The organism is Isoptericola jiangsuensis (assembly GCF_002563715.1).
GTDB lineage: Bacteria > Actinomycetota > Actinomycetes > Actinomycetales > Cellulomonadaceae > Isoptericola > Isoptericola jiangsuensis.
The window spans coordinates 2,840,901-2,898,571 of record NZ_PDJJ01000001.1; the positions used below are offsets into that span (position 1 = coordinate 2,840,901).

The 57,671-nt window shown below is 74.9% G+C and carries 41 protein-coding genes (2 of these 41 cut by a window edge); 18 read left to right on the plus strand and 23 right to left on the minus strand.

Annotated elements, in window-relative coordinates; all coding sequences use genetic code 11:
• Nucleotides 1–1,115, minus strand: the 5' portion of a protein-coding gene (locus ATJ88_RS12970; RefSeq protein ID WP_141538685.1) for a sensor histidine kinase. Its footprint begins 196 nt before the window's first position; 1,115 of the gene's 1,311 nt are visible here — the first part of the coding sequence; the start codon lies at nucleotides 1,113–1,115; the stop codon falls past the left edge of the window.
• A 282-nt stretch (nucleotides 1,116–1,397) separates the two neighbouring features.
• On the opposite strand from ATJ88_RS12970, the gene ATJ88_RS12975 reads away from it, so the two are divergent.
• Entirely contained in the window at nucleotides 1,398–3,545 is a 2,148-nt protein-coding gene (locus tag ATJ88_RS12975) for a prolyl oligopeptidase family serine peptidase (protein ID WP_098464185.1), read from the plus strand.
• A gap of 54 nt (nucleotides 3,546–3,599) precedes the next feature.
• On the opposite strand, the gene ATJ88_RS12980 is transcribed toward ATJ88_RS12975, so the two are convergent.
• From ATJ88_RS12980 to ATJ88_RS13040, 13 genes are all read right to left on the minus strand, one after another.
• Nucleotides 3,600–6,077, minus strand: coding sequence for a glycoside hydrolase family 65 protein (locus ATJ88_RS12980; RefSeq protein WP_098464186.1), 2,478 nt, complete (start codon nucleotides 6,075–6,077; stop codon nucleotides 3,600–3,602).
• Nucleotides 6,074–6,811: an HAD family hydrolase gene (locus ATJ88_RS12985; RefSeq protein ID WP_098464187.1), complete on the minus strand. Its 738-nt coding sequence runs from the start codon at nucleotides 6,809–6,811 to the stop codon at nucleotides 6,074–6,076. The genes ATJ88_RS12980 and ATJ88_RS12985 overlap by 4 nt, the downstream gene beginning before the upstream one ends.
• A 116-nt stretch (nucleotides 6,812–6,927) precedes the next feature.
• Nucleotides 6,928–9,708 carry a bifunctional acetaldehyde-CoA/alcohol dehydrogenase gene (gene adhE, locus ATJ88_RS12990; protein WP_098464188.1) on the minus strand — a complete coding sequence of 927 codons (2,781 nt, stop codon included), beginning with the start codon at nucleotides 9,706–9,708 and terminating at the stop codon, nucleotides 6,928–6,930.
• A gap of 137 nt (nucleotides 9,709–9,845) precedes the next feature.
• Nucleotides 9,846–10,883, minus strand: coding sequence for a uroporphyrinogen decarboxylase/cobalamine-independent methonine synthase family protein (locus tag ATJ88_RS12995; protein ID WP_098464189.1), 1,038 nt, complete (start codon nucleotides 10,881–10,883; stop codon nucleotides 9,846–9,848).
• Nucleotides 10,880–12,091: a tRNA 2-thiouridine(34) synthase MnmA gene (gene mnmA, locus ATJ88_RS13000; RefSeq protein WP_098464190.1), complete on the minus strand. Its 1,212-nt coding sequence runs from the start codon at nucleotides 12,089–12,091 to the stop codon at nucleotides 10,880–10,882. Before mnmA ends, ATJ88_RS12995 begins: the two co-directional genes overlap by 4 nt.
• Complete coding sequence (locus ATJ88_RS13005; RefSeq protein WP_098464191.1) at nucleotides 12,088–13,326, minus strand: cysteine desulfurase family protein; 1,239 nt, start codon at nucleotides 13,324–13,326, stop codon at nucleotides 12,088–12,090. Before ATJ88_RS13005 ends, mnmA begins: the two co-directional genes overlap by 4 nt.
• Nucleotides 13,327–14,248: 922 nt before the next feature.
• Nucleotides 14,249–16,453: a PhoX family protein gene (locus tag ATJ88_RS13010; protein WP_098464192.1), complete on the minus strand. Its 2,205-nt coding sequence runs from the start codon at nucleotides 16,451–16,453 to the stop codon at nucleotides 14,249–14,251.
• 170 nt (nucleotides 16,454–16,623) lie between these two features.
• The gene (locus ATJ88_RS13015; RefSeq protein WP_098464193.1) at nucleotides 16,624–17,685 is read right to left on the minus strand and encodes a molybdenum cofactor biosynthesis protein MoaE; all 1,062 of its coding nucleotides are present in this window, start codon (nucleotides 17,683–17,685) and stop codon (nucleotides 16,624–16,626) included.
• The gene (moaC, locus tag ATJ88_RS13020; RefSeq protein ID WP_098464194.1) at nucleotides 17,682–18,158 is read right to left on the minus strand and encodes a cyclic pyranopterin monophosphate synthase MoaC; all 477 of its coding nucleotides are present in this window, start codon (nucleotides 18,156–18,158) and stop codon (nucleotides 17,682–17,684) included. Before moaC ends, ATJ88_RS13015 begins: the two co-directional genes overlap by 4 nt.
• A complete protein-coding gene (locus ATJ88_RS13025) occupies nucleotides 18,155–19,441 on the minus strand; it encodes a molybdopterin molybdotransferase MoeA (RefSeq protein ID WP_098464195.1) in 1,287 nt (428 codons plus the stop codon). Before ATJ88_RS13025 ends, moaC begins: the two co-directional genes overlap by 4 nt.
• Before the next feature lie 30 nt (nucleotides 19,442–19,471).
• Nucleotides 19,472–20,335, minus strand: a complete 864-nt coding sequence (locus tag ATJ88_RS13030; RefSeq protein WP_098464196.1) for an ABC transporter permease subunit — start codon at nucleotides 20,333–20,335, stop codon at nucleotides 19,472–19,474.
• Nucleotides 20,322–21,281 carry an ABC transporter ATP-binding protein gene (locus ATJ88_RS13035; protein ID WP_098464197.1) on the minus strand — a complete coding sequence of 320 codons (960 nt, stop codon included), beginning with the start codon at nucleotides 21,279–21,281 and terminating at the stop codon, nucleotides 20,322–20,324. The genes ATJ88_RS13030 and ATJ88_RS13035 overlap by 14 nt, the downstream gene beginning before the upstream one ends.
• Entirely contained in the window at nucleotides 21,278–22,495 is a 1,218-nt protein-coding gene (locus tag ATJ88_RS13040; protein ID WP_098464198.1) for a LolA family protein, read from the minus strand. Before ATJ88_RS13040 ends, ATJ88_RS13035 begins: the two co-directional genes overlap by 4 nt.
• Before the next feature lie 122 nt (nucleotides 22,496–22,617).
• Between ATJ88_RS13040 and ATJ88_RS13045 the strand changes: the two genes are divergently transcribed.
• A complete protein-coding gene (locus ATJ88_RS13045) occupies nucleotides 22,618–23,274 on the plus strand; it encodes a response regulator transcription factor (RefSeq protein WP_098464199.1) in 657 nt (218 codons plus the stop codon).
• Nucleotides 23,271–24,602, plus strand: coding sequence for a sensor histidine kinase (locus ATJ88_RS13050; protein ID WP_245852417.1), 1,332 nt, complete (start codon nucleotides 23,271–23,273; stop codon nucleotides 24,600–24,602). The genes ATJ88_RS13045 and ATJ88_RS13050 overlap by 4 nt, the downstream gene beginning before the upstream one ends.
• Here ATJ88_RS13050 and ATJ88_RS13055 read toward each other — a convergent pair.
• The 7 genes from ATJ88_RS13055 to ATJ88_RS13085 form a co-directional block, all read right to left on the minus strand.
• On the minus strand, nucleotides 24,575–25,672 hold the full coding sequence (locus tag ATJ88_RS13055; RefSeq protein ID WP_098465338.1) for a uroporphyrinogen-III synthase: 1,098 nt from the start codon (nucleotides 25,670–25,672) through the stop codon (nucleotides 24,575–24,577). The two genes, ATJ88_RS13050 and ATJ88_RS13055, sit on opposite strands and share 28 nt — an antisense overlap.
• A 31-nt stretch (nucleotides 25,673–25,703) precedes the next feature.
• Entirely contained in the window at nucleotides 25,704–26,483 is a 780-nt protein-coding gene (cobA, locus tag ATJ88_RS13060) for a uroporphyrinogen-III C-methyltransferase (protein ID WP_098464200.1), read from the minus strand.
• A 1-nt stretch (nucleotide 26,484) separates the two neighbouring features.
• Complete coding sequence (nirD, locus tag ATJ88_RS13065) at nucleotides 26,485–26,907, minus strand: nitrite reductase small subunit NirD (RefSeq protein ID WP_098464201.1); 423 nt, start codon at nucleotides 26,905–26,907, stop codon at nucleotides 26,485–26,487.
• Entirely contained in the window at nucleotides 26,904–29,594 is a 2,691-nt protein-coding gene (gene nirB, locus ATJ88_RS13070) for a nitrite reductase large subunit NirB (RefSeq protein WP_098464202.1), read from the minus strand. The genes nirD and nirB overlap by 4 nt, the downstream gene beginning before the upstream one ends.
• 102 nt (nucleotides 29,595–29,696) lie before the next feature.
• Nucleotides 29,697–31,340 (minus strand): FAD-dependent oxidoreductase, encoded by a 1,644-nt coding sequence (locus tag ATJ88_RS13075; RefSeq protein ID WP_098464203.1) that lies wholly within the window; start codon nucleotides 31,338–31,340, stop codon nucleotides 29,697–29,699.
• On the minus strand, nucleotides 31,337–33,559 hold the full coding sequence (locus ATJ88_RS13080; RefSeq protein WP_098464204.1) for a molybdopterin oxidoreductase family protein: 2,223 nt from the start codon (nucleotides 33,557–33,559) through the stop codon (nucleotides 31,337–31,339). The genes ATJ88_RS13075 and ATJ88_RS13080 overlap by 4 nt, the downstream gene beginning before the upstream one ends.
• Nucleotides 33,556–34,950, minus strand: a complete 1,395-nt coding sequence (locus ATJ88_RS13085) for an MFS transporter (RefSeq protein ID WP_098464205.1) — start codon at nucleotides 34,948–34,950, stop codon at nucleotides 33,556–33,558. Before ATJ88_RS13085 ends, ATJ88_RS13080 begins: the two co-directional genes overlap by 4 nt.
• Nucleotides 34,951–35,226: 276 nt before the next feature.
• Between ATJ88_RS13085 and ATJ88_RS13090 the strand changes: the two genes are divergently transcribed.
• The 10 genes from ATJ88_RS13090 to ATJ88_RS18590 all read left to right on the plus strand — a co-directional run bounded on the left by ATJ88_RS13090 (nucleotide 35,227) and on the right by ATJ88_RS18590 (nucleotide 47,162).
• Nucleotides 35,227–39,123, plus strand: coding sequence for a nitrate reductase subunit alpha (locus tag ATJ88_RS13090; protein WP_098464206.1), 3,897 nt, complete (start codon nucleotides 35,227–35,229; stop codon nucleotides 39,121–39,123).
• A 34-nt stretch (nucleotides 39,124–39,157) separates the two neighbouring features.
• Nucleotides 39,158–40,831, plus strand: coding sequence for a nitrate reductase subunit beta (narH, locus tag ATJ88_RS13095; protein WP_098464207.1), 1,674 nt, complete (start codon nucleotides 39,158–39,160; stop codon nucleotides 40,829–40,831).
• Nucleotides 40,828–41,538: a nitrate reductase molybdenum cofactor assembly chaperone gene (narJ, locus tag ATJ88_RS13100; RefSeq protein WP_098464208.1), complete on the plus strand. Its 711-nt coding sequence runs from the start codon at nucleotides 40,828–40,830 to the stop codon at nucleotides 41,536–41,538. Before narH ends, narJ begins: the two co-directional genes overlap by 4 nt.
• Nucleotides 41,529–42,293: a respiratory nitrate reductase subunit gamma gene (narI, locus tag ATJ88_RS13105; RefSeq protein WP_425432679.1), complete on the plus strand. Its 765-nt coding sequence runs from the start codon at nucleotides 41,529–41,531 to the stop codon at nucleotides 42,291–42,293. The genes narJ and narI overlap by 10 nt, the downstream gene beginning before the upstream one ends.
• Nucleotides 42,290–43,531 (plus strand): MFS transporter, encoded by a 1,242-nt coding sequence (locus ATJ88_RS13110; protein ID WP_098464209.1) that lies wholly within the window; start codon nucleotides 42,290–42,292, stop codon nucleotides 43,529–43,531. The genes narI and ATJ88_RS13110 overlap by 4 nt, the downstream gene beginning before the upstream one ends.
• A 74-nt stretch (nucleotides 43,532–43,605) precedes the next feature.
• Nucleotides 43,606–44,841: a molybdopterin molybdotransferase MoeA gene (locus ATJ88_RS13115; RefSeq protein WP_245852419.1), complete on the plus strand. Its 1,236-nt coding sequence runs from the start codon at nucleotides 43,606–43,608 to the stop codon at nucleotides 44,839–44,841.
• Nucleotides 44,838–45,443 carry a molybdenum cofactor guanylyltransferase gene (gene mobA / locus ATJ88_RS13120; protein ID WP_098464211.1) on the plus strand — a complete coding sequence of 202 codons (606 nt, stop codon included), beginning with the start codon at nucleotides 44,838–44,840 and terminating at the stop codon, nucleotides 45,441–45,443. The genes ATJ88_RS13115 and mobA overlap by 4 nt, the downstream gene beginning before the upstream one ends.
• Nucleotides 45,440–45,715: a DUF6457 domain-containing protein gene (locus ATJ88_RS18380; protein ID WP_098464212.1), complete on the plus strand. Its 276-nt coding sequence runs from the start codon at nucleotides 45,440–45,442 to the stop codon at nucleotides 45,713–45,715. Before mobA ends, ATJ88_RS18380 begins: the two co-directional genes overlap by 4 nt.
• A complete protein-coding gene (gene moaA / locus ATJ88_RS13130) occupies nucleotides 45,712–46,797 on the plus strand; it encodes a GTP 3',8-cyclase MoaA (RefSeq protein ID WP_098464213.1) in 1,086 nt (361 codons plus the stop codon). The genes ATJ88_RS18380 and moaA overlap by 4 nt, the downstream gene beginning before the upstream one ends.
• 2 nt (nucleotides 46,798–46,799) lie before the next feature.
• Complete coding sequence (locus tag ATJ88_RS18590) at nucleotides 46,800–47,162, plus strand: MoaD/ThiS family protein (RefSeq protein WP_245852423.1); 363 nt, start codon at nucleotides 46,800–46,802, stop codon at nucleotides 47,160–47,162.
• A gap of 182 nt (nucleotides 47,163–47,344) precedes the next feature.
• Here the strand turns inward: ATJ88_RS18590 and ATJ88_RS13140 are convergent, their stop codons facing one another.
• Together ATJ88_RS13140 and ATJ88_RS13145 are read right to left on the minus strand one after the other, a co-directional pair.
• Nucleotides 47,345–48,322, minus strand: coding sequence for an electron transfer flavoprotein subunit alpha/FixB family protein (locus ATJ88_RS13140; RefSeq protein WP_098464214.1), 978 nt, complete (start codon nucleotides 48,320–48,322; stop codon nucleotides 47,345–47,347).
• Between the two features lie 12 nt (nucleotides 48,323–48,334).
• Nucleotides 48,335–49,138 (minus strand): electron transfer flavoprotein subunit beta/FixA family protein, encoded by an 804-nt coding sequence (locus ATJ88_RS13145; protein ID WP_098464215.1) that lies wholly within the window; start codon nucleotides 49,136–49,138, stop codon nucleotides 48,335–48,337.
• A 154-nt stretch (nucleotides 49,139–49,292) separates the two neighbouring features.
• Here ATJ88_RS13145 and glgX point away from each other — a divergent pair, with 154 nt between their 5' ends.
• The 5 genes from glgX to ATJ88_RS13170 form a co-directional block, all read left to right on the plus strand.
• A complete protein-coding gene (gene glgX / locus ATJ88_RS13150; RefSeq protein ID WP_098464216.1) occupies nucleotides 49,293–51,527 on the plus strand; it encodes a glycogen debranching protein GlgX in 2,235 nt (744 codons plus the stop codon).
• A gap of 56 nt (nucleotides 51,528–51,583) precedes the next feature.
• The gene (locus ATJ88_RS13155) at nucleotides 51,584–53,269 is read left to right on the plus strand and encodes an FAD-binding dehydrogenase (protein WP_098464217.1); all 1,686 of its coding nucleotides are present in this window, start codon (nucleotides 51,584–51,586) and stop codon (nucleotides 53,267–53,269) included.
• 152 nt (nucleotides 53,270–53,421) lie between these two features.
• The gene (locus ATJ88_RS13160) at nucleotides 53,422–55,476 is read left to right on the plus strand and encodes an alpha-1,4-glucan--maltose-1-phosphate maltosyltransferase (RefSeq protein ID WP_098464218.1); all 2,055 of its coding nucleotides are present in this window, start codon (nucleotides 53,422–53,424) and stop codon (nucleotides 55,474–55,476) included.
• Nucleotides 55,473–57,248: a maltose alpha-D-glucosyltransferase gene (gene treS / locus ATJ88_RS13165; RefSeq protein WP_425432681.1), complete on the plus strand. Its 1,776-nt coding sequence runs from the start codon at nucleotides 55,473–55,475 to the stop codon at nucleotides 57,246–57,248. Before ATJ88_RS13160 ends, treS begins: the two co-directional genes overlap by 4 nt.
• Before the next feature lie 3 nt (nucleotides 57,249–57,251).
• Nucleotides 57,252–57,671, plus strand: the beginning of a protein-coding gene (locus tag ATJ88_RS13170) for a phosphotransferase (protein WP_098464219.1). Its footprint extends 990 nt past the window's final position; the window shows 420 of its 1,410 coding nt (coding positions 1–420); it begins with the start codon at nucleotides 57,252–57,254; the stop codon falls past the right edge of the window.

The following is a 57,671-nucleotide window of genomic DNA, read 5'->3' on the forward strand; positions in this document are numbered from 1 at the left end:
GGCGCGGCGCCGTCGAGCTCGGTGCGCCGCGAGCGTCGCTGCGGCAGCACCGGCGGGCCGGGACGGTTCGGGTCGACGGCGGGGGCCGGTTCGGGCCGGGCCGCCGGCGCCGCCTCGGGCACCGCGGCCGTGACCGGTGCGTCGTCCCAGGTGTCGTCGACGCTGGGGGCCAGGGTCGCCGGCCCCGCGGCGGAGAGCTCGGTGTGCTCGCCGGGCAGCATGACGACGGCGCGCAGACCGCCGTACACCGACTCGACGAGGTCGATCCGCAGGCCGAGGGCGCGCGCGTAGGTGCCCACCACGGCCAGGCCGGTCTGGGGCACCGCGCCGAGGTCCGCGATGGTGGTCGGCACCTCGCCGGACGCGATGCGACGCACCCGGTCGAGCTCCCGCTCGTCCATGCCGACGCCGCAGTCGTCGATCTCGATGACGGCCCCGCGCTGCACCTGGCGCAGGGTCGCGAGCACCTTCGTGTTCGGGGGCGAGCACTGGGTCGCGTTGGCGAGGAGCTCCGCGACGACGTGCACGAGCGCCTCGACCGCCAGGGGCGACACGCTCAGCCCCGGGTCGCCGGAGACCTCGACGCGCTGGTAGGCGGTGATCCGGCCCGCGGCGGCCCGCACCACGTCGGGCAGCGCCAGCGGCTCGTCCCACGTCTGGCCGGGGCGCTGCCCGCAGAGCGCGACGAGGCTCTGCGCCTGGCGGGCGTGCTGGGCCGCGGCGTGGTCGATGCGCATCGACGTCTGCAGGACGTCGGGGTCGGCGGAGTGTCGCTGGACCATGCGGGCCGCCTCCTCCTGCACGCGGTGGGCCGAGGCCTGCACCTTGCGGCTCAGGGCGACCACGGCGGTCTCGACCGCCGCGCGCTCGTGGTGGCGCCGCGCCCGCTCCCGCTCGAGCTCGGCCGCGGTCTGCTGCAGCGCCGCGGACGTCTCGGCGAGGCCCTGGGACAGCCGGTCGCGCTCGGCGACGAGCCCGCGCAGCGTGTCGTCGTCGCGCCGTGCGGCCCGCGTGAGCAGGACCGCGGCGACGACCGGCAGCAGCAGGGCCGCCGCGGCGACCGTCCAGACCGCCCAGTCCGCGGCGCCCTCGCCCAGCAGGGGCAACGCGGCCACGCACAGCACCATCGCCGCGACACACAACCATGGAACGACCCTGCTCGCGGCCCGAGGCCTCGTGGTCGACGTCGTACTCACCGCACCCCCGTTGGCGTGAGGTGGTCCGGCGGCTCCCCCTGGGACGGCCGCGCGAACGCGACCTTCTCCGCGAACCCCCTGGATGGTCTGAACAGGGCGTCGAGGCCCTGACCAGGACTTTCTACCACAGGCTTCACCCGGGTGAACAGGACCGCCGGGGCGCGGGACGACCCCGGCGGGACGTCGCGCTAGGGTCGCGCCATGAGTGATCCCACCCTCGCGCCGACCGCTCCCGCCGACCCGCACCAGTGGCTCGAGGACGTCGAGGGGGCCGACGCCCTCGCCTGGGTGCGCGACCGCAACGACCACGCGCACGACGTGCTCGGCGGACCGGGGCTCGACAAGATCGAGGCCGGCGTCCTGGAGGTGCTCGACTCCGACGACCGCATCCCCGACGTCTCCCGCGTCGGCGACCACCTCTACAACTTCTGGCGCGACGCCGCGCACCCCCGCGGCCTGTGGCGCCGCACCACCCTGGAGGAGTACCGCTCCGCGTCCCCGCGCTGGGAGACCGTGCTCGACGTCGACGCGCTCGGTGCGGCCGAGGACGAGTCGTGGGTGTGGCACGGCGCGTCGCTGCTGCGGCCGACGCCCGAGCAGCTCGCGGCCGGCGAGCCGTGGCGGCGCGCCCTGGTGGACCTGTCCCCCGGCGGGTCCGACGCCGACGTCACCCGCGAGTTCGACCTCGTGACCAAGGAGTTCGTGCCGGCCGCCGACGGCGGGTTCGAGCGCCCGCTCGCCAAGGGTTCGCTCGCCTGGGCCGACGAGGACACCGTGTACGTCGCGACCGACCTCGGCCCCGGCACGGTGACGACGTCGGGCTACCCGCGGACCGTGCGGCTGTGGCGTCGCGGCACCCCGCTCGCCGACGCCGTCCTCGTCCACGAGGGGCGCGAGGAGGACCTGGCGGTGTCCGGGCACCGCTCCCGGACCCCCGGGTTCGAGCGCGACCTCGTGCGGCGCGCCCTGGCGTTCTACCGCTCCGAGACGTTCCTCGTCACCGCCGTCGGCACCGCCGACCAGACCCTGACGAGGATCGACGTCCCGGACTCCGCCGAGGTCGGCTTCCACCGCGAGTGGCTCGTGGTGGACCTGCGCGAGGACTGGGCCGTGGGCGGGCGCACCTACGCCGCCGGGTCGCTGCTGACCACCACCGTCGAGCGGTTCCTCGCCGGCGCGCGCGACCTCACGGTGCTGTTCGAGCCCACGGCGAGCACCTCGCTGGTCGGGGCCTCCTGGACGCGGCACCACCTCGTCGTCAACGTGCTCGACGACGTGAAGAACGCGGTGCACGTCCTCACCCCGCCCGACCTCGACGCCGGCGCCGACGTCACCTCCTCGTGGACGCGCTCGGAGCTGCCGGTGACGGGCGACCTCCTCACCGTCGGGGTGCGGGCCGTGTCCGCCGTCGACAGCGACGACGTGTGGGTCACCACCACCGGCTTCCTCACGCCGTCCACGCTGTCGCTCGCCACCGTCACCGGCCCCGGGGCCGACCCCGTCGCCCCGGAACCCCTGAAGGCGGCTCCCGCGTTCTTCGACGCGACCGGCATGGTCGCCGAGCAGCACTTCGCGACGTCCGACGACGGCACCCGCGTCCCCTACTTCGTCGTCGGGCGCGCCGACCTCGTCCGTCCCGCCGACCCGACGACGCCCGGCACAGCGCCCACCCTGCTGTACGGGTACGGCGGGTTCGAGATCCCGCTGCTGCCCGGCTACTCCGGCACCGTCGGGCGGGCGTGGCTCGCCCGCGGTGGCGTGCACGTCGTGGCGAACATCCGCGGCGGTGGCGAGTACGGCCCCACCTGGCACCAGGCGGCCCTGCGCGAGCGGCGCCACCGCGCCTACGAGGACTTCGCCGCCGTCGCGCGCGACCTCGTGGCCCGCGGCATCACGTCGCCCGCGCACCTCGGCACCGAGGGCAGGTCCAACGGCGGCCTGCTCGCCGGGAACATGCTCACCCGGTACCCCGACCTGTTCGGCGCGGTGATCGTCGGGGTGCCGCTGCTCGACATGAAGCGGTACACCAAGCTGCTGGCGGGCGCGTCGTGGGCCGCCGAGTACGGCGACCCCGACACCGACGACTGGGAGTTCGTGCGCACCTTCTCGCCGTACCACCTGTTCGACCCCGAGCGCACCTACCCGCCGGTGCTGTTCACGACGTCCACCAAGGACGACCGCGTGCACCCGGGGCACGCCCGCAAGATGGCCGCCCTCATGCTCGCCGCCGGCAAGGACGTCACCTACTACGAGAACGTCGAGGGCGGGCACGGCGGCGCCGCGGACAACAAGCAGGCCGCGCACATGGCGGCCGTGCACTACGCGTTCCTGCACCAGCACCTCGCCTGACGGGCCGCGCCCCGCGGTGCACGGCACCGCGGGGCGGGTGCGACCCGCGGCGGGTCAGGAGTGCGGGACGGTGGCGGTGATGAGGGTGCCGTCGTCACGGCGGTTGCCGGACAGCGCACGCAGGCCCGGGCGGCCCGGCCGTACCGGCCCGTGCCCGTCCAGGGGCACCACGACCGTCTGCCCCGCGTCGACGGTCACCTCCTGGCCGCGGACCCCGACGGTCGCGCCGTCGCCCGTCTCCGCGGTGAGCTCGATCGCGGCGGGCAGCACCGTCACCCGCAGGCGGGTGCCCCGCCACGCCACGCGGAACGTCAGCGACTCCCAGCCCTGCGGCAGGCGCGGGTCGAACGACAGCTCGCCGTCGTGGTCCCGCATCCCGCCGAACCCGCACGCGAGCGCCGACCACGTGCCCCCCGCCGAGGCGACGTGCACGCCGTCGGATGCGTTCGCGTGCAGGTTCGCCAGGTCGACGTACAGCGACGACAGGAAGTACTCCAGCGCCAGCTCGTGGTAGCCGACCTCCGCGGCGATGATCGACTGCACGACGCCCGACAGGGTCGAGTCGCCGGTGGTCAGCGGGTCGTAGTACTCGAAGTCCGCCAGCTTCTCCTCGGGCGTGAAGTAGTGCCCCTGGAGGAAGAGCGCCAGGACGACGTCGGCCTGCTTGAGCACCTGGTACCGGTAGATGACCAGCGGGTGGTAGTGCAGCAGCAGCGGCCGCTTGTCCGCCGGCGTGTGGGCGAGGTCCCAGATCTCCCGCTCGAAGAAGTGCGAGTCCTGGGGGTGGATCCCGAAGACCTCCTCGTACGGGATCGCCATCTTCTCGGCCGCCCGCGACCACTCGGTGACCTCGGCGGGCGAGAGCTGGAGGCGCTCCACCATCCGCGCGTAGTCGTCCGGGTACTCCTCGCGCATGCGTTCCACGACCAGCGCCGCCGCCCGCAGGTTGAACCGGGCCATGACGTTGGTGAACAGGTTGTCGTTGACGACGGTGGTGTACTCGTCCGGGCCCGTCACCCCGTGGATGTGGAAGTTGTCGTCGCTGTTGACCCGCCAGAACCCGAGGTCCTCCCACATCCGCGCCGTCTCCACGAGGATGTCGACGGCCTCGCGGCGCATGAAGTCCACGTCGTCGGTGGCCCGGACGTACTGCACGAGCGCGTAGCTCACGTCGGCGTCGATGTGGTACTGCGCGGTCCCGGCGGCGTAGTAGGCCGACGCCTCCTCGCCGTTGATGGTGCGCCACGGGAACAGCGCACCCCGCTGGGACAGCTCCGCCGCCCGCCGCCGCGCCGCACCGAGCATGTGGTAGCGGAACCGCAGCGCGTTGCGCGCGAACCGGGGGCTCGTGTACGTGAGGAACGGCAGGACGTAGATCTCCGTGTCCCAGAAGTAGTGCCCGCCGTAGCCCGACCCCGTGAGGCCCTTGGCGGGCACGCCGTTGCCCTCCGCGCGCGCCGTGGCCTGCGCGAGCTGGAACAGGTTCCAGCGGATCGCCTGCTGGATCTCCGGACGCCCCCCGACCTCGACGTCGGACCGCGCCCAGAAGTCGTCCAGCCACTCCCGCTGCTCGGCGAGACGCGCCTCGACACCGTCGGTCGTGACGCGGTCCAGCGTGCGCCGGCACCGGTCGACCAGCTCGCGCGACGGCACGCCGCGCGACGTGTGGTACGCCACCGTCTTCGTGAGCCGGATCGGCCGCCCCGGCTGAGCCTGCACCCGGAACACGTGCTTGGCGAGGTCCTCCTCCACCTGGGTGCGCACGTCCCACGCGTTGTCGGTCTCCAGCCGGTCGTCGGCCGCGACCGCCAGCGTCATGCCCGAGTTCGTGCACCGGTAGGACAGCACGACCCGCTCGTCGTCGCCCCACCGGGTCTGCGGCTGCAGCACCCGCTCGTGGAACCGCTCCGCCTTGCGCGGGTCGAACCCCTCCCCCAGGGACGCGGACCGGACGTGGTACTCGTCCTGCCCGTCCTGCCGGTTCAGCACCTGCGAGGAGATCGCCACCGGCGCCGCGTCGTCGAGCAGCGTGACCTCGAACGTCATCACCGCCAGGTGCCGCTCGGTGAACGACACCATGCGCTGCGAGCTCACCCGCACCCGCTTGCCCGACGGCGTCCGCCACAGCACCTCGCGGCGCAGCACGCCGTCGCGCAGGTCGAGGGACCGCTCGTACTCCAGGAGGTCGGCCACGGGCAGCAGCAGCGGCTCGTCGTCGACGTAGAGCCGGATCACCTTCGCGTCCGGCACGTTGACGATGGTCTGGCCGACCTTCGCGAAACCGTACGCGTCCTCGGCGTGGCGGATCGGCCACGTCTCGTGGAAGCCGTTGACGAACGTCCCCTGGGAGTGGGACTCGCGCCCCTCCTCGACGTTCCCGCGCATCCCCAGGTAGCCGTTGCCCACGGAGAACAGCGTCTCGGTGACCCCCAGGTCCTCGGCCGAGAACTCCGCCTCGACCAGGCGCCACGGGTCCGTCGGGAAGCGCTGCCGGTCCACCGTGTGCTGCTCGTCGGACGTCTTGCGGATCACGCGTCACCCCCGACCCGGCCGGCCAGCACCGATGCGTCGAGGTCCCCCAGGTCCGCCACGACGACGTCCGCCCCGTGCTCGCGCAGGACGTCCGCCCCGACGCCGCGGTCCACGCCCAGCACCAGGCCGAACGAGCCGGCGGCACCCGCCTGCACGCCCGAGATCGCGTCCTCCACCACGATCGCCTGCGCCGCGGGCACCTCGAGGAGGTCCGCCGCCCGCAGGTACGTGTCGGGCGCGGGCTTGCCCGCGATGTGCTCCCGGGCCGCCACGTTCCCGTCCACCACGACGGCGAACCGGTCGGCCAGCCCGGCCGCCGCCAGCACCGCCGGCGCGTTGCGCGACGACGACACGACCGCGACGCGGGCGCCCGCGCCCGTCACGGCGTCCAGGAACCGCACCGACCCCGGGTACGGGTCGATGCCCTCCTGCTCGAACATGCGGTTCACGATCTCGTCCTTGCCGTTGCCCAGCGCGCACACCGTGTCCTCGCCGGGCGGGTCGTCGGGCGTGCCCCACGGCAGCTCGACGCCCCGCGAGGCGAGGAACGTCGCGACGCCGTCGTAGCGCGGCTTGCCGTCGATGTGGGCGAAGTAGTCGGCCGTCGTGTACGGCTCCAGGGAGTACGCCGTCGCGTAAGGGGCGAAGAGGCGCTCCCAGGCCCGCATGTGCACCTCCGCGGTGGGGGTGAGCACGCCGTCGAGGTCGAACAGGACTGCTCGCAGGTCGGACATGTGGCCAGGCTACGCACGTGCGGGCGCGGCGGCCCGCGCTACGCGCGGCCAGGCCCCGGACGGCGCGCGACACGCCGCTCCCCGGGACGGTCGCCCGCCCCGGGGAGCACGGTCGCTCAGCGCCCGAGGGACCGGTAGCCCTCGTCGGTGCGCCGCGCCTCGGCGGCGACCTCGCGCGTCGTGCCGTAGTACGCCGCGACCATGATGTCCTTCATGTCCTGCAGCATCGGCAGCCGCGGGTTGGCCGGGGCGCACTGGTCCTCGTAGGCACGCATCGCGAGGTCGTCGAGACGGCCCACGTACTCGTGCTCGGCCACGCCCTGCGCCTGGAACGACGACTCGACGCCGATGCGCCGGGTCAGCTCCTCGACGGCCCGGGCGTAGGACTCCACGCCCTCGTCCGGCGTCGCGGCCGGCAGCCCGAGGTGCTGGGCGATCTGCTGGTACCGCTCCGGGGCGACGTACCGCTCGGCCTTCGGCCAGCCCGTCACCTTGCCCGGCACGGTGCCGTTGTAGCGGATCGCGTGCGGCAGGAAGATCGCGTTCGTCCGGCCGTGGGCCAGCTTGAACGTCGCGCCCACCGTGTGGGACATCGCGTGCACGATCCCGAGGAACGCGTTGCCGAACGCCATGCCGGCGATCGTCGCCGCGTTGTGCATCTTCTCGCGGGCCTCCGTGGCCTCGCCGCCCTCGGTCACCGAGCGCTCGAGGTTCTCGAAGACCAGCTTGATGGCGTGCAGCGCCAGGCCGTCGGTGAAGTCGTTCGCGTACACCGACACGAACGCCTCGGTCGCGTGGGTCAGGGCGTCCATGCCGGAGTCGGCCGCCAGCCGGGCCGGCATCGTCGCGGTGAGCACCGGGTCCACGATCGCGACGGACGGGGTCAGCGCGTAGTCCGCCAGCGGGTACTTGAAGCCCGTCTCCGGGTCGGTGATGACGGCGAACGGCGTCACCTCCGCGCCGGTGCCCGACGACGTCGGCACGCACACCAGCTTCGCCTTCTCGCCGAGCGTCGGGTACTGGAAGGCACGCTTGCGGACGTCGAAGAACTTCTCGCGCAGGTCGCTGAACGCCACCTCCGGGTGCTCGTACTTGAGCCACATGACCTTCGCGGCGTCCATCGGCGACCCGCCGCCGATCGCGATGATCGTGTCGGGGCGGTGGTCGCGCATGAGGTCCGCGCCGCGCTCCACCGTGCCGACGCTCGGCTCCAGCTCGACGGTGTCGATGATCTGCACCGCGACCTTGTTCGAGCGGCGCTGCAGGACGTCGAGCACCTTGTCCACGATGCCGAGCTGCGACATCACGCGGTCGGTGACCACCGTGACGCGCTCGACGTCCGGCATGTCGACGAGGTACCGGATGGCGTTCGCCTCGAAGTACATCTTCGGCGGCACCTTGAACCACTGCATGTTGGTGTTGCGGCGCGCGACCCGCTTGACGTTGATGAGGTTGACGGCGCTGACGTTGTCCGACACCGAGTTGTGGCCGTAGGAGCCGCAGCCCAGCGTGAGCGACGGGATGAGCGCGTTGTAGATGTCGCCGATGCCGCCGAGCGCGCTCGGCTGGTTCCACAGCACCCGGACCGCCTTGACGGCGTGCCCGAACCGCTCCGCGAGGGCCTCGTCCTCCGTGTGGATGGCCGCCGAGTGGCCGAGGCCGTCGAACTCCACCATCTGCTCGGCGAGACGGACGCCCTCGTCGGTGCTGCGCGAACGCAGGACCGCCAGCACGGGCGACAGCTTCTCGCGGCTCAGCGGCTCGGCCGGACCCACCCCGTCGATCTCCGCGAGCAGCACCGTGGTGTCCTCCGGCACGTCGAACCCGGCCTGCGCCGCGATCCAGTGCGCCGAACGACCGACCGCGGCGGCGTTGAGGCGGGCCTCCGCGCACGACGCGCCCTGCGCGGTCACCCCGAACAGGTACTCCTCCAGCAGCGCCTTCTGCTCGGGCGTCGCGAGGTGCGCGTGCAGGCGTCGGAACTCGCCGAGGGCCTCGTCGTAGATCTCGTCGTCGAGGATGACGGCCTGCTCCGAGGCGCACACCACGCCGTTGTCGAACCCCTTGGACAGGACGACGTCGTTGATCGCCCGCCCGAGCTTCGCCGTCCGCGTCACGTACGCCGGGACGTTGCCCGCCCCGACGCCGAGCGCCGGCTTGCCCGCCGAGTACGCGGCGCGGACCATCGCGTTGCCGCCCGTGGCGAGGATGAGGGACACGCCGTCGTGGTGCATGAGCGCGCTCGTGGCGGCGAGGCTCGGCTGCTCGATCCACTGGATGCAGTCCTCCGGGGCGCCGGCCGCGACCGCGGCGTCGCGCACGATGCGGGCCGCCGCCACCGAGCACCGCTGGGCGCTGGGGTGGAACGCGAACACGATCGGGTTGCGGGTCTTCAGTGCCACCAGGCTCTTGAAGATCGCCGTCGAGGTCGGGTTGGTCACCGGGGTGACGCCGGCGACGACGCCCACGGGCTCCGCGATCTCGACGATGCCGCGCAGCTCGTCGCGGCCGATGACGCCGACCGTCTTGAGCCCGGCCATCGAGTGGGCGACGTGCTCGCAGGCGAACATGTTCTTGGTCGCCTTGTCCTCGAACAGGCCGCGGCCCGTCTCCTCGACGGCGAGCTGGGCGAGGTTGCCGTGCTCGTGCAGGGCGGCAACCGACGCCTTGGCGACGATGTGGTCGACGTCCTCCTGCGTGAGCGACGAGTACTGGGCGAGCGCCTTGAGGCCGCGCTGCACGAGCGCGTCGACGGCGGCCTCGGGGCCCTCGGCGGGCGCCTGCGCGGCGGGCTCGGCGGGAGCCTCGGCCGGGGTCGCGGTCGCGACGGCGGCGGGCTCGGTGACGGTCGGCTCGGTCGTGGTGCGGGCTGACGGGCGTGCGGTCCTGGCGGCCATGTCGTGCTCCCCTCCTCGCGGGCGGACCCGTGTGGTCCGCCTCGGCGTTCCTTCCTCATGTGAAAGTTTTCACTATCTGTGGTCAGACCACAAGAGGCCGGGGAAGTGACCTCCCGCACAGCGAACGTCGACCCAGGTCAGACGGTCGCGCGCTCGGCCAGGGCCTCGCCGACCCGGCCCAGGTTCGCCAGCTCGGCACGGTGCTCGTCGAGCGTGGCCAGCGCCGGGCGCGGCGACGCGAGCACCGTGACCGCGTCCAGACCTTCGGCCGGCAGGCCGATCCGTCGCCACGGCTCCGCCACGAGCCGCACCAGCTCGCCCAGCTGCGGGCCCGAGCACTGCGACACCGTCGCCGGCGGCAGCCCCGCCCACAACCGCGTGCCCCGCTCCACGGCGCGCGCCACCAGCTCCCACGCCCGCTCGTTCCAGCCGCCCGGACCCACCGCCGCCAGGTCCAGGCCCACGGCGTCCGCCCCCGCCAGCACCACCGGCGGGATCCCGACCCACGTGCCGCCCAGGTGCACCACGACCTCCGCACCCGCGCCGTGCAGCGCCGACACCACCGGCTGCAGACCCTCCACGACGTCCGGCCCCGGCACGGGCCGCAACCGCGAGTAGCCCGAGAACGTGGGCAGCACGCCCGCGTGCACCTGCCCCAGCAGCGGCTCCGCGAGCTGCACCACCACCCGGGCGCCCGGCACCTGCTCCCGCACCCGCGCCACGTGCTCCGCCAGCCCCAGCGCCAACGACTGCCCCAGCTCCGCCCGGCCACCGACGTCCGCCAGCACCCGGTCGCCGCGCACCGACCACAGCTCGGCCGCCAGCGTCCACGGACCCGTCACCTCCATGGTGAGCGGGCCCTCGTAGCCGTGACCCGCCACGGCCAGCGCCAGCAGGTCGTCGGCCAGCAGGTTCTCCGCGCGCCGGTGGTCCGCCCCCCGGTGGTCCGCCAGCTTCCAGCCGTGCGGACCCAGCTCGACCGCGAGCTCCGCGAGCAGCACACCCGCCCGCCCCACCGGGTCCGCACCCGGGCCGCGGCCCGGCAGTCGCGTGACGAACGGGACCGCGTCCACGCCCGTCGGCAACGACGCCAGGTCGCCCAGCACCGTCTGCTGCGCCTCCAGCTCGTCGCCCCGACCACCCGGCCACGGGCCGCGCCCGCTGACCGCCGTCACGCGCGGGCCTCCGTCGCCGCGGCCACCGGAGCCGGAACCGCCACCGGCGCCTGTGCCGTGGCGCCGTCCGCCGTGGTGCCGTCAGCCGCCGTCGCCGCGCGCCCCGCGCGGTCGCGCCAGGCCCGCGACACCGTCGCCTGACCCAGCACCCGCGTGCCGGAGTACACCACCAGGGACTGACCGGCCGCGACGCCGCGCAACGCCTCGCCGAGCCGCACCTCCAGGCCGCCCGCGCCGTCGTCGAGCGCCGGCACCGCACGCACCTGCGCCGGCACCTGTCGGCCGTGCGCCCGCACCTGCACCGTCACGTCCGCCCAGCCGTCCGCAGGCTCGGCCAGCCACACCGCCTTCTCCCCGGCGACACGGTCCACGCTCAGCAGCTCCGCCGGACCCACCACCACCGTGTTCGACGACGTGTCCACGTCCACCACGTAGCGCGCCCGACCGTCCGCGGCCGGACGCCCCAGCCCCAGCCCCTTGCGCTGCCCGACCGTGAACGCGTACGCCCCCCGGTGCTCCCCCACGACGTTGCCGTCCGTGTCCCGCACCTCGCCGGGCTGCTCCCCCAGCCGGTCCCGCAGGAACCCTCCCGTGTCACCGTCCGCGACGAAGCAGATGTCGTAGGAGTCCGGCTTCGCGCTCACCGACAGGCCGCGCCGCTCCGCCTCCGCACGCACCTGGGCCTTCGACGCGAACCCACCCAGCGGGAAGATCGACCGCTCCAGCCGGTCCCGCCCCATCACCGCCAGCACGTACGACTGGTCCTTGTCCTCGTTGGGCGACCGGTGCAGCTCCGGGGATCCGTCCGCGCCGTGCACGATGCGCGCATAGTGCCCCGTCGCGACGGCGTCGAACCCCAGCGCCGTCGCCTTGTCCAGCAGCGCCTCGAACTTGATGTGCTCGTTGCAGCGCACGCACGGGTTCGGGGTGCGGCCGGCCGAGTACTCGGCGAGGAAGTCCGCGACCACCGTCTCCTCGAACGTCTCCGACAGGTCCCACACGTAGTACGGGATGCCGAGCACGTCCGCCGCACGCCGCGCGTCCCCCGCGTCCTCGATCGAGCAGCAGCCCCGCGAACCCGTGCGGAACTGGTCCCGGTTGCGGCTCAACGCCATGTGCACGCCCACGACCTCGTGGCCCGCCTCGACCGCGAGCGCCGCCGCGACCGCCGAGTCGACGCCGCCGGACATCGCCGCCAGCACCCTCATGCCGCACCTCCCTGCCGCGCGGAGACCAGGCCGGCGGCCTGCGCCCGCTGCACGACCTGCGGCAGCGCCGCCAGCAGCGCGTCGACGTCGGCGCGGGTCGAGGTGTCGCCCAGGGAGAAGCGCAGGGCGCCGCGCGCGGCCACCTCGTCCACGCCCATCGCGAGGAGCACGTGGCTCGGCTGCGGCACCCCCGCCTGGCAGGCCGAACCCGTGGACGCCTGCACCCCCGCGGAGTCCAGCAGGTACAGCAACGAGTCGCCCTCCGCACCGGGGAACGTGAAGTGCGCGTTGGCCGGCAGCCGCACCGGCGCCTCCGCCGTCCCCGACGCCGGGTCCGGGCCGCGCAGCACCGCTTCCGGCGCGATCCTGCGCACCCCCGCCACCAGCTCATCGCGCAGCACGGCGAACGCCGACGCCCGCTCCGCACGACGGCCCACGACATCCGTGACCGCCACCGCGAGCGCGCGGATCGCCGCCACGTCCAAGGTGCCCGACCGCACGCCCCGCTCCTGGCCGCCGCCGTGCGACACCGCCTCCAACGCCAGGTCACGGCGCGCCAGCAGGGCACCCACCCCCACGGGACCGCCCACCTTGTGCCCGCTGATCGTCAGGGCGTCCACACCCGACGCCGCGAAGTCCACCTCCACCTGACCGACCGCCTGCACCGCGTCCGAGTGCACCGGCACCCCGTGCTGGTGCGCGACCCGCACGACCTCCCGCACCGGCTGCAGCGTGCCCACCTCGTTGTTCGCCCACATCACGCTCACCAGCGCCACCTCGTCGGCGTGGTCCGCCAGCTCCGCACGCAGCGCGTCGAGGTCCACCCGGCCCTCGCCGTCCACCGGCAGGAGCGTGATCTCCGCACCCGCGTGCCCCGCCAGCCAGAACGCCGGGTCCAGCACCGCGTGATGCTCCACCGCGGACACCAGCACCCGACGACGCCGCGCGTCCTGCGAACGACGCCCCCAGAAGATCCCCTTCACCGCCAGGTTGTCCGACTCCGTGCCGCCCGCCGTGAAGATCACCTCGCTCGGCCGCGCACCCAACGCCGCCGCCAGCGACTCCCGCGACTCCTCCACCGCACGACGCGCCGCCCTGCCCGCCGAGTGCAGCGACGACGCGTTGCCCGTCCGCCCCGCCTCCTCCACGAACGCCGCCAACGCCGGCGCCGACATCGGGGTCGTCGCGGCGTGGTCGAGGTAGGCGCCAGGGTCCGGGGGCGTGGTCACGGTCATCAAGTCTACGAACCCCCGCGACCCGCGATCCCATCCCGTGCGCCCGCTGCGGGTGCGGGGTGCGTCGCGCTCGGTGGTCGCGGTCGGTGTTCACGGTCGGTGTTCACGGTCGGTGTTCACGGTCGGGTGGGGGATGCCGGGCACGGTCACGTTCACGGGCCCCAAGGGGGCCCTCCACTTCCGGTCTGACGACCGTGCCCGGCATCCCCCACCCGACCCCACGAGTCGCAGCGCGGCTCGCGTGAGTCAGCGCAGACTCCCGCGAGTCAGCACACGCTCGCGCGAGTCAGCACACGCTCGCGCGAGTCAGCACACGCTCGCGCGAGTCAGCACACGCTCGCGCGAGTCAGCACACGCTCGCGCGAGTCAGCACACGCTCGCGCGAGTCAGCGCACATCGCGCCGACCGGCACGGGCCCGCGTCCGTCAGGTCGCCGCGGAACGAGACGACGTCAGGACTTCCATGACGAGGCCCTTGACAAGGGACCACGCCGGAGCCTCCGGCCGCGCGGCCCGTCGTCGGAGGCCTAGTGCCGCAGGTGACCTGACCAGGCCGGCGACGCGAGCTCTCCGGACTCGGGACACGAGCTTGCGAGCGAGCGCGCCCAGCGACGACCAGGTTGCCGGTGGGCGACGTCGGCCGGCATGTCATGGCCTCGCGTGACCCGACGGCAACACCCGCGCAGCCGCCCCGACAGGTCACCGCGCCCAGCGCGACGCGACGATCGAGGCCGGGTGGAGGGTCCGGGCACGGTCGTCAGACCCGAAGTGGAGGGCCCCCTGGGGCCCGTGAACGCGACCGTGCCCGGACCCTCCACCCGGCCGTACGCTGACTCGCGGGAACCAGCGCTGACTCGCGGGAACCAGCGCTGACTCGCGGGAACCAGCGCTGACTCGCGGGAACCAGCGCTGACTCGCGGGGGTCAGCGGCGGCCGGTGCCTCGCTGCCAGGGGAAGGGGCCGGGGCCGTCGAAGCGGTCACGGTCCTTGCGGCGGTCCCAGCGGTCGTGGCGACGGTCGGTGCGGTAGACCTGCACCGTGGAGGGGCGGGGCCCGCTCCAGGCGCCGGTGACCTGCTCGCCCGCGGCGAGGTAGTCGGGGAACGCGGAGGTCTGCGCGTCCCAGGAGCCGTCCTCGCCGGGGTGCTGGACGTTGACGTACGCCATGGAGTCGCGGGCGTCGACGACGGGGCCGCAGGTCTCGGCGCCGCGCGGGACGGCGAGGAACTGTTCGACGCGGCCCCGATCGCGCCCGTCGAGGGTGACCTTGAACAGGCCGTCGCACTTCTGGATGGTGGACGGCTGGCCGTCGGTGGAGATCCAGAGGTTGCCGGCGGTGTCGAAGGCGAGGTTGTCGGGGCAGGAGATGGGCGACACCTTCTCGGGCGGGAAGCCGGAGAAGTAGGCGGTGTCGTCGACCTCGGGGTCGCCGGCCACGAGGAGGAGGTTCCAGCGGAACGTGGTGGCGGTCTGGTCGCCGCGGTCCTCGATGATCTCGACGACGTGCCCGCTGCGGTTGGTGGTGCGGGGGTTGGCCTCGTCGGCGGCGGGGTTGGTGCCGGTGCCGCGGTTGGTGTTGTTGGTGCAGGCGACGTAGATGCGCCCGGTGGCGGGGTTGGGTTCGACGTCCTCGGGGCGGTCCATCTTGGTGGCGCCGACGGCGTCGGCGGCGAGGCGGGTGAAGACGAGGACCTCGGCGACGGTCATGCCGGGGACCTGGGAGCGGCCGTCGCGGACGAGGGGCAGCCACCGGCCGCGGCCGTCGAAGGCGCCGTCGGAGGGGACGGTGCCGCTGCCGTCGATCTCGGCGGCCGGGGAGTCGCCGGTGAACCGGGCGACGTAGAGGTCGCCCTCGCTGAGGAGCTGCTTGTTGTGCTCGCGGGCGGCGCGGCTGTGGCCGTCGCGCATGCGGTGCGCCGAGACGAACTTGTAGACGTAGTCGAAGCGTTCGTCGTCGCCCATGTAGACGACGGCGCGCTTGTCGTGAGCGAGGATGACGTTGGCGCCCTCGTGCTTGAAGCGGCCGAGCGCGGTGTGCTTCACGGGGGTGGAGCCGGGGTCGTAGGGGTCGATCTCGACGACCCAGCCGAACCGGTGGTTCTCGTTCTCGTAGCCGGGGTTGTTGCCGTCGAAGCGGGGGTCGTCGAGCTCCCAGCCGTAGCCGGTGGCGGCGTCGCGCAGGCCGTAGCGGGCGTCGCGAGGGTCGGTGCCGTCGACGCGGAGGTAGCCGTGGAAGTTCTCCTCGCCGGACACGACGGTCCCCCAGGGGGTGGTGCCGCCGGCGCAGTTGTTGAGGGTGCCGAGCACGCGGCGGCCGGTGGGGTCGGCGACGGTGCGGAGCAGCGCGTCGCCGGCGGCGGGGCCGTCGACGGTGAACGGGGTGTCCATGTGGATGCGGCGGTTGCGGCGCGCGATCCGGTCGTACTCCCAGGGTTCGCCGGTGGCGTCGCGGTGGACCTCGACGACGGTCATGCCGTGGGCGGCGCGCTCGATGGCGCGGCGGGTGGCGGCGTCGTAGCTGCCGTCGAACATGATGTCGGGGTTGGTGTACTCGTGGTTGGAGACGAGCAGGCCTCGGGTGCCGCGACGGGTCTCGACCATGGACCGCAGGTCCTTGGGGTCCTCGGGGAGGATGTCGAGGTAGTCGCAGTTGTAGCCGAACTGGCGGGCCTGCTGCTCGGGTGTCTGGCGGGCGGGGTCGAAGGCGCGGCCGCCGGGCAGGACGGGGTCGCCCCAGCGGATGATGGGCGACCAGCTGTAGCCGTCGGGGACGGTGAACGCGTCGACGTCCATGGGCTGCGGGTCGATGGCGGTGAACGCGAGGCCGGTCTTCCCGGCGCCCCAGCCGCGGCCGGTGGCGGTGGTCGCGGAGGCGGGCGTGGCGCCGAGGACGTCGGCCCCGACGACGACGGCCGCGGCGGCCGCGGCGACGCCGCCGAGCATGACGCGCCGGGTGAACGCGCGGGAGGCGACGTCGCGGAAGTACTCGTTGGCGCTGGCGTTGGGGGCGGGGTGGGAGCAGGCGTCGGCGCACTTGAGCCGGCAGGTGACGGGGCTGCGCTTGCCGCGGGCGTGGTGGGGCGTGCCGGCGACCGGCAGCAGCGGGCGCGCGTCGGGGGCGATCGTCATCGGGTCACTCCTGGTGTCGGACCGGGGGAACGTCCTGAACCTAGGAATGCCGCGTGGCCGCCGATCGACCGGGCCCTTGCGCGTCGGTGAACACCGCGTGACCTGCCGATGCGGGCGGGCGGGACGACCGGTGACGGCCCGCCCCGCGCCAGCCGGACGGTGCCCGGACGTCAGCCGAGCGAGCCCACCCACTCGCTGGTGCCGTCGTCGAAGCCCTGCTCCTTCCAGATGGGGACCTCGGCCTTGAGCTCCTCGACGAGGTCGGCGGCGCAGGTGAAGGCGGCCTGGCGGTGGCCGGACGCGACGGCGGCGACGACGGCGACGTCCCCGACGTCCAGGGAGCCGTACCGGTGCACGACGGCGACGCGCAGGCGGTCCCCGGTGGTGGCGGCGACGCGTCGGGCGACGCGCTGGGCGACGGCGTGCAGGACGGTGGCGGCGTCGGGGTGGGCCTCGTAGTGCAGGGCGGTGACGCCACGCCCCTCGTCGTGGTCGCGGACGTGGCCGACGAAGGTGGCGACGGCGCCGCACGCGTCGTCGCGGACGAGGGCGGCGAGCTCGCCGTGCAGGGTGTCGAGGGGGGAGTCGACGACGTCGGCGCGCAGCACGACGGACTCTCCCTCCGGGGTCGCGGCCGGCGCCGGACCGGGGTGGTCGTGTCCGGCGAGCTGGTCGACGGCGTGCGGCAGGACGTCGGCGAGGGCGTCGAGGCCGTCGAGCAGGCCCCCGACGGAGCCGGGCAGGTTGACGACGAGGGCGCGACCGGCGACCCCGGCGACACCGCGGGACAGCGCGGCGGCGGGCACGGCCTTCTTCGCGGGGTCGGTGGGGGCGAGCGACCGGGCGCGCACGAGCTCGGCGACGCCGGGCACCTCGCGGTCAAGGACGGTGAGCGTCGCCTCGGGGGTGGAGTCCGACGCAGCGATGCCCGTGCCGCCGGAGGTGACGATCACGTCGGGCGGGGCGTCGCCGTCCAGCAGCTCGAGCAGGGCGTCGCGGACGGGTTCGCCGTCGGGCACGACGACGACGGGCAGCACGTCCCAGCCGTGCGTGGTGAACCACCCGGCGGCGGCCGGTCCGGACCGGTCGGCGTAGACACCGGCGGCGGCACGGTCGGACGCGACGACGACGGCGGCGCGGCGACGCCTCGCCGACCGGGACCCGACGTCGGCGGGCCGTCCCTCGACGCCGTGGTGGGGATGGTCCTCGGTGCGGCCGTCGGCGGTGGTCATGCGTCCTCCCGCGTCCAGTCGCCGGACTTCCCGCCGGACTTGGCGACGACCTCGACGTCGGTGAGGACGGCGGCCTTGTCGACGGCCTTGATCATGTCGTAGAGGGTGAGCCCGGCGACGGTGACCGCGGTGAGGGCCTCCATCTCGACGCCGGTGCGTCCGGTGGTGCGCACGGTCGCGGTGATCTCGACGTGGTCGCCCGAGGGGACGAGGTCGAGCTCGACGCCCGACAGGGGCAGCGGGTGGCACAGCGGCACGAGGTCGGCGGTGCGCTTGGCGCCCATGATCCCGGCGATGCGGGCAGTGGCGATCGCCTCGCCCTTGGGGAGGTCGCCGGTCGCGATCCTCTCGACGACGTCGGGCCGGGTGCGCAGCACGCCGCGGGCGGTGGCCTGCCGCTTCGTGACGTCCTTGGCGGTGACGTCGACCATGTGGGCGGCCCCGTCGGCGCGGTAGTGGGTCAGGTCGCTCATCGGATCTCCCAGTAGTCGACCTCGGCACCTGCGGGCAGGTGCGCGACGCCGGGCGGCACGTGCACGAGGAGCGTAGCCGCCGCGAGGTGGGCCAGGAGGTGGGATCCCGGGCCGCCGACGAGGGCGACACGGCCGTCGGGGTCGAGGCGGCCGCGGCGCACCTGGTGCAGGTGCGGGGGCGAGTCGACGGCGGTGGCGAGCGGGGCGCGGCCGCGCGGCCGGTGGGCGGGCCCGGCGCCGGTGGCGGCGGCGAGGACGGGGCGCAGGAACAGCTCGAAGGACACGAGCGCGCTGACGGGGTTGCCGGGGAACGCGACGAGCGGGACCTCGGGGGGGTCCCCGGGCGCGCCGAGGGTGACGGTGCCGAGGCCCTGCGGTCCGCCGGGCTGCACGGCGACGTGTCCGAACCAGGCGTCGGTGAGGGTCTGGCGGACCACCTCGTACGCGCCGGCGGAGACGCCGCCGCTGGTGACGACGAGCGCGACGTCGGCGGGGGCGTCGGCGAGGACGGCACGCAGGGCGGCGGGGTCGTCCGCGACGACGCGGGGCGTGACCCGGCACCCGACCTGGGCGAGCGCGGCGGTGAGGGCGGCGCCGTTGGCGTCGTGGAGCTGCGCGGGGCCGAGGGTCTCGCCGGCGGGCACGAGCTCGGACCCGGTGGAGACCAGCAGGACGTGCGGCGCCTCGGCGACCTCCACCTCGGTGACGCCCGACGCGACGAGCACGCCGAGCTGCGGCGGGCCGACCGGCGTGCCCGCGGGGACGACGACGTCCCCCGCGGCGACGTCGGACCCGCGGCGGCGGACGAACGTGCCGGCAGCGGCGGGGGTGGCGAACCGGACGCCGGCGCGGGCGGCGGGGTCGGGGAACGCGGGCGGATCGGCGTCCTCGATCTTCACGACGGCGTCGGCGCCGGCGGGGACGGGGGCGCCGGTCATGACGGGCGCGGCGGTGCCGGCCTCCAGCGGCGGTGGCTGCGTGCCGGCCGGGACGGGCGCGGCGACGGGCAGCACGACCGGGCGCGCTGGCGTCGCCCCGGCCAGGTCGGCGGCGCCCACGGCGTACCCGTCCATCTGGGAGTTGTCGAAGCCCGGCAGGTCCAGCCCGGCGACGGCGTCGGCCACGAGGGTGCGCGGGGCGAGGACGCCCGCGGCCGCCGCGGCGAGGAGCCCGGCGAGCGGCAGGGTCGTGGCCCGCCGCGCGGCGGCGAGCCCTGCCTCGACCAGTCCGCGGACCGCCTCCTGGTGCTCGGGCACGGCCCGCCGGTCGGCGTGGTGATCCATGCCGAGCAGCCTACGAGGTGCGCGCGGGCGTCAGGAGGACACGTCCGCCGTCGTGAAGCGGCTCCACGCGAGCGTGCCGAAGATCGCGACCCACGCGGCCTGCACGGCCAGCCCCGCGGCCAGCGTCGAGGCGTCCACCTGCAGCCGCAGGAACTCCCCGAGGTCGAGCCAGTGGTGCGTGAGCAGCGCCGGGTGGATCGCGGACAGCTGCGGCAGGGCGTCGAGCACGCCGCTGACGATGGCCACGACGACGGTGGCGGCCATCGCCGCCACGGGGACCTCGGTGAGCGTGGACAGGAACAGGCCGACCGCGACCAGCCCCGTCAGGGAGAGGACGACGTAGCCGACGACGCCGAGGGCGCGGAGCATGCCCTCGGCGAGCGGGATCGTGTCGCCCGACAGCAGCACGACGTCGCCGACGCCGAAGTAGGCCGCGCCCGCGACGAGGCCGACCACGGCGATGGCGAGGACGGCGGCGCCCGCGTAGGCGAGCGCCGCGACGGCCTTGGCCAGGAGCAGGCGGGTGCGCGGGACGGGCACGACGAGCAGGTAGCGCAGCGTGCCGGCGGACGCCTCCCCCGCGACGGCGTCGCCGGAGACGATGGCGACGCACAGCGGAAGGAGGAACGGCAGGCAGCTCACCAGCGCGGCGAACACGAGGAACAGGCCGTTGCCGGTGACGCGGTCGAGGAACGGCGGTCCCTGCCCGGCCACGGGCGTGCCCTGCGTGACGAACAGGACGGTGCCGACCAGGAGCGGGACGCACGCCAGTCCGGCGAGCAGCACGAGGTTGCGCACCCGGCCGAACACGAGGCGCAGCTCGCTGCGCAGCAGGCGGGCCGTGGCGCGGGGCGCGGACGCGACGGGCGCCGCCGTGGTCTCAGCGAGCGACATCGAAGCCCTCCCCGGTGAGCCGGACGAACACGTCCTCCAGGGTGGGCCGCCGGACCTCCAGGCCGAGGAGGTCGACGCCGTCGCCGACGATCGCCTGGGCGACCTTCTCCACGGCGACGGTGCCCAGCGGCGCGGTGACCACGTCGCCGTCGGCGCGGGCGTCGGGCAGGCCGAGGCCCGCCAGGACGCGCACCGCGTGGTCACGCTGGTCCGCGCGGGTCGTGACCCGCACCTGGGTGGTGCCCTCGTCGGCGATCTCGGTGCGGGTGCCCTGGGCGAGCAGCCGGCCGCGGCTCATGATCCCGACGTGGGTGCACACCTGCTCGATCTCGCTGAGCAGGTGGGAGGAGACGAGGACGGTCGAGCCGCCGTCGGCGAGCTCGCGCACGAGCGCGCGCACCTCACGGGTGCCCTGCGGGTCGAGGCCGTTGGTGGGCTCGTCGAGCAGCAGCAGGTCGCGGGGGCGCAGCAGCGCGGCCGCGAGTCCCAGGCGCTGCTTCATGCCGAGGGAGTACTGCCGGTACCGCTTGGCGGCGGCCGCGGTCAGCCCGACCCGGTCGAGCGCGGCACCGACCCGCCGGTCACGGGTGGCCGGGTCGGCGGTCGCGTCGACGGCGTCCAGCCGGTCGAGGTTCGCCCGTCCCGACAGGTACGGGTGGAACGCCGGGCCCTCCACCAGCGCGCCGACGCGCGGCAGCACGGTCGTACCGCCGGTCGGCATCGGGGTGCCCAGCAGCTCCACCGACCCCGTGGTGGGGGCCACGAGGCCGAGGAGCATCCGGATCGTCGTCGTCTTGCCCGACCCGTTCGGCCCGAGGAACCCGTAGACCGCGCCCCGCGGGACGAGCAGGTCGATCCCGTCGACGCCGACCTGCCCCGACCGGAACCGCTTCGTCAGGCCGCTCGTGCGGACCGCGGCGTCCACGGTCGCGGCCCCGGCCGTCATCCGGCGAGCTCCTCGAGCGTCGCGGGCGGCACGGACCCGGCCAGGACGCGGCCGTCGTCCGTGACGAGCACGGACAGCAGCGCCGAGGTCAGCAGGCGCCCGCCGTCGACCGGCGTGGTGAGCTGCTCGTACAGGGCCTGCGTGTCGAGCTCGGGCAGGCCCGGCATCTCGCCGTCCTGCGTGTCGGTCAGCTCGCCGAACAGGTCGTCGGCGCCGCTCGACCCGGTGCTGCCCTCGGGCAGGCGGCCCTGCGCCGTCGCCCCGAGGATCGCGTCCACGTCGACGTCGGAGACCTCCACGACCGTCTCCCAGCCGGTGCCGGAGACCGCGACGCCCGCGTCGGCGCCCAGCGCCTCGCTGCTCGGTGCCCCCGTCGTGCCGGGCTCCGGCAGCGGGACCACGACCTCGCGGACGTCCGCGCCCGCCGGGGCGGAGAAGGCGAACACGCTCGGGTCCGGGGCGTCGAACGAGACGTCGGTGAACCCCACCTCGACCGCCGGGGCCGCGGGGTCCGTCACGCTCCACACCTGCGTGCGCAGGGGCACCCAGGTCTCGGCGTCCACCGCGACGCGCACCCGGTCCACCAGCGTGCCGTCGGTCTGCGGCCGCAGCTCCAGCTGGTAGGCGGCCCGCCCGGCGACCTCCACCGGCTCCGTCGTCGTGACGTCGGTGGTCACGCGGGCGTGCGCCAGCGCCAGGTCCGCGGCCTCCGCGGGCGTGGGCACATCACCCTCGACCGCCGGCCCGGACCCGTCGGACATCTCCTCCCAGCGCTCCGCGTCCGCCGGGTCGAGCACGTAGTGCACGGCCTCGTCGTCGGTGCTGGAGTACGTCCACGCCTCCGGCCCGTCCCGGACGACCGAGTACTCGGACACGTCGCCGAGCAGGGCCGCGCGCGAGGCGTCCGCGCCGTCCGACCAGACCCGCACCGTCGTGCTGCCGCCCAGCAGGTCCAGCGGGCCCGCGCCCTGCAGGTCCGAGACCGTGACGTCCGGCAGCCCGAGACGCGCCGTGTACACGACGGTCCCGGAGACCGGCACCCGGTCGGCGGCCGCCATCCGGTCGACGAGCTCGTCGGCCGTGACGGCGGGCAGGTCGTCGCTCGCCACCGCCCCGAGCGTGGCGGGGACGGCGAAAGCGGCGGCGACGACCCCGGCGACGGCCGCCGGGAGGGCCCACCGGGCCCGGGGGGAGAGTCTGCGCGAGGTGTCCATGGGACCACCCTGGCCGAGGCCACCTGAGACCACGCTGAGAACGCCCCCGAGGGCGCACCCCGGGCCGCGGCGCAGGACACGCCGGGGACGCGCCCGGCGCCCGCCGGTGCCATGCTGCGGGGGTGCGCATCCTGGTGGTGGAGGACGAGCCGGTGCTCGCCAAGGCCCTGCGCCGCGGCCTGCAGGCCGAGGGGTTCGCCGTCGACGTCGCCCCCGACGGCGAGTCCGGGCTCGCGCTCGCGCTCGACGGCGACCACGACGTCGTCGTCCTCGACCTCATGCTCCCGCGCCGCTCCGGCCTCGACGTGCTGCGCACGATGCGCCGCGAGGAGGTCTGGACGCCCGTCCTCGTCCTCAGCGCCAAGGACACCGACGCCGACGTCACCCGCGGACTCGACGTCGGCGCCGACGACTACCTGCCCAAGCCCTTCGCGTTCAGCGTGCTCGTCGCCCGGCTGCGCGCCCTGCTGCGGCGCGGCGCCCCGCCCCGCCCCACGCTCCTGCGGGCGGGCGCCCTCACCCTCGACCCCGCCACCCGCGAGGTGCGGCGCGACGGCGAGCCGGTCGAGCTCACCACCCGCGAGACCGCGCTGCTGGAGCACCTCATGCGCCGCCCCGGGGAGGTCCTGTCCAAGGTCGAGCTGCGCGACCACGTGTGGGACGCCGCCGGCGACGACCTCAACGTCGTCGAGGTGTACGTCGGCTACCTGCGCCGCAAGCTCGGCCGCGGCGCCGTCGAGACGGTGCGGGGCGCCGGATACCGGGTCGTGGGCCGGTGAGACGGGGCTGGTCCCTGCGCCGGCGGCTCACCCTCGTGGCCGCCGGCGCGACCGGCGCCGCCCTCGTCCTCGGCGCGCTGGCCCTCACCTCCGTCGTGTCGCAGAGCCGGGTGGCCGCCACCGACGCCGTGCTGGTCGGGACCGCCGCCCAGGTCGCCGCCCTCGTCGCCGACGACCGGCTCCCCGAGGTGCTCGCTGCCGACGAGCCCGGCGAGGTCGTCCAGCTCCTCGACGCCGCCGGGCAGGTCGTCGCGTCCTCCCCCAACGCGAGCCGCACCCTGCCCGTCCTCGCGCCCGACACCCTCGCCGCCACGCCCGACGGCGCCGCGACCCGCGACGGCACCGCCTACGGCAGCGGACCCGCCCGCGTCCTGGTGGACACCCTGCCGACCGGCGAGCGCGTCGTCGCCGCCCTCCCCCTGGCCGAGATCGAGGGGGCGCTGCGCGCCCTGCGCCTCTCGCTCGGCGTCGTCGTCCCCGTGCTCACCCTCACGCTCGGCCTGGTGACGTGGTTGCTGCTCGGCCGCGCCCTGCGCCCCGTCGAGGAGCTGCGCGCCGGCGCCGCGCGGGTCAGCGGCGTCGGCGGACCCGGCACGCTCCCCGTCCCCGACGCCCAGGAGATCGCCGCGCTCGCCCGCACCCTCAACGCGATGCTCGACCGCCTCGACGCCTCCGCCCGGCGCCAGACCGACTTCGTGGCCGACGCCGCCCACGAGCTCCGCTCCCCCATCGCCGCGCTGCGCACCACTCTCGAGGTCGCCCGGCAGCACCCCGAGGCGTACGAGGGCACCGAGCTCACCGCCGACCTCGCCCACGAGGTGGTCCGCCTCCAGGCGCTCGCGGACGACCTGCTCGTGCTCGCCCGGGTGGGCGCCTCCCCCCGGGAGGTGCGGGACGTCGACCTGCGCGACGTGGTCCACGACGCCGTCGGCGACGTGGACCTGCACGGCGAGGGCCGCGCGGTCGCCGACCCCGCCGCGGTGGGCCGGGTGGTGCGCAACCTCGTGGACAACGCGCGACGGTTCGCGGCCACCCGGGTGCTGGTCGAGGTGCGCGACGGCGTCGTGACGGTGGACGACGACGGTCCGGGGATCCCGGCGGCCGACCGGGAGCGGGTGTTCGAGCGGTTCACGCGGCTCGGCACGGCGCGTGGCCGCGACTCCGGCGGGACCGGGCTGGGGCTCGCCATCGCGCGCGAGGTCGCCCGGGAGCACGGGGGCGACGTGACGCTGGACGACGGCCCGCTCGGCGGGCTCCGCGCCACCGTGACCCTGCCGGTGCCGCCGACGGGCCGACCAAGTCAGGCGACCGCGAGCTCCAGCCGGTAGCCCCGCTTCACGACCGTCTTGACGAGGTCCCGCCGCCCGGTGGCCTCGCGCAGCCGGGCGATCGCGACCTCGACGGCGTGCCCGTCGCGGGACACGCCCGGCAGGACGTCCAGCACGGCCTCGCGGGTGACGACGCCGCCCCCGGCCGCGGCGAGCAGGCGCAGCACCTCGACCCCGGTGGGCGACAGGGGCAGCACCTGGCCGTCGAGCACCGCCACGCGCGCCCGGATGACGAGGGGGCCGGCGACCGTGCCGAGCGCGACCGCCTCGATCTGCTCGTAGTGCCCCACCAGGGCGCGCACGAGGGCACCGAGGCGGCCGCGCTCCGGCTCCAGGGTCGGGATGCCACGGTGCGCCAGCGGGCGGGAGGTGACAGGGCCGACGGACGCGGCGACCATCTGGCCCGCGGCGAACCGGGCCACGACCTCGTCGAGCAGGCCCGCCTGCTCCACGGCCTCCAGCCAGGCCTCGGCGCCCGGCGCGGAGGTGAACACGACGGCGTCGATCTCCCCCGCGGCGGCGGCGCGCACGGACGCGCGCAGGGCCTCCGGGTCCGGGGTGGCGCCCCACCGGTACACCACGAGCGGGGACACCCGGGCGCCGGCCTTGGCGAACACCTCGTCCAGGCCGTCGGCGCCCGCGCCGTGGTGCTGGATCGCGACGTGCAGGCCCTGCACGCCCTCGCTGAGCAGCACCTCGGCGACCTCGGCGGCGGTCTCGGACTCCGCCACCCAGTCGGTGCTCAGGCCCGCGGCCTGCACCGCGCCGCGCGCCTTGGGCCCGCGCGCCACGATCCGGGCGCCGCCCAGCACGCGCAGCAGGTCGTCGGCCAGGCCGTGGGCGTCCGCCGCCTCGACCCACGCGCGGAACCCCACGCCCGTCGTGGCGACGACGACGTCCGGCGGGTCGTCGACGAGCGCGGCGGTGGCCGCCACCAGGGTGTCGTCGTCGACGTGCGGCACCATGCTGAGGGCCGGGGCGTGCCGCACGGCCGCACCGCGACGGCCGAGCGCGGCGGCGAGCTCGCCCGAGCGCCGGTCCGCCGTGACGAGCACGGTGCACCCGGCCATCACCTGTCCCAGCGCGGGCCGCGTCGCGGTGTCACCCACGCGCGCCCCCCACGACTCCTCGGTCACCGGTGCCCTCCAGCAGTCCCTCGGCGGCCACGTCCCCGACCACGATCACGGCGGGGGCGGTCACGCCGACCTCCTCGGCCCGCTTGGCCGCGAGGTCGAGACCGACCCGCGTCACGCGCTGCTGCGGCGTGGACCCCCGTTCCACGATCGCCACGGGGGTGGCCGGGTCCGCACCGGCGTCGAGCAGGCGGGCCACGATCGCCGGCAGGGCGGACACCCCCATGAGGATCACCAGGGTAGCGGCACGGGCGGTGACGCAGGCCACGGCGACGTCGTCGAGCTCCTGCTCACCGGCCCGCGTGTGCGCCGTGACGACGTGGAACGCCGTCGTCGTGCCGCGGTGGGTGAGCGGGACGCCCGCGAGCGCCGGGACGGCGAGCGCCGACGAGACGCCGGGCACGACCTCGACGGGCACGCCCGCGGCGGCGCACGCGGCCCACTCCTCGCCGCCGCGGCCGAACACGAACGGGTCGCCGCCCTTGAGCCGGACGACGTGCCGTCCGGCCCGGGCGTGCCGCACGAGCAGGGCGTCGATGTCGGCCTGCGGGAGCTTGTGGTGCCCGGGGGTCTTGCCGACGTCGACCACCTCGACGTCCGCGCCGAGGTCGGCGAGGACCTCGAGCGGGACGAGGCGGTCGTGCACGACGACGTCGGCCGTGGTGAGGGTTCGCCAGGCGCGGTAGGTGAGCAGGTCGGCGGCGCCCGGGCCGGCTCCGACGAGGGTGACGCGCCCCGGGGCGGTCACGTCAGACCCCCACGTGCACGACGGCGTCGCGCACGTCGACGGGGAAGGGCTCCAGGTGGTCGTCGTGGCCGGGGCGGGGCGACTTCCCGCCGGTGTCGAGGCAGCGTCCGGTGCGCAGGTCGAAGACCTGCTTGTAGACGGGTCCGGCGACGGTGGGTGCGCCGCCGCGGGTGCCGACGATCCCGCGGGAGAGCACGTGCGCGCCGGAGTAGGGGTCGAGCTGCTGGACCGCGAGGACGGTGTCGTCGAGCAGGCGGAACAGCGCGACCTGGACGGTGGTGCCGTCGCGGCGCTCCAGGAGCGCGGCGGCCCCCCGCTCGGGGACGAGGGCGTCGAGCGGGCACACGGCCGTCCAGGTCACGGCGGTGGGGTCGGCCGCGGGGCGGGCCGGGGCGTCGGCGTCGGTGGCGGGGACGGCGGTCATGCGCGCACCTCCAGGGTGGGGCCGGCCACGAGGACGGGGCCGACGAGGGACGGGTCGACGGGTCCCGCGGGGCCGGCGGCGACCTCGTCGGGGGTGGCGGGGCGCTTCTGGCCGCGCTCGGGCACGTAGGCGAGCGTCGGGTCGGGGGTGGCCGGCGCGTTGACGAACGAGCCGAAGCGGGCGAGCTTGTCGGGGTCGTCGAGCACGGCCTTCCACTCGTCCTCGTAGTCGCCGACGTGCCGGGCCATCGCGGCGTCGAGGTCGGCGCCGATGCCCAGGGAGTCCTCCAGGACGACCCGGCGGATCGCGTCGAGCCCGCCCTCGTACTCCTCGACCCAGGGGGCGGTGCGCTGGAGGCGGTCGGCGGTGCGGACGTAGAGCATGAGGAACCGGTCGATCGTGCGCAGCAGGGTGGCGGTGTCGAGGTCCTCGGCGAGCAGGAGCGCGTGCCTGGGGGTCTGGCCGCCGTTGCCGCCGACGTACAGGTTCCAGCCCTTGTCGGTGGCGATGACGCCGACGTCCTTGCCGCGGGCCTCGGCGCACTCGCGGGCGCACCCGGAGACGCCCATCTTCAGCTTGTGCGGGGAGCGCAGGCCGCGGTATCGCAGCTCGAGCTCGACGGCCATGCCGACGGAGTCCTGGACGCCGTACCGGCACCAGGTGGACCCGACGCACGATTTCACGGTGCGCAGCGACTTGCCGTAGGCGTGGCCGGACTCGAACCCGGCGTCGACGAGCCGCCGCCAAATGAGCGGGAGCTGCTCGACGCGTGCGCCGAACATGTCGATGCGCTGGCCGCCGGTGATCTTCGTGTAGAGGCCGAAGTCCTTCGCGACCTGCCCGACGACGATGAGGCCCTCGGGGGTGACCTCGCCGCCGGGCATGCGCGGGACCACCGAGTAGGTGCCGTCCTTCTGCATGTTGGCGAGCATGTGGTCGTTGGTGTCCTGCAGGGTGGCCTGCTCGCCGGCGAGGATGTGGCCGTTGCCGAGGCTGGCCAGGACGGACGCGACGACCGGCTTGCAGATGTCGCAGCCGCGGCCGGCGTCCCGTGCGCCGTCGGGCACGCGGCCGAACCGGGCGATGATCTCGCTGAACGTGTGCAGGTCGGCGACGCGGACGGCGTCGAAGAGCTGGGCGCGGGACAGCTCGAAGTGCTCGCACAGCGCGGTGGAGACCTGGATGCCGGCCTTGGCCATCTGCGTCTCGGTGAGCTTCTTGACCAGCGGGAGGCAGGCGCCGCAGGTGGTGCCGGCCCGCGTGCACGCCTTGACCTCGCCGACGGAGGTGCAGGCGTGGTCGGTCACCGCGCCGCGGATCGTGCCGGCCGAGACGTTGTTGCAGGAGCAGACGTTGGCCTCGTCGGGCAGCTCGAGCTCGGGTGCCGCGCCGGCGCCCTCGGGCAGCAGGAAGGCCGCCGGGTCGCCCGGCAGCTCCGCCCCGAGCATGGGGCGCAGGGACGCGTACGGGGCCGCGTCGCCGACGAACACCCCGCCGAGCAGGGTCCGTGCGTCGTCGGACAGGACGAGCTTCTTGTAGACGCCCGCCGTCGGGTCGGCCCACACGACCTCGACGCAGTCCTCGGTGCGGCCGTGCGCGTCGCCGAACGACGCGACGTCGACGCCCGACAGCTTGAGCCTGGTCGCGGTGTCCGCGCCGGGGAACTCGGCCTCGCCGCCCAGCAGCCGGTCGACGACGACCTCCGCCATCGTGTTGCCCGGCGCGACCAGGCCCAGGCAGCGCCCCTCGATGCACGCGACCTCGCCGATCGCCCACACGTGCTCGTCGGCCGTGCGGCACGTCAGGTCGACGACGGCGCCGCCCCGGGCGCCGATCTCCAGCCCCGCGGTGCGGGCCAGCTCGTCGCGGGGGCGCACCCCGGTGGCCACGACCACGACGTCCACGTCGAGCCGCCCGCCGTCGGCGAAGTCCAGGCGGCCGACGTGCCCGCTGCGCCGGTGCGGGCGCATCTGGTCGGTGGCGGTGCTCGCGCGGACCGCGATGCCCTTGTCGCGGATGAGGCGCTGGAGCGCCTGCCCGCCGCCGAGGTCCACCTGCACGTCCATGAGGTGCGTGCCGAACTGGATCACGGTCGCCTGCGCACCGAGCGCCTTGAGCGCGCCCGCCGCCTCCAGGCCGAGCAAACCGCCGCCGATGACGGCGCCGCGGACGGGCCTGGTGACGACGCCGCCGCGGGTCTCGACCCGGCCGGCCTCACGCTTCGCCTCGACCCAGCCGCGCAGCGCGGCCACGTCGTCGATCGTGCGGTACACGAACACGCCGGGCAGCTCGTGGCCGGGGATCGGCGGCATCGCCGCGCTGGACCCGGTCGCCAGGACGAGCTCGTCGTAGGCGTGCACCCGGCCGAGGCGGTCGGTGACGGTGCGCGCCTCGCGGTCGATCGAGTCGACCCGGCAGTCGCGGTGCAGGGTGACGAGCGGGTCGTCCCACAGCGCCGGGTCGCCCAGGGTGAGCTCCTCCGGGTCGCGGACCTCGAAGTAGCGGGTGAGGCCCACGCGGTCGTACGGCTTGCGCGGCTCCTCGGCGAACACGCTGACGCGCCAAGCGCCGGCGTCGTCGCGGGCGCGGAGCGCCTCGACGAAGCGTTGCGCCACCATGCCGCCGCCGACGACGACGACGTGACGCCGGGTGCCGGCCGGGACGGGGGTGCGGGGCTCGCTGGTCATGTCCTCGACGGTAGGCAGCCGCGATGACCGTCCCGTCAGGGGGCGGTTACCCCTGCCGAACATCTTGCTCACTCCGGCCGGCGTCGCGGTGAGAGGAACGCGTCACACGTGCGCCCGGTCGGGTCGGGCGGGCTCGTCGTCGACCCGCGTGGAGCCCAGCCACCGGGCCAGCCCGCAGACGGCGTCCCGGCAGCCGCCGCAGCCGGTGGTCGCCCGGGTCGCCCCGGCGATCTCCGGCACGGACCGGGCGCCCGCGTCCCAGCACGCGGTGATGTCGTGCTTGGTGACGCCGTTGCAGCGGCACACGGTGGCGTCGTCGGGCATGTGCTCGGGCGACGTCGCCGGCTCCGCGCCGGGCATGACGGCGGTGAGGAGCAGGTGCGCGGGGTCCACCGGCGTCGGCGTGCGGCGCGTGTACGCCGCGGTGAGGTCGGCGGCGACGCGGGCGTCCCCGACGCAGGTCGCGCCCACGAGCACCCCGCCGGCCACGACGGCCTCGACGAACCGGCCGCCCGCCGGGTCGTGCAGCCGCACCGCGCGCTCGCCGTCGACGGGCGCGCGACCCGCGCCGCACGCCCCCATCGAGACGACGCTCAGCGAACCCGCCTTGACCTTGACGACGTCGGTGCCGCGCGTGTCGATCCCCGCGTCCGTCGGCGTGCGGGACGCGAGCAGCGTGCCGAGCCGCACCGCCATCGACGGCCGGGCGTCGGCGTGCGGGAGGCGCAGGTGCTCGCGCGGCCCGTCCGACCGGTGCGCCGCGGCGGCGCGGGCGGCGACCAGGCCCGCGAGCCGGTCGGCCAGGCGCCGCGCCTGGTCCCAGCCCTCGGCCACCAGCCCCCGGGACCCCTCCGGCGGCTGCGCGCAGTCGCCGATCGCGCACACCCGGGGGTCGTCCGGCGTCGCGAGGTCGTGCCCGACGACGACCCCACGGTCGACCTCCAGGCCCGCCCGGCGGGCGAGGTCGGTGCGCGGCACCGTGCCCGTGGTGAGCACGACGAGACCCGCGGCCACGACCTCCTCCGCACCGTGCGGCGCCCGACCCGTGACCCGCACCCCCACCGCGCGCCCGCCCGCGACCAGCACCTCGGTGGGGCGCACGCCGCAGCGCACCGTGACCCCGCTCGCCGCCAGGCCCGCGGCCAGGACCGCACCGGCGTCGGCGTGGAGCTGGCGGTGCATCGGGGCGGGCGACGGGTCGACCAGCGTCACCTCCAGCCCGCGGGCGGCCAGGCCGTACGCCGCCTCGACGCCCAGCACCCCGCCCCCCACGACGACCGCCCGCGTCGCGTTGACGGTCGCCGCGACGATCTCGCGGGCGTCGTCGAGGTCCCGCAGCGCGTGCACGCCACCCGGCAGCACGGTGCGCCCGGCGTCGTCGACGAGGCCGGGCAGCGGGACGACGCGCGCCTGCGAGCCGGTGGCCAGGACGAGGTGGTCGTAGGGGTGCACCGCGCCGGAGGCGTCGGTCACCGTGCGCGCCGCCCGGTCGACCGCGACGGCCGTGACGCCGCGCAGCACCGTGACGTGCTCGCCCGCGACCTCCGGCATGCCGAGGGACGCGACCTCGGTACGCCCCGCGACGACGTCGCTGAGGAGCACGCGGTTGTACGGCTCGTACGGCTCGGCGCCGAGCACGGTGACGTCGAACGCGTCGGGGCTGCGGCGCACCAGCTCGTCGGCGAACCGGGAGCCGACCATGCCGTGGCCGACGACGACGACCTTCAGCGGCACGTGGAGACTCATGCCGGCACCTCCTGGGGGTCGGGACGGGATCCGGTGACGGGCCGCGGGGGCGTCGCCGGTTCGACGACGACCGCGCACACCTTGAACTCGGGCATGGCGGAGACGGGGTCGACGGCGTCGCTCGTGACCCGGTTGACGCTGCCGGTGCCGCCCCAGTGGAAAGGCATGAACACGACCTCGGGCCGCACGGCGTCGGTCCAGCGGGCGACCGCCTCGACCTCGCCGCGCACGGACCGCACCCGGGCCCGCTCGCCGTCGCCGACCCCGACCCGCAGGCCGAGGTACGGGTGGATCTCGACGTACGGCTCGGGCACGAGCCGGTCGAGCTCGGCCACGCGGCGCGTCTGGGCGCCGGACTGGTAGTGCTGGAGCACCCGCCCGGTGACGAGGTAGGTCGGCGCGTCGGCGCGCACGTCGTCGGTGGGGCCGAGGTGGTCGACGGCCACCAGGCGGGCCCGGCCGTCGGGCGTGGGGAACCCGTCGAGGAACATCCGGGGCGTGCCGGGGTGCTCGGCCCCGTCCGGCCCCGGCGCGGGGCACGGCCAGTACAGGCCCGCGCCGCCCGCGTCCTCGTCGGCGTCGAGGCGCGCGTGCGACAGACCGGAGTAGTCGGCGACCCCGCCGCGCGAGGCGCGGGCGAGCTCGTCGAACACGACGGCGGGCTCGGTCGGGAAGGCGACGTCCGAGCCGAGGCGGCGGGCGAGCTCGGCGAGGATCCACAGCTCGGAGCGGGCCTCGCCGGGGGCGTCGACGGCCTGCCGGCGACGGATGACGCGGCCCTCCAGGGACGTCATCGTGCCCTCCTCCTCCGCCCACTGGGTCACGGGCAGCACGACGTCCGCCAGCATCGCCGTCTCCGACGGCACGAAGTCGCACACCACCAGCAGGTCGAGGGCGGCGAGGCGCTCGCGCACCCGGTCCGCGTTGGGGGCGGAGACCAGCACGTTGGACCCGTGGACGAACAGCGCCTGCGGCCCGCCGGGCCGCCCGAGCGCGTCGAGCAGCGCCACGGCGGGCAGCCCCGGTCCCGGGATCGTGGACTCCTCGACACCCCACACCGCGGCCACGTGGGCGCGGGCGGCCGGGTCGTCGATCTTGCGGTACCCGGGCAGCTGGTCCGACTTCTGGCCGTGCTCGCGCCCGCCCTGCCCGTTGCCCTGCCCCGTGAGGCAGCCGTAGCCGGACCCCGGCCGCCCCACCAGCCCCAGCAGCAGCGCCAGGTCGATCGCTGCCGTCACCGTGGCCGTACCCTGCGCCGACTGCTCGACCCCGCGGCCCGTCAGCACGTACGCCCCGCGCCCGCCCCGCGCCGGCGACGCCGCGGCCAGGAGGCGCGCCACCCGGCGCAGCGTCGGCGCGGGGACGCCGCACACCGTCTCCGCCCGCTCGGGCCACCACGCGGAGACGGCACGCACGACGGCGTCGTGCCCGGTCGTGCGCTCGTCGACGAACGCCCGGTCCACCAGGCCCTCGGCCACCACCACGTGGGTCAGGGCGAGCAGCACCACCATGTCGGTGCCCGGCACCGGCTGGAGGTGGATCCCCTGGTCGTCGTCCGTCAGCCGGGCCGTGGCGGACCGCCGCGGGTCGACCACGACGAGCCCGCCCGCCTCCCGGGCACCGGCGAGGTGCTGCACGAACGGCGGCATCGTCTCGGCCGGGTTGGAGCCCAGCAGCAGCACCGCCTGCGCCCCGCCGAGGTCGGTGAGGGGGAACGGCAGGCCACGGTCGGCGCCGAACGCGCGGTTGCCCGCCGCCGCGGCCGACGACATGCAGAACCGGCCGTTGTAGTCGATGCGGGACGTGCGCAGCACGGTGCGGGCGAACTTGCCCAGCGCGTACGCCTTCTCGTTGGTCAGGCCACCGCCGCCGAACACCGCGACGCCGTCCGGCCCGTGCGCGGCCTGGACGCGGCGCACCCCGGCCGCCACGACGTCGAGGGCCGCCTCCCAGCTCGCCGGGGCCAGCTCGCCGTCGGGGCCGCGCAGCAGCGGGGTGGTGATCCGGTCCGGCACGGTGAGCACGCTCGCGCTCGTCCAGCCCTTCTGGCACAGGCCACCCGCGTTGGTCGGGAAGTCGCGCGGGGCGACGGTCACGGGCAGGGGCGCACGCCCGTCGGGGGCCGCGAGCGGCTCCCCGGCGGGCGTGAGCGCCATGCCGCACTGCAGCGCGCAGTAGGGGCAATGGGTCTGCGCCGGCGCGGCGGAGGTGGCGGTCATACCCGGGCCGCTCCCATGACGCCGCCCCGGCGGCCGTACGTCGCCCACGTGACGACGGCCATCACCGCGTAGACCCCGACGATGACCCACAGGGCGGGGACGAGGGAGCCCGTCGCGGTGGTCGACATCGCGAAGCCGCGCGGGATGAGGAACCCGCCGAACGCGCCCACGGCACCGGCGATGCCGATGCAGCCGGCCGCGAGCTTCGCCGTGACCGCGGGGTCCTGGCCCTGCTTCGCGACCCGGAACGCGGCCGGGATCATCCGGTACACCGAGCCGTTGCCGACGCCCGTGGCGACGAACAGCAGCAGGAACGAGCCGAAGAACAGGCCGAACGAGCCGCTGCCGAGGGCCGTGATGGCACCGAGCGCCCCGACGATCATCACCGCGAACGACACGAGCGTGACCCGGGCCCCGCCCAGGCGGTCCGCGACCCAGCCGCCCGCCGGCCGGCTCAGCGACCCCACCAGCGCCCCGAGGAACGCGAGCGAGAGCGTGACCTCGGGGAACTCACGGGCCAGCAGCGTCGGGAACGCCCCGGCGAAACCCACGAAGCTGCCGAACGTGCCGATGTAGACGAACGAGATGACCCACGTGTGCTTCTCGCGCGCCGCCGCGCCGAACGACCGCGGGTCGGCCTTCGCGGTGCCGAGGTTGTCCATGAGCCGCCACGCGAGGATCGCGGCGAGCAGCACGAACGGCACGAACACCAGGCCCGCGTTCTGCAGCGCCAGCCCCGCGCCCGTGGCGATGACCAGCGGGACCACGAACTGCACCGCGGCGGTGCCGATGTTGCCGCCGGCCGCGTTCCACCCCAGCGCCGCGCCCTTCTCCTTCTCCGGGAAGAAGAACGAGATGTTCGCCATCGACGAGGCGAAGTTGCCGCCGCCGAAGCCCGCGAGCGCCGCGACGGCCAGCAGGACGCCGAACGGCGTGCCCGGGTGCTGCACCACCCAGGCGAGCGAGAGCGTCGGGACCAGCAGCAGCAGGGCCGACACGACCGTCCAGTTGCGGCCGCCGAACACCGGCACGGCCAGGGTGTAGGGGATGCGCAGCGTGGCGCCGACGAGCGCCGGGAGGCTGATCAGCCAGAACATCTGGTCGGCGGTCAGCGCGAACCCGGCGGCCGGGAGCTGCGGGACCACGATCGACCAGACGGCCCACACGCAGAACCCGAGGAACTCGGCGAACACGGAGACCGCCAGGTTGCGGCGGGCGATCCGGCGTCCGCCGTCCCGCCAGAACACGGTGTCCTCGGGGTCCCAGTGGTCGATCCACCGGCCGGACCGGTGGACGGGCCGGCGCGGCGGCGCGACCGGGGTGGCGTCGGTGCCGGCGGTGCCCTCCGGCACCGTCTCGGCGGGGGCGGTGCCGCTCGTCGGAGCAACCATCGTCGTTCTCCCTCGCGTGCTCGTGCCCGACGACGCCGGGCGGGGTCCCGGGGGCGGAGGTCGCCGCCGCCCGGACCGGCGCGACGTCGTGCCGGTGAGGACGACGCTAGGGAGCGGGTGTTTCGCCCCGCGGCGCCGGGGCGTGAAATCCCCATGAGCCGAAACTCTCACCACGATCCGGCGCGCTGTGAGAACACGGTTCGCGATGCACGATCCGGCGCGCCGGGTTTCACTGCTGGGAGCACCCTCGCCCGTCCCAGCAGCAGGGAGTACGCGATGTCGCACCGCACGCAGGCACCTCCGTCCGCACCTGCCGGGGACGGCAAGGACCCCTTGCTGCGGCTGGGCCGCCACCTGCGGCGCGGGGAGACGAGCGAGGACCTGCGCCAGCTGTTCCTGCACGGCGGACGTGAGGGTGACGTGTTCTACCGGGACCGGTGGTCGCACGACAAGGTCGTCCGGTCGACGCACGGCGTGAACTGCACGGGTTCGTGCTCGTGGAAGGTGTACGTCAAGGACGGCATCATCACGTGGGAGACGCAGCAGACGGACTACCCGTCGGTGGGTCCCGACTCCCCGGAGTACGAGCCGCGTGGCTGTCCCCGCGGTGCGGCGTTCTCCTGGTACACCTACTCCCCCACCCGGGTGCGCTACCCGTACGTGCGCGGCGTCCTGCTGGCGGCGTACCGCGCCGCGAAGGCGGAGGTGGGCGGCGACCCGGTGCTCGCGTGGGAGCGGGTGACGTCCGACCCCGAGGTGTCCGCCCGCTACAAGGCCGCCCGCGGACGCGGGGGCCTGGTGCGCGCCACGTGGGACGAGGTGTCCGAGCTGGTCGCGGCGGCGCACGTCCACACCATCAAGCGGTGGGGCCCCGACCGGATCGCCGGGTTCTCCCCCATCCCCGCGATGTCCATGGTGTCGCACGGCGTCGGCGCGCGGTTCGTGCAGATGCTCGGCGGCACCATGCTGTCGTTCTACGACTGGTACGCCGACCTGCCCGTCGCGAGCCCGCAGGTGTTCGGCGACCAGACCGACGTCCCCGAGTCGGCGGACTGGTGGAACTCGTCCTACCTCGTCCTGTGGGGCTCCAACGTGCCCGTCACCCGCACCCCGGACGCCCACTTCATGGCGGAGGCGCGCTACCGCGGCACCAAGGTCGTCACCGTCAACCCGGACTTCAACGACGCCACGAAGTTCGCCGACGAGTGGATGGCGCCGCACCCCGGCACCGACGGCGCCCTCGCCCTGGCGATGGGGCACGTCGTGCTGCGCGAGTTCCTCGTCGAGCGGCGTACGGCCCCGTTCGAGGCGTACCTCAAGCGGTTCGCGGACGCCCCGTTCCTCGTCCGCCTCGACGCGGCCGACGACGGCGCGTACACCCCCGGCAAGTTCCTCACCGCCGCCGACCTGACGGACGACGTCCTGCCGGGCGCGTCGACGATGGCGAACAACCACTTCAAGACTGTCCTGCTCGACGCGGACGGCACGCCCGTCGTCCCGAACGGCACGCTCGGACACCGCTACGGCGACGCCGACGAGGGCCTCTGGAACCTGGACCTCGGCGACGTCGACCCGGTGCTGTCCGTGGCGGACGTCGGCGGGGTGGTCGCGGGCGAGGCCGGGGTGGCGGGGGACCATGACCGCGAGAGCAGAGGGAGCGCAGCGACCGATTCATTCGAGCGGGCGGGGTCCCCCGCCACCCCGGGCGCTGCCTCGCCCCGCACCGTCGAGCTCCTGCTGCCCCGCTTCGACCTCGTCCCCGAGGACGCCGACGACGAGGCGGCGCACCTGGGCGGCGCGGGCGTGGTGCGGCGCGGGGTGCCGGTGCGGGAGGTCGGCGGGCACCTCGTCACGACGGTGTTCGACCTGCTGCTCGCGCAGTACGCGGTGGCGCGCCCCGGCCTGGACCTGCCGGGCGAGTGGCCCACCGGCTACGACGACGCGAGCACGCCGGGCACGCCGGCGTGGCAGGAGGAGCTGACGGGCGTCCCGGCGCCGCAGGCGGAGCGGATCGGGCGGGAGTTCGCGCAGAACGCCCTGGACTCCGGTGGCCGCTCGATGATCATCATGGGCGCGGGCACGAACCAGTGGTTCCACGGCGACGCGACGTACCGGGCGTTCCTCACGCTGACGACGGTGACGGGCTGCCAGGGCGTCAACGGCGGCGGCTGGGCGCACTACGTCGGGCAGGAGAAGTGCCGCCCGGTGACGGGGTGGGCGCAGTACGCGGGCGGGCTGGACTGGGTGCGTCCGCCGCGGCAGACGATCGGCACGGGGTTCCTCTACCTGGCCACCGACCAGTGGCGGTACGACGGCCTGCCCGCGGACGCGCTGGCGTCCCCGCTGGCGAAGGGGGTGCTGGCGGGCCGCACGACCGCCGACGCCCTCGTGGAGTCCGTGCAGCGCGGGTGGATGCCCGCGTACCCGACGTTCGACCGCAACCCGCTGGACCTCGTGGACGAGGCGCGGGCCGCGGGCAAGGAGCCGGCTCAGCACGTGGTGGACGAGCTGAAGGCCGGGAACCTGCGGTTCGCGGTCGAGGACCCGGACGCCCCGGAGAACTTCCCGCGGGTGCTCAACGTGTGGCGGTCCAACATCCTCGGGTCGTCGGCGAAGGGCAACGAGTACTTCCTCAAGCACCTGCTCGGCGCGGAGTCCGCGGTGCGGGCCGAGGAGTCGGGCCCGGACCGGCGGCCGCGGTCGATGGTGTGGCGCGACGAGGCGCCGCGCGGCAAGCTCGACCTGCTCGTCACCGCCGACTTCCGCATGACGAGCACGACGCTGTACTCCGACGTCGTCCTCCCTGCGGCGACCTGGTACGAGAAGCACGACCTGTCCTCCACGGACATGCACCCGTACCTGCACTCGTTCAGCCCGGCGATCGACCCGCCGTGGCAGTGCCGCACCGACTTCGCGATGTTCCACACCATCGCCAAGGACGTCTCGCGGCTCGCGGAGACGCACCTGGGGGTGCGGCACGACCTGGTGGCGTCCCCGCTGGCGCACGACACCCCCGACGAGCTCGCGATGCCGCACGGCACGGTGCCGGACCCCGGGGTGCCCGTCACCGAGCGGGAGCTGGTCCCCGGCGTCACGATGCCGAAGCTGGCCGTGGTGGAGCGGGACTACCCGGCGTTCGCCGCCCGGATGGCGTCGCTCGGGCCGCTCACCGACTCGGTCGGCATGATGACCAAGGGCGTGAAGTTCACCCCCGACGCCGAGGTGCAGTCGCTCGGCCGGCGCAACGGCACGGTCGCGACCGGCCCGACGGCGGGCCGCCCGAAGATCGAGACGGACGTCCAGGCGTGCGAGGTCATCCTCACCCTGTCCGGCACGTCCAACGGGCGCCTCGCCGTCCAAGGGTTCGAGCACCTGGAGCGGCGCACCGGTCGCGAGCTCGCGCACCTGGCCCGCGACGAGCAGGGCAAGCTCGTGACGTTCTCCGACACGCAGGCCCGCCCCGTCCCCGTCGTCACGTCGCCCGAGTGGAGCGGGTCGGAGCACGGCGGCCGCCGGTACACGGCCTTCGCGGTCAACGTCGACCACCTCAAGCCGTGGCACACCCTCACCGGCCGTCAGCACTTCTACCTCGACCACGACTGGATGGTCGAGCTGGGCGAGCAGCTCCCCGTCTACCGCCCGCCGCTGGACATGCACCGCCTGTTCGGCGACTCCCCCGTGCCCGGCACGGTGGGCGAGGCGGACGGGCACGCCACCGTCGCGGTGCGCTACCTCACCCCGCACTCCAAGTGGTCCATCCACTCGGAGTACCAGGACAACCTGTTCATGCTGTCGCTGTCGCGCGGCGGACCGAACATCTGGATGAGTCCCGCCGACGCGGCGAAGATCGGCGTCGAGGACAACGAGTGGATCGAGGCGGTGAACCGCAACGGCGTCGTCGTGGCCCGCGCGGTCGTGTCGCACCGCATGCCGGAGGGCACGGTGTACATGTACCACGCGACCGAGCGCACGGTGGACGTGCCGCTGACGGAGACCTCCGGGCAGCGCGGCGGCATCCACAACTCCCTGACGCGCATCCTGCTCAAGCCCACCCACCTGGCCGGCGGCTACGCGCAGCTCACGTACGCGTTCAACTACATCGGCCCGACCGGCAACCAGCGCGACGAGATCACGACGATCCGGCGGCGCTCGCAGGAGGTGCGGTACTCGTGACCCCAACCCGTGCCACCGCCCGGAGGTCGATCCGATGAAGGTCATGGCGCAGATGTCGATGGTCATGAACCTCGACAAGTGCATCGGCTGCCACACGTGCTCGGTGACGTGCAAGCAGGCGTGGACGAACCGCACCGGCACGGAGTACGTGTGGTTCAACAACGTGGAGACCCGGCCCGGCCTCGGCTACCCGCGCACCTACCAGGACCAGGAGCGCTGGCACGGCGGGTGGCGGCTCACCCGGTCCGGGCGGCTGACGCTGCGGGCGGGCGGGCGCTGGCGCAAGCTCGCGTCGATCTTCTTCAACCCGAAGCTCCCCGACATCCACGACTACTACGAGCCGTGGACGTACGAGTACGACATGCTGCTGTCCGCCCCCGCGCAGGAGCACACGCCGGTCGCCCGGCCGAAGTCGCTCCTCACCGGCGAGGACATGGCCATCCGGTGGTCGGCGAACTGGGACGACGACCTCGGCGGGTCGACGGCCACCGTGCAGGGCGACCCGGTCCTGGAGCACATGGGCACGCACGTCGCCACGGAGCTCGAGAAGACGTTCATGTTCTACCTGCCGCGCATCTGCGAGCACTGCCTCAACCCGGCCTGCGTGGCCTCCTGCCCGTCGGGCGCGATGTACAAGCGGGCCGAGGACGGCATCGTGCTGGTGGACCAGGACCAGTGCCGCGGCTGGCGCATGTGCGTCACCGGCTGCCCCTACAAGAAGGTGTACTTCAACCACAAGACGGGCAAGGCCGAGAAGTGCACGCTCTGCTACCCGCGCCTCGAGGTCGGGCAGCCGACCGTCTGCTCCGAGACGTGCGTGGGACGCCTGCGCTACCTGGGGCTGGTCCTGTACGACGCGGACCGGGTCGGCGAGGCCGCGGCCACCCCCGACGAGCACGACCTGTACGCGGCGCAGCGGTCCGTGCTGCTCGACCCCCACGACCCCGAGGTCGTGGCCGCCGCCCTTCGTGACGGCATCCCGGACGACTGGGTCGACGCCGCGCAGCGCTCGCCGGTGTGGCGGCTCATCCACGACTACGAGGTGGCGTTGCCCCTGCACCCGGAGTACCGCACGCTGCCGATGGTCTGGTACATCCCGCCGCTGTCCCCGGTGGTGGACGTCGTGGCGTCCTCCGGCAACGACGGGGAGGACGGTCGCACCCTGTTCGCCGCGATCTCGCAGATGCGGATCCCGCTGGAGTACCTGGCGGGACTGTTCACGGCGGGCGACACCGGGCCGGTGGAGAAGGTGCTGCGGCGGCTCGCGGCGATGCGCGCCGCCATGCGTGAGGTCAACCTCGGCCACGCGCTGCCCGAGGACGTCCCGGCGGCCGTCGGCATGTCCGGCGACGAGATCCGGGAGATGTACCGGCTGCTGGCCGTCGCGAAGTACGACGAGCGGTACGTCATCCCCACGGCGCACGCCGAGATCGCGGGCGAGCTGGAGGAGATGGCCTGCTCTCTGGACTACGACGGCGGTCCCGGCATGGGCGGCGGCGGGCCGTTCGGGTCGTCGTCGGGGCAGCCCACACCGGTCGCGGTGGAGAACTTCCACGCGTTGGCGAACCGGCAGACCGCGGACTCGCCCTACGGCCCCTCCACCCCGGGACGGGTGAACCTGCTCAACTGGGACGGCAACGGCCGCCCCGACGGGCTGTTCCCGCCCGGCGAGGAGTCCGGCACCGACGACCGCCGGGGGACGTCATGAGGCTCGCGTTCCTGCCCCGGCCCGGCGTCCGCGCGGCCCGGCTCGACACGCTCGACCCGGTGCGCCTCGACGACGCCGCCCGGGCCCGCGCCCACATGGCGGCCTCCCTGCTGCTCGCCTACCCCGACGACGACACCCTGGCAGCCGCCGCCGAGGTGCGGCCCGCCGTGGCAGCGCTGCCCGCCCCGGTGCGGGACCGGCTGGACGGGCTCGCCGCGACGCTCCTGGACGGCGACCAGCGTGCCCTCCAGGCGGACTACGTGGCGACGTTCGACCTGCGACGGCGCTGCTCCATGTACCTGTCGTACTACGCGGCGGGCGACACCCGGCGCCGTGGCGCCGCCCTGGTGCGGTTCGTCGAGGCCTACCGCGCCGCCGGCTTCGAGACCACCGGCACCGAGCTGCCCGACTATCTGCCGACGGTCCTGGAGCTGTCGGCGTGCGGGGGCGAGGTCGGTGCCCGGATCGCGGGCGCCCTGCTGGACGCCCACCGGGACGGCATCGAGGTGCTGCGCTCGGCGCTCGCAGCGCTCGGCTCGCCGTGGACGGCGGGGATCGAGGCCGTGTGCCTCACCCTCGCGCCGGTGGACGCAGCGACGGCGGAACGGATCGCCGACCTGGTGGCCTCCGGACCCCCGGCGGAGACGGTCGGGCTGGACGGGTACGGGGCCGACGCCCCCGGAGGGAGGGACCTGCCGTGGACGTGACCGGCGACCAGATCGTGCTGTGGGTCGTGGTGCCGTACGCCTGCCTGGCGATCTTCGTCGTCGGCACGCTGTGGCGGTACCGGTACGACAAGTTCGGCTGGACCACCCGCTCCAGCGAGCTGTACGAGAAGCGGCTGCTGCGGCTCGGCAGCCCCCTGTTCCACTTCGGCCTCCTGGCGGTGATCGCCGGGCACTTCGTGGGGCTGGTGATCCCCAAGTCGTGGACCGAGGCGGCGGGCGTGAACGAGGCCGCCTACCACTTCCTGGCGACCTGGCTCGGGTCGGTCGGCGCCCTCGCGCTCGTCTCCGGGCTGGTCATCCTCATCTACCGGCGCCGGTCGACCGGCCCGGTCTTCCAGGCCACGACGCGCATGGACAAGACGATGTACGTGGCGCTCGCCGCGTCGATCCTGTCGGGCGCCTGGGCGACCGTGCACACGCAGATCCTCGCGGGCGGCCACGGCTACGACTACCGCGAGACCGTCTCGCCGTGGTTCCGCACGCTGTTCACGCTCCAGCCGGAGCCGCTGCTCATGGCGGGCGTACCGCTGGCGTTCCAGGTGCACGTCACGGTCGCGATGCTGCTGTTCGCGCTGTGGCCCTTCACGCGGCTGGTGCACGCGTTCTCCGCACCCGTCGCATACCCGTTCCGGCCGTACATCGTGTACCGGTCGCGCGACACGACCACCCGCTCCGGCGCCCGGACCCCGCGGCCGGGCTGGGAACCGCCCACCACGCCCCGGGAGAGACGATGACGGACGCACCGCTGCCCCCGACCACGACCTCCGACCCGGCCGTCGCCGCCCCTCCCGGAGCGACCCGCCAGCTCGTGCTGGCGACCGTCGGGTTCGCGATCTGCTTCTGGGCGTGGGCCCTGCTCAGCCCCCTGGGGAACACGTACGGCGACCTGTACGGCCTCTCCGACTTCGAGGTGTCGGTCCTCGTCGCCGTGCCGGTCATCGTCGGGTCCCTCGGCCGCATCCCCGTCGGGGCGCTGACCGACCGGCTCGGCGCGAAGGTGGTGTTCCCGGTCGCGGCGGCGGCGACCATCGTGCCCGTCCTGTTCGTGGGGCTCGTGGCCGACAACCTCGCGCTGCTGCTCGTCGGCGGGTTCTTCCTCGGCCTGGGCGGCACCACGTTCGCGATCGGTGTCCCGTTCGTCAACTCCTGGTACCCGCCGGCCCGACGCGGCACCGCGATCGGCATCTTCGGGGCAGGCATGGGCGGCACCGCGATCGCCGCATTCACGACCGTGCCGATCCGCGACACGTGGGGCGACGCGGCACCGTTCTGGATCGTGTCGGCGTTCCTTGCGGCGTTCGCGCTCGTGTCCAGGGTCCTGCTCCAGGAGTCGCCCTGGCGCGTCCCCCCGGGGCCGGACGCGCCCGGCATGCTGGCCCGCACGTGGGCGACGCTGAAGATCCCCGTGACGCTCGAGCTCTCCTGGCTGTACGCCGTGGGCTTCGGCGGCTTCGTCGCGTTCAGCGTCTACCTGCCGACGTTCCTGCAGAACGCCTACGACCTGACCCCCTCGGACGCATCGTTCCGCACGGCCGGGTTCGTCGTCCTCGCCGTCGTGATGCGGCCCGTGGGCGGCACTCTGTCCGACCGGTTCGGCCCGGTCCTGGTCTCCCTCGGGTGCTTCGCCGTCGTGACGATCTTCGCGTCCGTCGTCATCTTCCAGCCGGCTCTCGTCCCCGGCGGCACGATCGCGTTCCTCGGCATGGCCGCCGGGCTCGGCGCGTCGTCCGGCGCGACGTTCGCCCTGGTCGCCAAGATGGCGCCCGCCGACCAGGTGGGGGCCGTCACCGGCGTCGTCGGGGCCGCCGGCGGGTTGGGCGGCTTCATCCCGCCGCTCATCATGGGCGCCGTGTACGCCGGCAAGGGCGACTACGACCTCGGCTTCGGCCTGCTCGCCCTGACCGGCGCCCTGACGTTCCTGTTCACGCTCGGGCCGGTCCGGCGGCGGGTGGCGGCGCACGACGCGTCATGACCTCACCACGGCACGGCGACGACTGTGAGGGCGCCGCTCCATGGCGGACACACGGGCCACCTATCGTGGCCGGTGTGACCCCGCGCACCATCGCCGAGCACCGGGCCGCCGTCCTGGCCCGGGTGTCTCCCGTGCCCGCGGGCGAGGTCGCGCTCGACGACCCGGCCGTGCTCGGCCTCGCGCTCGCCGACGACGTGGTGGCCGCGACGGCCGTGCCCGGGTTCGACCACGCCGCGATGGACGGGTACGCCGTCCGGCTCGCCGACCTGCCCGCCGACGGCACGCCCGTCACCCTCCCGGTCCTCGCGGACGTCCGGCCGGGCCGCCCCGCCGACCCGGCGACGACCGGGACCGGGGGCGCCGTCCGCATCATGACCGGCGCGCCCCTGCCCGCCGGGCTCGACGCCGTCGTCCCCGTCGAGCGCACCTCCACCGGGCGGTTCGTCGCGGGGGGTCCGTCGACGGAACGCACCGTCACGCTCGCCCGGCAGGCGCGCGACCACGTGCGCCGCACCGCCTCCGACGTCCCGCCCGGCGCCCTGCTCGCCAAGGCGGGCGCCCCGGTCCACGCGGGCGTGGTCGCCGCGGCCGTCGCGGCCGGTGTCACCACCGTGTCCGTGCGGCGCCGTCCCCGCGTCGCGGTGCTCTCGACGGGGTCGGAGCTCGTTCCCCTCGGCACCGGCGGGCCCGGTACCGTGCCCGACTCCAACTCCCTCATGCTCGCCGCCCTGGTCCGTGCCGCAGGAGCCGACGTCGTCCGCGTCGGCGCCGTCCCCGACGACGCGGCCGCGCTCGGTTCGGTCCTCGACCGGGTCACGGCCCCCGGCGGCGCCGTGGACCTCGTCGTCTCCTCCGGCGGCGTCTCCGCCGGCGCGTCCGACGTCGTCCGGGAGGTGCTCGCCACCGGCGTCGCGGACGCCGTCGACGTGGCCGCCGTCGCGATGCGACCCGGCCGCCCGCAGGCCCTGGCCACCTGGCACGGCGTCCCCTGGGTCGCCGTGCCCGGCAACCCCGTCAGCGCCTTCGTCTCGACCGTGCTGTACGTCCTGCCGGCCGTCCGCCGGCTCGCCGGCCTCACCGACGACCCCGCCCTCGCCGTCCCCGCCGCCACCGGCTGGACCTCCCCCGCGGGCGCCGAGCAGGTCCTGCCCGTCCGGCTCGGACCGGACGGCGCCACCCCCGCCGGACCCGGCGGGCACCACCTGTCCGCGCTCGCCGACGCCGACGCCCTCGCCGTCGTCCCCGCGAACGTCGACCAGGTGCGACCCGGCGACGTGCTGCCCGTGCTGCGCCTCCCGGAGCCCCGATGAGGTACGACGCGATCGTGCTCGCCGGCGGCCGGGCCACCCGCCTGGGCGGCACCCCGAAGCCCGGCGTCGTCGTCGGGACGCGACGCCTGCTCGACCGCGCGCTCGCGGCCTGCGCGGACGCCGAACGGACCGTCGTCGTCGGGCCCGCGCCCGAGATCGGGCCCGTCCCGCCCGGCGTGGTCGTGACGTGCGAGGACCCGCCCCGCGGCGGCCCCGTCGCCGGGACGGCCGCCGGCCTGGCCGCGCTCGCCCGCGACGACCGGCCCGCGCACGTCCTCCTCCTCGCCGTCGACGTGCCCGCCGCACCCGCCGCCGTCGGGCCCCTCGTCACCGCGGCCGCCGCCCACCCGGACGCCGACGGCGTCCACCTCAGCCGCGCCGGGCGGGCGCAGTGGCTCACCGGCCTCTACCGCACCGACGCCCTCACGGCGGCCGCCACGACCCTCGCCGTGCACGGCGCCCCGGTCCGCCGCCTCGTCGCCCCGCTCGACCTCGTGGAGGTCGACGACCCCGCCGGGGTGAGCGACGACGTCGACACCTGGGAGGATGTCACCAGGCTCGCCGCCCGCCGCACCGGCCGACCCGAGGAGGCCACACCATGACCGAGGACACCCCCACCTCGCTCGCCCGCTGGGTGGGCGCCCTGGAGTCCGAGCTCGGCCTGCCGGCGGGCAGCGTCGACGTCACCGAGGTCCTCGACCTCGCCCGGGACGCCGCCCACCGCGTCGCCCGGCCCGCGGCACCCGTCACCGCCTACGTCGTCGGCTACGCGCGCGGCCTCGCCGCCGCGCAGGGCACCGCCGCCGACGACGCCGCGGACCGCGCCGCCCGCCTCGCGCTCGCCTGGGAGCCCACCGCCACGGAGGCGCCATGACGCTCGTCGACCTCGGGATCCCGGCGCTGCCCACCACCGGCGCCCCCCGGCCCGTCGCCCTGCCCGCCGACCGCCCCGCCACCACCGGGCTCGTCGACCGGTTCGGGCGCGTCGCCACCGACCTGCGCGTGTCCCTGACGGACCGCTGCAACCTGCGCTGCACCTACTGCATGCCCGCCGAGGGGCTGCCCGCCCTGCCCCGCGACGCCACCATGACCCGCGCCGAGATCGCCCGGCTGGTCGGCGTCGCGACCCGCGACCTCGGGGTGCGGCAGGTGCGCTTCACCGGCGGGGAACCGCTGCTGCGCCGCGACCTCGTCGACATCGTGCGCGACGTCGCCGCGCTGGAGCACCGCCCCGAGATCAGCCTCACCACCAACGCCGTCGGGCTCGACACCCGCGCCCACGCGCTGCGCGACGCCGGGCTCGACCGCGTCAACGTCTCCCTCGACACCCTCGACCCCGACACGTTCGCCACCCTCGCCCGGCGCCCCTTCCTCGAACGCACCCTCGCCGGGATCGCCGCCGCCGCCGAGGTGTTCGACGTCGTCAAGATCAACGCGGTCCTCGTGCGCGGCGTCAACCTCGACCACGCCGCCGACCTGCTCGCCTGGTGCCTGGAGCGCGGTTTCGAGCTGCGGTTCATCGAGCAGATGCCGCTGGACGCCGACCACTCCTGGGACCGCACCGCCATGGTCACCGCCGCCGAGGTGCGCGGGCTGCTCGGGCAGCGCTTCACCCTCGCGCCCGACGTCGAGCCCCGCGACGGCGCCCCCGCCGAACGGTTCGTCGTCAGCACCCCCGCCGGCGGACGCCTCGGCCGCGTCGGCATCATCGCGTCCGTCACCGAACCCTTCTGCGGCGACTGCCGACGCACCCGTCTCACCGCCGAGGGCGGCGTCCGCGACTGCCTGTTCGCGCACACCGAGACCGACCTGCTCGGCCCCCTGCGCGCCGGAGCCACCGACGCCGACCTGGCCGACCGCTGGCGCGCCGCCATGTGGGCCAAGGGCCCCGGGCACGGCATGGACGACCCCACGTTCAGCCAGCCCGAACGCACCATGAGCGCGATCGGAGGCTGATGATGAGCGACACGGGTCTCGGCCCCGCCGTCCGGGTAACCGTGCAGGTGCGGTGCTTCGCCGCCGCCCGCGCGGCGCTCGGCTTCCCCGACCGGACGGTCGCCGTCGACGCCGCCGCCGCCGGTGCCGGAGCCGGTGCCGGAGCCGGTGCCGGTGCCGGTGCCGGTGCCGGTGCCGGTGCCGGTGCCGGTGCCGGTGCCGTGACCGTGGCCGACGTCGTCGCGCAGCTCGTGGCGGCCGTGCCGTCCGCCGAGCCCGTCGTCGCCCGCTGCTCCGTGCTGCTCGACGGCCGCCGCGCCGCGCCGGCCGACGTCGTGCCCGACGGCGCGACCCTCGACCTGCTGCCGCCCTTCGCCGGCGGCTGACCGTCGGGCTCGTCGCTTCGTTCGCCGGTGATGGGGCGGGCGTGCCCGACGCACCACCACGCTCCTGGTCCGCGGGTCTGCGCGCGGTCGTCAGACCGGAAGCGGAGGGCCCCCTGGGGCCCGTGAGCGCGGCCGCGCGCAGACCCGCGGACCGGGAGCGTCCACCCGGAGCGCGACGAGGACTACCGGGCGGCCTTGTGCGCCCGGATGACCTCGGCGGCCTGCGGCAGGACGTCGGCGAGGTCGCCCACGACCGCGAAGTCGCAGATCTCGAAGATGGGGGCCTCCGGGTCGGCGTTGACGGCGACGATCACCTGGGAGGCCTGCATGCCGCCGCGGTGGTGGGGGGCGCCGGAGATGCCGGCGCCGATGTAGAGGCGCGGCGCGACCGTCACGCCGGTCTGCCCGACGTAGCGGTCGAACCAGCCTTCGAAGACGGCGTCGCGGGAGGCGCCGACGGCGGCGCCGAGGGCGTCGGCGAGGTCTTCGACGGGACCGAAGTCGCCGCCGGTGCCGCGCCCGCCGGCGACGACGACGGCGGCTTCCTCGAGGGTGGGGCGGGCGGCGTCGCGCACGACGGGCACACGCTGGGTGACGGCGGGCAGGGGTGCGTCGACGGGGACGGCGAAGCCCTCGACCTCGGTGGCGACGGCGGCGTCCGCGGGCTTCGGGACGACGGCGTTGGCGCGCACGGTGAGGAGGGCGACGTCGGTCGTCACGACGCTGGTGGTGTCCCAGGAGCCGGCGAAGACGCGCTTGGTGCCGACGATCCGGCCGTCGGCGTCCTCGGTGACGCCGGCGGCGTCGATGATCACGCCGGCGCCGAGGGCGTGCCCGGCGAGCGCGACGGCCTCCTTGGCGGCGAACGTGGAGGGGGCGAGGACGACGTCGGCGTCGGTGCGGCGGACGGCGGCGGCGAGGGTCGCGGCGACGACGGCCGGCAGGTGGCGGGCGTCGCCGCGCACGGCGGCGGGGAGCTCGGCCTGGTGGACGGTCTCGACGCCGTGGGTGCCGAGCCGGGCGAGCGCCTCGACGGACGGCGACTCCAGGGTGACGACCTCGACGCGGCCGAGGTCGCGGCCGATGGTGAGGAGCTCCAGCACGGAGGAGCGGACCTCGGCGGCGGGGTCGAGGAGGACCAGGACGGTGCGGTTGGTCATTGTCGTGTCCTCTCAGACGAGGTCGTGGCGGATGAGGTACTCGGCGAGGTCCTTGCCGCCGGAGCCCTTGTCCTGGACGAGCTCGACCTCGGGCCTGGCGGGCCGCGGCGCGGCGTGCGTCGTGGTGGTGCGGGCGCCCGCGTCGCCGACGAGCGCCGCGTCGAGGCCGAGGTCGGCGAGCGTCCACGCCTCGATGGCCTTGGTGCGCGCCGCCATGATGAGCTTGAAGTTCGGCATGCGCGGCGTGTTCGCGGTGTCCGCGACGGACAGCAGGGCGGGCAGCGGCGCGCTGAGGGTCTCGGTGGCCTCGTCGGTCTCGCGGACGACCTCCAGCACGCCGTCGGTCAGCGCGACCTTCTTGGCGAACGTCAGGGCGGGGCGGCCGAGCTCGGCGGCGACGAGGGCGGGCACGACGGACCCGAGGCCGTCGAGGGCGGCCATGCCGGTGATGACGAGGTCGACGGGGCCGTCGGCCTCGAGGCGTCGCACGGCGGCGGCGAGCGCGGCCGCGGTCCCGGCGTAGTCGGACCCGGCGAGCGCGTCGTCGCTGACCCGGACGCCGCGGTCGACGCCCATCTGGAACGCCTTGCGCAGCGCCAGGTCGCCCTGCTCGGGTGCGACGGTGAGGGCGACGACCTCGGCGGCGGTGCGGGCGTCGTCGTCGAGGGACTCGACGATCCGCAGCGCGGCCTCCAGGGCGTTCTCGTCGAGCTCGTTGAGGGTCCCCTCGCCGGGCGTGCGCACGACCCGACAGTCCTCGAACCGCCGGTCGGCGTCGATGTCCGGGACGTACTTGACGAGAACGACGATGCGCACGAGGAACCTTCCGATCAGGTGCTCGACGGGCTGGGGCGGCGACGGTCGGCCGCCAGGACGAGCCTACTCGTCGGCGCTGCCCGGGCGGTCGCCGTCCGGATGGTGCGACACGCCGCACCGCCCGCGGACGACGGGAGTGGTCCACGATAGGTCCATGGAGGCCAGACCCAAGGTCACGCCGCTGACCCGACCCACCCGTCGCCGCAGCCACGTCCCGCCGCTCGGGGTGCGCACCACCCCGGACGGCGGCATCGACGTGGCGGTGCTCGCGTCGCACGCCACGGGCGTCGACCTGTGCCTGATCGACGAGGTCGACCCGGCGCTCGACGTCCACGACCCGGCGCGGTACGCGGAGCGGCGGGTGGCGTTGGACGGCCCGGTGTACGGGGTGTGGCACGGGCACGTGCCGGACGTCGGACCGGGGCGCCGGTACGGGTTCCGGGTGCACGGTCCGTGGGACCCGGCCGCGGGGATGCGCCACAACCCGGCGAAGCTGCTGCTGGACCCGTACGCGCGCGGGTACGTGGGCGACCTGGCGTACGTCCCGGCGACGCTGGGCGGCGGGGCGGGCGAGGACGGCGGGCCGGACGACGAGGACTCGCTGCCGTTCGTCCCGCACGGCGTGGTGATGCCGGAGCACCCGCGCGCGACGCTGGGCCGGCCGCGCGTGCCGTGGGCGGACACGGTCGTGTACGAGGCGCACGTGCGGGGCCTGACGATGCGGCACCCGGGCGTGCCGCCGGAGCTGCGGGGCACGTACGCGGGGGTGGCGCACCCGGTGGTGGTGGAGCACCTCAAGGCGCTGGGCGTGACGACGCTGGAGCTGCTGCCGATCCACGCGAACGCGTCGGAGCCGTGGCTGGCGGGCCGGGGCCTGTCGAACTACTGGGGCTACTCGACGATGTCGTTCTTCGCCCCGCACGCGGGGTACGCGACGGCGGCGGCCCGAGCGGCGGGTCCGGACGCCGTGCTGGACGAGGTGCGCGGCATGGTGCACCTGCTGCACGAGGCCGGCATCGAGGTGCTGCTCGACGTCGTCTACAACCACACGTGCGAGGGCGGCGACGACGCCCTGCACCTGTCGTGGCGGGGCCTGGACAACCCGCTGTACTACCTGCACGACGGCGGGTCCCCGGCACGGCTGGCGGACGTCACGGGCACGGGCAACACGCTGGACTTCCGGCGCACCCGCGTGGTGCAGATGGCGCTGGACTCGCTGCGGTACTGGGCGGAGGCGGTGGACGTCGACGGCTACCGGTTCGACCTGGCGGTGACCCTGGGGCGCGACCACGACGGCTTCACGCCCGACCACCCGTTCCTCGTGGCGCTGCAGACCGACCCGGTGCTGTCGGGGCTGAAGCTCGTGGCGGAGCCGTGGGACGTCGGCCCGGGCGGCTGGCAGACCGGTCGGTTCCCGGCGCCGATGGCGGAGTGGAACGACCGGTTCCGCAACGCGGCGCGCTCGTTCTGGCTGGAGGCGCCGAGGGCGGGCTCCCACGGTCAGCCCATGCACGGGCTGCGGGAGCTGACGACGCGCCTGGCGGGCTCGGCGGACCTGTTCGGGCACTCCGACCCGCCGCTGATGCGCGGGCCGGTGGCGTCCGTCAACTACATCACGGCGCACGACGGCTTCACCCTGGCGGACCTGGTGTCGTTCGACCACAAGCACAACGACGCCAACGGGGAGGAGAACCGGGACGGCACGGACGACAACCGGTCGTGGAACCACGGCGTGGAGGGCCACGCGCCGCAGAGCGACGACGCCACGACGGAGCCGTGGTCGGCGGTGGTGCCGCTGCGTCGGCGCTCGCAGCGCAACCTCCTGGCGACGCTGCTGCTGGCCGCGGGCACCCCGATGATCACGGCGGGCGACGAGCTGGGCCGGTCCCAGGGCGGCAACAACAACGCGTACGCGCAGGACAACGAGATCTCCTGGACGGACTGGGACCTGGACGACGCGGGGTCGGACCTGCTGGCCACGACCCGGTTCCTCGGGGGGCTGCGGGCCGAGCACGCCGCGCTGCGCGCCGAGTCGTTCTACCTGGGCACGCCGCGCCCGGGCGAGGAGCTCACCGACCTGCTGTGGTTCGACGAGACGGGCGCCGCGATGGACGGTGCCGCCTGGTCGGTGGACGGGCGGCGGGTCATCCAGATGCTGCGGCCCGGCCCGGACGACGACGACGCGGACGTCCTGCTGGTGCTGCACGGCGGGCTGGAGGACGTGGTCGTGACGCTGCCGCCGACGCTGGCCGGTGCCGGGGCGTGGGACCGGGTGTGGAGCTCGACGTGGGACACCCCCGACGGGCCGGACCAGGCCGACGAGGACGACGAGCCGGGCACCGCCCGGGTCGAGTCGCTCAGCGTCGAGGTGTTCGTGGCACGCCGCTGAGCCGCGGACCCGCGCCACCCCTGGGAGCGGGCCCCGTCCTCTGGCAGGATGCGGCCATGGCAGACGCCGACGTCATCGTCGTCGGGGCCGGGCTCTCGGGCCTGGTCACCGCGACCGAGCTCACCGCCGCGGGCCGCCGCGTGCTCCTCCTCGACCAGGAGCCGGAGGCCTCCCTCGGGGGCCAGGCCTGGTGGTCCTTCGGGGGCCTGTTCCTCGTGGACTCCCCCGAGCAGCGCCGCCTCGGAGTGCGCGACTCGGCCGAGCTCGCGTGGTCCGACTGGCTGGGTTCCGCCCGGTTCGAGCCCGGCGCGGAGGACGGCCGGGGCCCTGACCGGCACGGCTACGCGTGGGCGAAGCACTACGTGGAGGCCGCCGCCGGCGACCTGCGCTCGTGGCTGCACGCCAAGGGGGTGCGCTGGTTCCCGCTGGTGCAGTGGGCCGAGCGCGGCGGCTACCCGGCCGGGGGCCACGGCAACACCGTCCCGCGGTTCCACGTCACGTGGGGCACGGGGCCTGCGATCGTGGCGCCGTTCGTCGAGGCCGCGCGCCGGGCCCGCTCCGCCGGGCTGCTGGAGATGCGGTTCCGTCGCCGCGTCACCGGGTTCGTCGTCACCGACGGCCGCGTCACCGGCGTGCGCTGCGAGGTCCTGGCGGACGACGACGCGCTGCGCGGCGCACCGTCGTCGCGTGACGTCGTCGCGGCCGAGGAGCTGACCGCGGGCGCCGTCGTCGTCGCGTCCGGCGGCATCGGCGCCAACCACGACCTCGCCCGCGACCGCTGGGACCCCGCCGCCGGCACCCTGCCCGCCCGCATGCTCTCCGGCGTCCCCGACTCCACCGACGGCCTGCTGCTCGGGCACGCCGCCGACGCCGGCGCCGCGCTGGTGCACGAGCACCGCATGTGGCACTACCCCGAGGGCATCGCGAACCATTCCCCCGTCTGGACGAACCACGGGATCCGCATCCTGCCCGGCCCGTCGTCCCTGTGGCTCGACGCCGACGGCGGCCGCCTGCCCGCCCCGCTGTTCCCCGGCTTCGACGCCCTCGGCGCGCTCCAGCACGTGACCCGGCGCGGCGACGACCACTCCTGGTTCGTGCTCAACAAGGCGATCATGGAGTCGGAGTTCGCCCTGTCCGGCTCGGAGCAGAACCCCGACCTCACCGGCAAGGACCTGCGGCTGCTCGCCCAGCGGGTGCTGCCGGGCGCCGTGGGGCCGGTGGCGCGGTTCGCCGCGGAGTCCCCCGAGTTCCTGTGGGCGGACACCCCGGCCGAGCTCGCGGGGAAGATGAACGCCCTCACCGAGGCCACCCCGGGCTCCCGCGGGCACGTCGACCCCGAGGCGCTGGCCGCGATCGTCGCCGCCCGTGACGCCCAGGTCGCCTCCGGCCTCGGCAAGGACCCGCAGGTGGTCGCGACCCGTGCCGCTCGCGACTTCCGCGTCGACAAGATGATCCGCGTCTCGCCGCCGCGTCCCCTGACCACCCCGAAGGACGGGCCGCTGCTCGCGGTGCGGCTGTCCGTGCTGACCCGCAAGACCCTTGGCGGCCTGTGGTGCGACCCGTCGGGCCGCGTCCTGCACGACGACGGCACGGTGCTGGACGGCTTGTGGGCCGTCGGCGAGGCCGCCGGGTTCGGCGGCGGTGGCGTGCACGGCCACCGCGCCCTGGAGGGCACGTTCCTCGGCGGCTGCCTGCACACGGGCCGCGTCACCGGGCGGGCGCTGGCGGCCGAGGCCGGCTGACGCCTCGCCGCGAGGTGGTACCGGAGGTGGTGGGGTCGTGCCCCCGGGGTCCGACCTCGCGACCGCAGGTACGACCTCGGGGGAAGGGTCGACCCTGCCCGTCCCGGGCATGTTGTCGCGCACAGGGGCTCGCGGCTGACTAGCGTGGAGGCGTGACACAGCCCCAGCCGACCCCGTACCGCCCGATCGGCCGCATCCCCGTGCTCGAGGTCTCCCCCGTCGTCGAGGGCGGGCGCTGGCCCGCGAAGGCGACGCCGGGCGAGGTCGTCCCCGTCGAGGCCACCGTGTTCCGCGAGGGGCACGACGCCGTCAACGCGACCGCCGTGCTGTTCGGCCCGGACGGGCGGGTGCACTCGTGGGCGCCGATGGAGGACGTCGCGCCGGGCCTCGACCGGTTCCGCGGGTTCCTCCAGCCGGACGCGGAGGGCGACTGGTCGTTCCGTGTGGAGGCGTGGTCCGACCCGTACGCGACGTGGGCGCACGACGCGTCGATCAAGATCCCCGCCGGCCAGGACGTCGACCTCATGCTCGCCGAGGGCGCCCGCCTGTTCAAGGAGATCACGACCCACCGGCTGCAGAAGCGGCGCCGCCCGGCCGACGCCGAGCTGCTGACGCGGGTCGCCGCGGAGCTGGCGGACGGCACGCGACCGCCGGAGGCGCGGCTCGCGATGGCCACCCAGCACGCCGTCAAGGACGCGCTGCGCCGCATCCCGCTGCGGCACCGGATGACGCCGAGCGCGACGTACCCGCTGCGGGTGCACCGGAAGCTGGCGCTCACGGGGTCCTGGTACGAGATGTTCCCCCGCTCGGAGGGGGCGACGCAGCGCCGGGACGGCACGTGGCGGTCGGGCACGTTCGTGTCCGCGGCGAAGCGGCTGCCCGCGATCGCGGCGATGGGGTTCGACGTCGTCTACCTCACCCCCATCCACCCGATCGGCACCACGTTCCGCAAGGGCCGCAACAACACCCTCGACGCGCAGCCGGGCGACCCGGGCAGCCCGTACGCCATCGGGGCGCCGGAGGGCGGCCACGACGCGATCCACCCGGACCTCGGCACGGAGCGGGGCTTCAAGGCGTTCGTCGCGGAGGCCCGCGAGCACGGGCTGGAGGTGGCCCTGGACCTGGCGCTGCAGTGCTCGCCGGACCACCCGTGGGTCACCGAGCACCCGGAGTGGTTCACGGTGCGCGCGGACGGCTCGATCGCGTACGCGGAGAACCCGCCGAAGAAGTACCAGGACATCTACCCGCTGAACTTCGACCGCGACCCGCAGGGCATCTACGCCGAGGTGCTGCGGGTGGTGCGGGTGTGGATCGACCGCGGGGTGACGCTCTTCCGCGTCGACAACCCGCACACGAAGCCGCTGGACTTCTGGGAGTGGCTGCTGGCGCAGGTGCACGCCACGAACCCGGAGGTGATCTTCCTGTCGGAGGCGTTCACGAAGCCGGCGATGATGCAGACCCTCGCCCGGATCGGGTTCCACCAGTCGTACACGTACTTCACGTGGCGGAACACGAAGGAGGAGGTCGAGGAGTACCTCGCGGAGGTCGCCGGGGAGCAGGGCGCGGTGATGCGGCCGTCGTTCTGGCCGACGACGCACGACATCCTCCCGCCGTACCTCCAGGCGGGCGGGGTAGCCGGGTTCGCGGTGCGCGCGGTGCTCGCGGCGACGGGCAGCCCCACGTGGGGCATCTACTCGGGCTACGAGCTGGTGGAGAACGTGCCCCGACCCGGCGTCGAGGAGCAGATCGACAACGAGAAGTACGAGTACAAGCCGCGCGACTGGTCGAAGGCGGACGACCTCGGCATCGCGATGCTGCTCGGCCGGCTCAACGAGATCCGGCGGGCCCACCCGGCGCTGCAGCAGCTGCGCAACGTGCACGTCCACACCTCCACGAACGACCAGGTCGTGGTGTTCTCGCGGCGGGTGCGGGCCGAGCACCTGCCGGCGGCGGGGCGGCCGGGTGCCACGCAGGACGACGTCGTGCTGGTGGTGGTCAACCTGGACCCGCACCAGGCGCAGGAGTCCACGCTGCTGCTCGACCTGGGTGCGCTCGGCCTGACCCGGCCGGACGGCGTCGAGGACCAGCCGTTCTTCACGGTCCACGACGAGCTGTCCGGGCAGACCTTCGGGTGGGGCGCGCACCCGTACGTCCGGCTGGACCCGATGCAGCAGGTCGCGCACGTGCTGCGGGTGGTCCCGGCGTGACGGCGTCGACCGGCGGCGTGGAGGTCCCCCGCCCGATCACCCGGCAGATCCCCGTGCAGGCGCTGCCGCCGCGGCGTCAGCCGGAGACGCCGCAGCTGCCGCAGCACGGGCTGACGGACGACCCCGACTGGTACCGCACGGCCGTGTTCTACGAGGTGCTGGTCCGGGCGTTCGGCGACTCCGACGGCAGCGGCAGCGGTGACCTGCAGGGCGTGATCGACCGCCTGGACTACCTGCAGTGGCTGGGCGTGGACTGCCTGTGGCTGCCCCCGTTCTACCCGTCGCCGCTGCGGGACGGCGGGTACGACGTCGCGGACTTCACGGCGGTGGCGGGCCAGTACGGCACGCTGCAGGACTTCTCCCGGCTCGTGGAGGCGGCGCACGAGCGCGGCATCCGCGTGGTGGTGGACCTCGTGATGAACCACACGAGCGACCAGCACCCGTGGTTCCAGGCGTCCCGAGCGGACCCGGAGGGGCCGTACGGCGACTTCTACGTGTGGTCGGACGACGACACCCGCTACCAGGACGCGCGGATCATCTTCGTGGACACGGAGAGCTCGAACTGGACGTTCGACCCGGTGCGCCGCCAGTTCTTCTGGCACCGGTTCTTCTCCCACCAGCCGGACCTCAACTTCGAGAACCCGAAGGTCGCGGAGGCGATGTTCGACGTCGTGCGGTTCTGGCTGCGCCTCGGCGTGGACGGGTTCCGCCTGGACGCGGTGCCCTACCTGTTCGAGGAGGAGGGCACGAACTGCGAGAACCTGCCGCGCACGCACGAGTTCCTGCGGGACGTACGACGCCTCATCGACACGGAGTTCCCGGGCCGCATCATGCTGGCCGAGGCCAACCAGTGGCCGAACGACGTGGTGCACTACTTCGGCACCCAGGCGGAGCCGGAGTGCCACATGTGCTTCCACTTCCCGGTGATGCCGCGCATCTACTACGCGCTGCGCGACCAGCGGGCGAACCAGCTCCTCGAGATCCTCGCCGACACCCCGGCCATCCCCGCGCCGGGCGGGCAGTGGAGCACGTTCCTGCGCAACCACGACGAGCTCACCCTGGAGATGGTGTCCACCGAGGAGCGCGCCGCGATGTACGGCTGGTACGCGCAGGACCCGCGCATGCGCGCGAACGTGGGCATCCGGCGGCGGCTCGCCCCGCTGCTCGACAACGCGCGCAAGGAGATCGAGCTGGCGCACGCCCTGCTGCTGTCCCTGCCGGGCAGCCCGTGCCTGTACTACGGCGACGAGATCGGCATGGGCGACAACATCTGGCTGCCCGACCGCGACGCGGTGCGCACCCCCATGCAGTGGACGCCGGACCGCAACGCCGGGTTCTCCACCGCCGACCCGGGCAAGCTGTACCTGCCGCTCAACCAGTCGCTGGTGCACCACTACCAGCACGTCAACGTCGAGGCGCAGCTCGCGCAGTCGACGTCGCTGCTGCACTGGGTGCACGGCATGCTGGCGGTGCGGCGCCTGCACCCGGCGTTCGGGACGGGCGACTTCACGGCCCGCGGCACCGACGACGACGCCGTGCTGGCGTTCACGCGGCGGGCCGACGAGACCCTGGTGGTCGCGGCGAACCTGTCGACGACGGCGCGCTCGGCGACGATCGACCTGCCCGGCCTGGAGGGCTGGTCGCTCACGGACGTGTTCGGCGGCGGGCGTTTCCCCGTCGTCGGGCAGGACGGCCGTGTGACCCTGTCCTGGGGGTCCCGCGACTTCTACTGGCTCCTCGCGACACCCCCGGACGGCCCCGACGAGAGGTGAGTCATGGTCGACGTCTCCGTGCAGTCCGCCACCCCCGACCCGAGCGTCGGTGACCTGCTGGCGGCCTGGCTGCCCACGCAACGCTGGTACCCGGGCGCCGGGGAGGTGAGTGTCGAGCCGTGGCTGGCGGTGACGTTCGGCCCGGACGGGGAGGTCGACGGCGGCGGCGACGTGGCGACGGGTCCGGCGTCCGACGGCGGGGCCGTCCCCACGGCGGAGCCGCACCTGGTGCTCCTGCTGGTGCGCCTCACGGGGCCGGCGCTGCCGGGCGGCGAGCTGGTGGCACAGGTGCCGCTGGTGCTGTCGGACGTCGAGCACGTCGGCCTGGGGCACATCGGGACGGTGTCGACGGACGCGGGCGACGTGGCCGTGCACGACGGCGGCGCGCACCCGACGGGCTGGGTGACGCTGCTGCACGCGATG

Coding starts and splice junctions, on each gene's coding strand:
- ATJ88_RS13110 (WP_098464209.1), top strand. CDS start 42,290: ATGACGGACGCACCGCTGCCCCCGACCACGACCTCCGACCCGGCCGTC.
- ATJ88_RS12985 (WP_098464187.1), bottom strand. CDS start 6,811: ATGTCCGACCTGCGAGCAGTCCTGTTCGACCTCGACGGCGTGCTCACC.
- moaA (WP_098464213.1), top strand. CDS start 45,712: ATGACGCTCGTCGACCTCGGGATCCCGGCGCTGCCCACCACCGGCGCC.
- ATJ88_RS13080 (WP_098464204.1), bottom strand. CDS start 33,559: ATGACCGCCACCTCCGCCGCGCCGGCGCAGACCCATTGCCCCTACTGC.
- ATJ88_RS18590 (WP_245852423.1), top strand. CDS start 46,800: ATGAGCGACACGGGTCTCGGCCCCGCCGTCCGGGTAACCGTGCAGGTG.
- ATJ88_RS13035 (WP_098464197.1), bottom strand. CDS start 21,281: ATGACGGCCGGGGCCGCGACCGTGGACGCCGCGGTCCGCACGAGCGGC.
- ATJ88_RS13005 (WP_098464191.1), bottom strand. CDS start 13,326: ATGACCGTGACCACGCCCCCGGACCCTGGCGCCTACCTCGACCACGCC.
- narH (WP_098464207.1), top strand. CDS start 39,158: ATGAAGGTCATGGCGCAGATGTCGATGGTCATGAACCTCGACAAGTGC.
- ATJ88_RS12975 (WP_098464185.1), top strand. CDS start 1,398: ATGAGTGATCCCACCCTCGCGCCGACCGCTCCCGCCGACCCGCACCAG.
- adhE (WP_098464188.1), bottom strand. CDS start 9,708: ATGGCCGCCAGGACCGCACGCCCGTCAGCCCGCACCACGACCGAGCCG.
- ATJ88_RS13155 (WP_098464217.1), top strand. CDS start 51,584: ATGGCAGACGCCGACGTCATCGTCGTCGGGGCCGGGCTCTCGGGCCTG.
- ATJ88_RS13030 (WP_098464196.1), bottom strand. CDS start 20,335: ATGTCGCTCGCTGAGACCACGGCGGCGCCCGTCGCGTCCGCGCCCCGC.
- mobA (WP_098464211.1), top strand. CDS start 44,838: ATGAGGTACGACGCGATCGTGCTCGCCGGCGGCCGGGCCACCCGCCTG.
- moaC (WP_098464194.1), bottom strand. CDS start 18,158: ATGAGCGACCTGACCCACTACCGCGCCGACGGGGCCGCCCACATGGTC.
- nirB (WP_098464202.1), bottom strand. CDS start 29,594: ATGACCAGCGAGCCCCGCACCCCCGTCCCGGCCGGCACCCGGCGTCAC.
- mnmA (WP_098464190.1), bottom strand. CDS start 12,091: ATGAGGGTGCTGGCGGCGATGTCCGGCGGCGTCGACTCGGCGGTCGCG.
- ATJ88_RS13090 (WP_098464206.1), top strand. CDS start 35,227: ATGTCGCACCGCACGCAGGCACCTCCGTCCGCACCTGCCGGGGACGGC.
- narJ (WP_098464208.1), top strand. CDS start 40,828: ATGAGGCTCGCGTTCCTGCCCCGGCCCGGCGTCCGCGCGGCCCGGCTC.
- ATJ88_RS13040 (WP_098464198.1), bottom strand. CDS start 22,495: ATGGACACCTCGCGCAGACTCTCCCCCCGGGCCCGGTGGGCCCTCCCG.
- ATJ88_RS13075 (WP_098464203.1), bottom strand. CDS start 31,340: ATGAGTCTCCACGTGCCGCTGAAGGTCGTCGTCGTCGGCCACGGCATG.
- ATJ88_RS18380 (WP_098464212.1), top strand. CDS start 45,440: ATGACCGAGGACACCCCCACCTCGCTCGCCCGCTGGGTGGGCGCCCTG.
- glgX (WP_098464216.1), top strand. CDS start 49,293: ATGGAGGCCAGACCCAAGGTCACGCCGCTGACCCGACCCACCCGTCGC.
- ATJ88_RS13055 (WP_098465338.1), bottom strand. CDS start 25,672: ATGGCCGGGTGCACCGTGCTCGTCACGGCGGACCGGCGCTCGGGCGAG.
- ATJ88_RS13015 (WP_098464193.1), bottom strand. CDS start 17,685: ATGACCACCGCCGACGGCCGCACCGAGGACCATCCCCACCACGGCGTC.
- ATJ88_RS13140 (WP_098464214.1), bottom strand. CDS start 48,322: ATGACCAACCGCACCGTCCTGGTCCTCCTCGACCCCGCCGCCGAGGTC.
- nirD (WP_098464201.1), bottom strand. CDS start 26,907: ATGACCGCCGTCCCCGCCACCGACGCCGACGCCCCGGCCCGCCCCGCG.
- ATJ88_RS13025 (WP_098464195.1), bottom strand. CDS start 19,441: ATGGATCACCACGCCGACCGGCGGGCCGTGCCCGAGCACCAGGAGGCG.
- ATJ88_RS13010 (WP_098464192.1), bottom strand. CDS start 16,453: ATGACGATCGCCCCCGACGCGCGCCCGCTGCTGCCGGTCGCCGGCACG.
- ATJ88_RS13085 (WP_098464205.1), bottom strand. CDS start 34,950: ATGGTTGCTCCGACGAGCGGCACCGCCCCCGCCGAGACGGTGCCGGAG.